Source organism: Marinobacter flavimaris (assembly GCF_045057155.1).
GTDB lineage: Bacteria > Pseudomonadota > Gammaproteobacteria > Pseudomonadales > Oleiphilaceae > Marinobacter > Marinobacter manganoxydans.
This window is the reverse complement of sequence record NZ_CP171359.1, coordinates 1,432,026-1,486,693: the sequence shown is the minus strand read 5'-3', so window position 1 is coordinate 1,486,693 and position 54,668 is coordinate 1,432,026. Positions and strand designations below refer to the sequence as shown.

The 54,668-nt window shown below is 56.5% G+C and carries 59 protein-coding genes and 1 tRNA gene (2 of these 60 cut by a window edge); 25 read left to right on the top strand and 35 right to left on the bottom strand.

What is annotated here, in order from left to right; all coding sequences use genetic code 11:
- Together ACGK9W_RS06910 and ACGK9W_RS06905 are read left to right on the top strand one after the other, a co-directional pair.
- Positions 1–272, top strand: partial view of a DUF1631 family protein gene (locus tag ACGK9W_RS06910; protein WP_405419880.1) — the 3' end only. Its footprint begins 1,552 nt before the window's first position; 272 of the gene's 1,824 nt are visible here — the last part of the coding sequence; the start codon falls outside the window, past its left edge; the stop codon is at positions 270–272.
- Positions 273–297: 25 nt separating this feature from the next.
- Positions 298–702: a PilZ domain-containing protein gene (locus tag ACGK9W_RS06905; RefSeq protein WP_008171722.1), complete on the top strand. Its 405-nt coding sequence runs from the start codon at positions 298–300 to the stop codon at positions 700–702.
- 71 nt (positions 703–773) lie between these two features.
- On the opposite strand, the gene ACGK9W_RS06900 is transcribed toward ACGK9W_RS06905, so the two are convergent.
- From ACGK9W_RS06900 to gloB, 7 genes are all read right to left on the bottom strand, one after another.
- Positions 774–1,559, bottom strand: a complete 786-nt coding sequence (locus tag ACGK9W_RS06900; protein WP_008171720.1) for an enoyl-ACP reductase — start codon at positions 1,557–1,559, stop codon at positions 774–776.
- A gap of 65 nt (positions 1,560–1,624) precedes the next feature.
- Positions 1,625–3,229, bottom strand: a complete 1,605-nt coding sequence (locus ACGK9W_RS06895) for an ABC transporter ATP-binding protein (RefSeq protein ID WP_273085504.1) — start codon at positions 3,227–3,229, stop codon at positions 1,625–1,627.
- A 1-nt stretch (position 3,230) separates the two neighbouring features.
- Positions 3,231–4,259 (bottom strand): ABC transporter permease, encoded by a 1,029-nt coding sequence (locus ACGK9W_RS06890; protein WP_008171717.1) that lies wholly within the window; start codon positions 4,257–4,259, stop codon positions 3,231–3,233.
- The gene (locus tag ACGK9W_RS06885) at positions 4,256–5,341 is read right to left on the bottom strand and encodes a microcin C ABC transporter permease YejB (protein WP_008171714.1); all 1,086 of its coding nucleotides are present in this window, start codon (positions 5,339–5,341) and stop codon (positions 4,256–4,258) included. The genes ACGK9W_RS06890 and ACGK9W_RS06885 overlap by 4 nt, the downstream gene beginning before the upstream one ends.
- A 15-nt stretch (positions 5,342–5,356) precedes the next feature.
- Positions 5,357–7,180 (bottom strand): extracellular solute-binding protein, encoded by a 1,824-nt coding sequence (locus tag ACGK9W_RS06880; protein ID WP_039881892.1) that lies wholly within the window; start codon positions 7,178–7,180, stop codon positions 5,357–5,359.
- A 12-nt stretch (positions 7,181–7,192) separates the two neighbouring features.
- Entirely contained in the window at positions 7,193–8,893 is a 1,701-nt protein-coding gene (locus ACGK9W_RS06875; RefSeq protein WP_405419873.1) for a LysM peptidoglycan-binding domain-containing protein, read from the bottom strand.
- A gap of 168 nt (positions 8,894–9,061) precedes the next feature.
- Positions 9,062–9,856, bottom strand: coding sequence for a hydroxyacylglutathione hydrolase (gloB, locus tag ACGK9W_RS06870; RefSeq protein WP_008171709.1), 795 nt, complete (start codon positions 9,854–9,856; stop codon positions 9,062–9,064).
- A gap of 96 nt (positions 9,857–9,952) precedes the next feature.
- Here gloB and ACGK9W_RS06865 point away from each other — a divergent pair, with 96 nt between their 5' ends.
- The 5 genes from ACGK9W_RS06865 (at position 9,953) to ACGK9W_RS06845 (ending at position 14,545) form a co-directional block, all read left to right on the top strand.
- The gene (locus ACGK9W_RS06865) at positions 9,953–10,747 is read left to right on the top strand and encodes a class I SAM-dependent methyltransferase (RefSeq protein ID WP_014577168.1); all 795 of its coding nucleotides are present in this window, start codon (positions 9,953–9,955) and stop codon (positions 10,745–10,747) included.
- Between the two features lie 28 nt (positions 10,748–10,775).
- Positions 10,776–11,219, top strand: coding sequence for a ribonuclease HI (gene rnhA / locus ACGK9W_RS06860; RefSeq protein ID WP_108018639.1), 444 nt, complete (start codon positions 10,776–10,778; stop codon positions 11,217–11,219).
- A 38-nt stretch (positions 11,220–11,257) separates the two neighbouring features.
- A complete protein-coding gene (gene dnaQ / locus ACGK9W_RS06855; protein ID WP_008171703.1) occupies positions 11,258–11,968 on the top strand; it encodes a DNA polymerase III subunit epsilon in 711 nt (236 codons plus the stop codon).
- Between the two features lie 218 nt (positions 11,969–12,186).
- A complete protein-coding gene (locus ACGK9W_RS06850; RefSeq protein WP_008171700.1) occupies positions 12,187–13,893 on the top strand; it encodes a hypothetical protein in 1,707 nt (568 codons plus the stop codon).
- Positions 13,894–13,897: 4 nt separating this feature from the next.
- Positions 13,898–14,545 carry a multidrug transporter gene (locus ACGK9W_RS06845; RefSeq protein ID WP_405419867.1) on the top strand — a complete coding sequence of 216 codons (648 nt, stop codon included), beginning with the start codon at positions 13,898–13,900 and terminating at the stop codon, positions 14,543–14,545.
- A 63-nt stretch (positions 14,546–14,608) separates the two neighbouring features.
- On the opposite strand, the gene ACGK9W_RS06840 is transcribed toward ACGK9W_RS06845, so the two are convergent.
- The gene (locus ACGK9W_RS06840) at positions 14,609–14,923 is read right to left on the bottom strand and encodes an SCP2 sterol-binding domain-containing protein (protein ID WP_008171697.1); all 315 of its coding nucleotides are present in this window, start codon (positions 14,921–14,923) and stop codon (positions 14,609–14,611) included.
- Between the two features lie 231 nt (positions 14,924–15,154).
- Between ACGK9W_RS06840 and sohB the strand changes: the two genes are divergently transcribed.
- Both sohB and ACGK9W_RS06830 read left to right on the top strand, forming a co-directional pair.
- Positions 15,155–16,216, top strand: coding sequence for a protease SohB (sohB, locus tag ACGK9W_RS06835; protein WP_008171694.1), 1,062 nt, complete (start codon positions 15,155–15,157; stop codon positions 16,214–16,216).
- 23 nt (positions 16,217–16,239) lie between these two features.
- Positions 16,240–17,238 (top strand): YhdH/YhfP family quinone oxidoreductase, encoded by a 999-nt coding sequence (locus ACGK9W_RS06830; RefSeq protein ID WP_008171691.1) that lies wholly within the window; start codon positions 16,240–16,242, stop codon positions 17,236–17,238.
- A 74-nt stretch (positions 17,239–17,312) separates the two neighbouring features.
- On the opposite strand, the gene ACGK9W_RS06825 is transcribed toward ACGK9W_RS06830, so the two are convergent.
- The 4 genes from ACGK9W_RS06825 to metH all read right to left on the bottom strand — a co-directional run bounded on the left by ACGK9W_RS06825 (position 17,313) and on the right by metH (position 23,793).
- Entirely contained in the window at positions 17,313–17,819 is a 507-nt protein-coding gene (locus tag ACGK9W_RS06825; protein WP_008171689.1) for a DUF934 domain-containing protein, read from the bottom strand.
- Complete coding sequence (locus ACGK9W_RS06820) at positions 17,812–19,464, bottom strand: nitrite/sulfite reductase (protein ID WP_008171688.1); 1,653 nt, start codon at positions 19,462–19,464, stop codon at positions 17,812–17,814. The genes ACGK9W_RS06825 and ACGK9W_RS06820 overlap by 8 nt, the downstream gene beginning before the upstream one ends.
- A 360-nt stretch (positions 19,465–19,824) precedes the next feature.
- Positions 19,825–20,061, bottom strand: coding sequence for a DUF2970 domain-containing protein (locus tag ACGK9W_RS06815; RefSeq protein WP_008171686.1), 237 nt, complete (start codon positions 20,059–20,061; stop codon positions 19,825–19,827).
- 33 nt (positions 20,062–20,094) lie between these two features.
- Complete coding sequence (gene metH / locus ACGK9W_RS06810; RefSeq protein WP_008171685.1) at positions 20,095–23,793, bottom strand: methionine synthase; 3,699 nt, start codon at positions 23,791–23,793, stop codon at positions 20,095–20,097.
- Positions 23,794–24,025: 232 nt separating this feature from the next.
- On the opposite strand from metH, the gene nfuA reads away from it, so the two are divergent.
- The 3 genes from nfuA (at position 24,026) to ACGK9W_RS06795 (ending at position 26,442) form a co-directional block, all read left to right on the top strand.
- On the top strand, positions 24,026–24,613 hold the full coding sequence (gene nfuA, locus ACGK9W_RS06805) for a Fe-S biogenesis protein NfuA (RefSeq protein ID WP_008171684.1): 588 nt from the start codon (positions 24,026–24,028) through the stop codon (positions 24,611–24,613).
- Positions 24,614–24,832: 219 nt separating this feature from the next.
- Positions 24,833–26,032 carry a DUF445 domain-containing protein gene (locus tag ACGK9W_RS06800; protein WP_405419860.1) on the top strand — a complete coding sequence of 400 codons (1,200 nt, stop codon included), beginning with the start codon at positions 24,833–24,835 and terminating at the stop codon, positions 26,030–26,032.
- Between the two features lie 41 nt (positions 26,033–26,073).
- Positions 26,074–26,442: a hypothetical protein gene (locus ACGK9W_RS06795; protein WP_008171682.1), complete on the top strand. Its 369-nt coding sequence runs from the start codon at positions 26,074–26,076 to the stop codon at positions 26,440–26,442.
- Here the strand turns inward: ACGK9W_RS06795 and ACGK9W_RS06790 are convergent.
- The 5 genes from ACGK9W_RS06790 to ACGK9W_RS06770 form a co-directional block, all read right to left on the bottom strand.
- Positions 26,429–26,755, bottom strand: coding sequence for a TusE/DsrC/DsvC family sulfur relay protein (locus tag ACGK9W_RS06790; protein ID WP_008171680.1), 327 nt, complete (start codon positions 26,753–26,755; stop codon positions 26,429–26,431). The two genes, ACGK9W_RS06795 and ACGK9W_RS06790, sit on opposite strands and share 14 nt — an antisense overlap.
- A gap of 3 nt (positions 26,756–26,758) precedes the next feature.
- Positions 26,759–27,043, bottom strand: coding sequence for a sulfurtransferase complex subunit TusB (gene tusB, locus ACGK9W_RS06785; protein ID WP_008171678.1), 285 nt, complete (start codon positions 27,041–27,043; stop codon positions 26,759–26,761).
- A 5-nt stretch (positions 27,044–27,048) separates the two neighbouring features.
- Positions 27,049–27,399 carry a DsrE family protein gene (locus ACGK9W_RS06780; protein ID WP_008171676.1) on the bottom strand — a complete coding sequence of 117 codons (351 nt, stop codon included), beginning with the start codon at positions 27,397–27,399 and terminating at the stop codon, positions 27,049–27,051.
- Positions 27,400–27,401: 2 nt separating this feature from the next.
- On the bottom strand, positions 27,402–27,806 hold the full coding sequence (gene tusD / locus ACGK9W_RS06775) for a sulfurtransferase complex subunit TusD (RefSeq protein ID WP_008171675.1): 405 nt from the start codon (positions 27,804–27,806) through the stop codon (positions 27,402–27,404).
- 103 nt (positions 27,807–27,909) lie between these two features.
- Positions 27,910–28,608 carry a Bax inhibitor-1/YccA family protein gene (locus tag ACGK9W_RS06770; protein ID WP_008171674.1) on the bottom strand — a complete coding sequence of 233 codons (699 nt, stop codon included), beginning with the start codon at positions 28,606–28,608 and terminating at the stop codon, positions 27,910–27,912.
- 211 nt (positions 28,609–28,819) lie between these two features.
- On the opposite strand from ACGK9W_RS06770, the gene ACGK9W_RS06765 reads away from it, so the two are divergent.
- Positions 28,820–28,910 (top strand) — tRNA-Ser (locus ACGK9W_RS06765).
- 386 nt (positions 28,911–29,296) lie between these two features.
- Here the strand turns inward: ACGK9W_RS06765 and hemH are convergent.
- The 4 genes from hemH to ACGK9W_RS06745 form a co-directional block, all read right to left on the bottom strand.
- Complete coding sequence (hemH, locus tag ACGK9W_RS06760) at positions 29,297–30,406, bottom strand: ferrochelatase (protein WP_014577152.1); 1,110 nt, start codon at positions 30,404–30,406, stop codon at positions 29,297–29,299.
- Between the two features lie 37 nt (positions 30,407–30,443).
- Positions 30,444–30,875: a TIGR01244 family sulfur transferase gene (locus ACGK9W_RS06755; RefSeq protein ID WP_008171670.1), complete on the bottom strand. Its 432-nt coding sequence runs from the start codon at positions 30,873–30,875 to the stop codon at positions 30,444–30,446.
- Positions 30,876–30,972: 97 nt separating this feature from the next.
- A complete protein-coding gene (locus ACGK9W_RS06750; RefSeq protein ID WP_008171667.1) occupies positions 30,973–31,398 on the bottom strand; it encodes a YeeE/YedE family protein in 426 nt (141 codons plus the stop codon).
- A gap of 4 nt (positions 31,399–31,402) precedes the next feature.
- Complete coding sequence (locus ACGK9W_RS06745) at positions 31,403–31,840, bottom strand: YeeE/YedE family protein (protein WP_008171666.1); 438 nt, start codon at positions 31,838–31,840, stop codon at positions 31,403–31,405.
- A gap of 346 nt (positions 31,841–32,186) precedes the next feature.
- Here ACGK9W_RS06745 and ACGK9W_RS06740 point away from each other — a divergent pair, with 346 nt between their 5' ends.
- The gene (locus ACGK9W_RS06740; protein WP_008171665.1) at positions 32,187–32,600 is read left to right on the top strand and encodes a phasin family protein; all 414 of its coding nucleotides are present in this window, start codon (positions 32,187–32,189) and stop codon (positions 32,598–32,600) included.
- Between the two features lie 9 nt (positions 32,601–32,609).
- Here the strand turns inward: ACGK9W_RS06740 and ACGK9W_RS06735 are convergent, their stop codons facing one another.
- The 10 genes from ACGK9W_RS06735 to ACGK9W_RS06690 form a co-directional block, all read right to left on the bottom strand.
- Positions 32,610–33,239, bottom strand: coding sequence for a TetR/AcrR family transcriptional regulator (locus ACGK9W_RS06735; protein WP_008171664.1), 630 nt, complete (start codon positions 33,237–33,239; stop codon positions 32,610–32,612).
- 18 nt (positions 33,240–33,257) lie between these two features.
- Positions 33,258–34,070 (bottom strand): exodeoxyribonuclease III, encoded by an 813-nt coding sequence (gene xthA / locus ACGK9W_RS06730; protein ID WP_008171663.1) that lies wholly within the window; start codon positions 34,068–34,070, stop codon positions 33,258–33,260.
- Between the two features lie 81 nt (positions 34,071–34,151).
- Positions 34,152–34,892, bottom strand: coding sequence for a hypothetical protein (locus tag ACGK9W_RS06725; protein ID WP_008171662.1), 741 nt, complete (start codon positions 34,890–34,892; stop codon positions 34,152–34,154).
- Entirely contained in the window at positions 34,889–35,410 is a 522-nt protein-coding gene (locus tag ACGK9W_RS06720) for a DUF2878 domain-containing protein (RefSeq protein WP_053115357.1), read from the bottom strand. The genes ACGK9W_RS06725 and ACGK9W_RS06720 overlap by 4 nt, the downstream gene beginning before the upstream one ends.
- On the bottom strand, positions 35,407–36,681 hold the full coding sequence (locus ACGK9W_RS06715) for a class I SAM-dependent methyltransferase (RefSeq protein ID WP_405419848.1): 1,275 nt from the start codon (positions 36,679–36,681) through the stop codon (positions 35,407–35,409). Before ACGK9W_RS06715 ends, ACGK9W_RS06720 begins: the two co-directional genes overlap by 4 nt.
- Positions 36,669–37,553: a DUF1365 domain-containing protein gene (locus ACGK9W_RS06710; RefSeq protein ID WP_405419845.1), complete on the bottom strand. Its 885-nt coding sequence runs from the start codon at positions 37,551–37,553 to the stop codon at positions 36,669–36,671. The genes ACGK9W_RS06715 and ACGK9W_RS06710 overlap by 13 nt, the downstream gene beginning before the upstream one ends.
- A 2-nt stretch (positions 37,554–37,555) precedes the next feature.
- Complete coding sequence (locus ACGK9W_RS06705) at positions 37,556–38,821, bottom strand: NAD(P)/FAD-dependent oxidoreductase (RefSeq protein ID WP_053115354.1); 1,266 nt, start codon at positions 38,819–38,821, stop codon at positions 37,556–37,558.
- The gene (locus ACGK9W_RS06700; RefSeq protein ID WP_405419842.1) at positions 38,818–39,618 is read right to left on the bottom strand and encodes an SDR family NAD(P)-dependent oxidoreductase; all 801 of its coding nucleotides are present in this window, start codon (positions 39,616–39,618) and stop codon (positions 38,818–38,820) included. The genes ACGK9W_RS06705 and ACGK9W_RS06700 overlap by 4 nt, the downstream gene beginning before the upstream one ends.
- Positions 39,615–40,082, bottom strand: coding sequence for a nuclear transport factor 2 family protein (locus ACGK9W_RS06695; protein WP_053115352.1), 468 nt, complete (start codon positions 40,080–40,082; stop codon positions 39,615–39,617). Before ACGK9W_RS06695 ends, ACGK9W_RS06700 begins: the two co-directional genes overlap by 4 nt.
- Entirely contained in the window at positions 40,079–41,035 is a 957-nt protein-coding gene (locus tag ACGK9W_RS06690) for an acyl-CoA desaturase (protein WP_053115351.1), read from the bottom strand. Before ACGK9W_RS06690 ends, ACGK9W_RS06695 begins: the two co-directional genes overlap by 4 nt.
- Before the next feature lie 116 nt (positions 41,036–41,151).
- Between ACGK9W_RS06690 and ACGK9W_RS06685 the strand changes: the two genes are divergently transcribed.
- A complete protein-coding gene (locus ACGK9W_RS06685; protein WP_405419838.1) occupies positions 41,152–42,180 on the top strand; it encodes an NAD(P)/FAD-dependent oxidoreductase in 1,029 nt (342 codons plus the stop codon).
- On the opposite strand, the gene ACGK9W_RS06680 is transcribed toward ACGK9W_RS06685, so the two are convergent.
- Positions 42,170–43,654, bottom strand: coding sequence for an HD domain-containing protein (locus ACGK9W_RS06680; RefSeq protein ID WP_092032525.1), 1,485 nt, complete (start codon positions 43,652–43,654; stop codon positions 42,170–42,172). The two genes, ACGK9W_RS06685 and ACGK9W_RS06680, sit on opposite strands and share 11 nt — an antisense overlap.
- A 114-nt stretch (positions 43,655–43,768) precedes the next feature.
- On the opposite strand from ACGK9W_RS06680, the gene ACGK9W_RS06675 reads away from it, so the two are divergent.
- From ACGK9W_RS06675 to ACGK9W_RS06645, 7 genes are all read left to right on the top strand, one after another.
- Complete coding sequence (locus ACGK9W_RS06675) at positions 43,769–44,977, top strand: PP2C family protein-serine/threonine phosphatase (protein WP_053115348.1); 1,209 nt, start codon at positions 43,769–43,771, stop codon at positions 44,975–44,977.
- Between the two features lie 14 nt (positions 44,978–44,991).
- The gene (locus ACGK9W_RS06670) at positions 44,992–45,483 is read left to right on the top strand and encodes an STAS domain-containing protein (RefSeq protein ID WP_008171643.1); all 492 of its coding nucleotides are present in this window, start codon (positions 44,992–44,994) and stop codon (positions 45,481–45,483) included.
- Positions 45,484–45,543: 60 nt separating this feature from the next.
- A complete protein-coding gene (locus tag ACGK9W_RS06665) occupies positions 45,544–46,611 on the top strand; it encodes an NAD(P)H-dependent glycerol-3-phosphate dehydrogenase (RefSeq protein ID WP_008171642.1) in 1,068 nt (355 codons plus the stop codon).
- Between the two features lie 42 nt (positions 46,612–46,653).
- On the top strand, positions 46,654–47,103 hold the full coding sequence (locus tag ACGK9W_RS06660; RefSeq protein ID WP_008171639.1) for a histidine phosphatase family protein: 450 nt from the start codon (positions 46,654–46,656) through the stop codon (positions 47,101–47,103).
- Positions 47,104–47,148: 45 nt separating this feature from the next.
- On the top strand, positions 47,149–48,045 hold the full coding sequence (locus ACGK9W_RS06655) for a radical SAM protein (protein WP_014577135.1): 897 nt from the start codon (positions 47,149–47,151) through the stop codon (positions 48,043–48,045).
- 24 nt (positions 48,046–48,069) lie between these two features.
- Positions 48,070–48,636, top strand: a complete 567-nt coding sequence (locus ACGK9W_RS06650; RefSeq protein WP_405419831.1) for a DUF1285 domain-containing protein — start codon at positions 48,070–48,072, stop codon at positions 48,634–48,636.
- Between the two features lie 199 nt (positions 48,637–48,835).
- Positions 48,836–49,297: a peptidylprolyl isomerase gene (locus ACGK9W_RS06645; protein ID WP_008171631.1), complete on the top strand. Its 462-nt coding sequence runs from the start codon at positions 48,836–48,838 to the stop codon at positions 49,295–49,297.
- Positions 49,298–49,396: 99 nt separating this feature from the next.
- Here the strand turns inward: ACGK9W_RS06645 and ACGK9W_RS06640 are convergent, their stop codons facing one another.
- Complete coding sequence (locus ACGK9W_RS06640; RefSeq protein WP_092033721.1) at positions 49,397–51,049, bottom strand: electron transfer flavoprotein-ubiquinone oxidoreductase; 1,653 nt, start codon at positions 51,047–51,049, stop codon at positions 49,397–49,399.
- 418 nt (positions 51,050–51,467) lie between these two features.
- Here ACGK9W_RS06640 and ACGK9W_RS06635 point away from each other — a divergent pair, with 418 nt between their 5' ends.
- From ACGK9W_RS06635 to ACGK9W_RS06625, 3 genes are all read left to right on the top strand, one after another.
- Positions 51,468–52,217: an electron transfer flavoprotein subunit beta/FixA family protein gene (locus ACGK9W_RS06635; RefSeq protein ID WP_008171627.1), complete on the top strand. Its 750-nt coding sequence runs from the start codon at positions 51,468–51,470 to the stop codon at positions 52,215–52,217.
- The gene (locus ACGK9W_RS06630; protein ID WP_273071140.1) at positions 52,218–53,159 is read left to right on the top strand and encodes an electron transfer flavoprotein subunit alpha/FixB family protein; all 942 of its coding nucleotides are present in this window, start codon (positions 52,218–52,220) and stop codon (positions 53,157–53,159) included.
- Between the two features lie 110 nt (positions 53,160–53,269).
- A complete protein-coding gene (locus ACGK9W_RS06625) occupies positions 53,270–54,109 on the top strand; it encodes a putative RNA methyltransferase (RefSeq protein ID WP_273071138.1) in 840 nt (279 codons plus the stop codon).
- Between the two features lie 10 nt (positions 54,110–54,119).
- Here ACGK9W_RS06625 and ACGK9W_RS06620 read toward each other — a convergent pair whose 3' ends face one another.
- The gene (locus tag ACGK9W_RS06620) at positions 54,120–54,593 is read right to left on the bottom strand and encodes a hypothetical protein (RefSeq protein ID WP_273071137.1); all 474 of its coding nucleotides are present in this window, start codon (positions 54,591–54,593) and stop codon (positions 54,120–54,122) included.
- 28 nt (positions 54,594–54,621) lie between these two features.
- Positions 54,622–54,668, bottom strand: partial view of a hypothetical protein gene (locus tag ACGK9W_RS06615; protein WP_041645222.1) — the 3' end only. It continues 283 nt past the right edge of the window; only the last 47 of its 330 coding nucleotides appear in the window; its start codon lies off the right edge, out of view; it ends in the stop codon at positions 54,622–54,624.

Sequence of the window (54,668 nt, the reverse complement as noted above, 5' to 3'; positions counted from 1 at the left end):
AACAGGTGGATGCTATCAAGCTTGGTGGCTGGATTGCCGTTGAACCCGATGAAACGTCTGATGAACCTGCCCGTCTGAAACTGGCCGTGCGCATCAATGCGTCGAGAAAGCTCGTGTTTGTGGACCGTCTGGGCCTGAACAGGCGTGAATTTCTCGAGGACGCCCTGGTTGAAAGGATTGTCGAAGGACGGATCCGGGTTCTGGGAACCTCCGCGGAATTCGACGACACCCTTAGCAGGGTAGTCGGGCGGATTCGCGTTGGCCGCAACTGATATTGCCGAAGCAGGAAAAACAATAATGACAGATAATGACTATAGCTTTGGAACCCGGAATGAGCCGCCCGTTGATCAGGACAATCGGGCAGATTACCGTCTTACGGCGCGAGCCAGGGCAATACTCGAGCTTGAGTCCGGCTTGCCGGAAGAAACCGGAGCCGAGGAGCGGGACCTTGTCTGCGGTATTCGTGATATTTCGGCCAGTGGCCTTTGCCTGACAGCTGACGAACCCCTTTCCCTGGGGGCCCTGCTGCCGGCGAGCGTATTTCTTGGTAACCATGCCCAGCCTTTCGGTCTGATGGTCGAAGTGGTCTGGTGTCGACCCAACGAGTCGAGCTTTCTGGTGGGGGCGCGAATCATTGAGTCTGACGAAACCGCATACGTCGAGTGGGTGGAGGCCGTGGCCTCGGCGATGGCCCAGGATTGACTCTTGTCCGTGCAATCCAACGAAAAGAGCCGGCATAACGCCGGCTCTTTTACGTTCGGGGAGGGTGAGACTTACTCTTCAAGTTCACCCATTCCGGTAATGTTGAAGCCGCCGTCCACGTACATGATCTCGCCGGTAATACCGGAGGACATATCAGAGCCGAGGAATGCAGCAGCATTACCCACTTCGTCGATGGTGACGTTTCGCCGCAGCGGCGCACGCCTGGCATTTTCGGCCAGCATCTTACGGAAGCTCTTGATGCCAGAGGCGGCCAGGGTCTTGATCGGACCCGCGGAAATGCCATTCACACGAATGCCGTCCCGGCCCAGGCTGGCGGCCATGTAGCGAACATTGGCTTCCAGGGAAGCCTTGGCCAAGCCCATCACATTGTAGTTCTGCAGAACCTTCTCAGCGCCCAGGTAGCTCAGGGTAATCAGCGAGCTGCCTTCATGCATCATGCCGCGGGCACCCTTGGCCAGCGCGACAAAGCTGTAGGAGCTGATATCGTGGGCAATGCGGAAGCCATCACGGGTGGTCACGTCGACGTAGTTGCCGTCCAGCTCGTGTCCAGGCGCATAGCCGACAGCATGCACAATGATGTCGATGTTGTCCCAGTGCTTGCCCAGCTCTTTGAAGACGTTTTCAATTTCTTCGTCGCTTGCGACATCGCAGGGGAAAGTCAGCTTGCTTCCCCACTGTTCGGCGAACTTCTCAACCCGTGGCTGAAGTTTTTCATTCTGGTAGGTAAACGCCAGTTCGGCACCCTCGCGGGCGAAGGCCTCGGCGATACCGTAAGCAATGGACAGTTTGCTGGCTACGCCAACGATCAGTGCTTTCTTGCCACTGAGGATTCCCATGGGTCGTTCTCCCTGTGTTCCTGATTTGCGAGCATTATCCCTGAGTGCTCTGGTCGGGGTAACGCTCAAATAGTCGTAGTTGGTTTCTGGTAAAAGAACGCGGCGTTCAGCAGTTCACGGGTGTACTCCGCCTGCGGTGCATCGAAAATCCTGGCCGCGTCACCATATTCCACGATCCGGCCATGCTGCAGCACCAGCAGCTTATGGCTCAGGGCGCGCACCACAGCCAGGTCATGGCTGATAAAGATATAGCTTAGACCATAACGGGTCTGGATAGCCCTCAACAGTTCAATGACCTGCTTCTGCACGGTGCGGTCCAGGGCGGATGTGGGTTCGTCCAGAATGATCAGGTCGGGCTGCAGCACCAGAGCCCGGGCGATGGCAATGCGTTGGCGCTGGCCGCCAGAGAATTCGTGTGGATAACGATGCCGTGCCTCCGGATCAAGGCCAACGTCGGTGAGCGCGCGAATCACTTTGCTGTCGTGTTCGGCTGCGTTTTCCGCGTCGTGGATCTCCAGCCCTTCGCGGACAATTTCGGCAATGGACATTCTGGGACTGAGGCTGCCAAACGGATCCTGAAAGACAATCTGCACGCGCCTTCGCCAGGGCCTGAAATCCTTCTGGTTAAGAAACGCCAGCTCCTCGCCCGCGAGGCGGATACTTCCGGTACTGGCGGTAAGCTTCAGCAGCGCATGGCCGATGGTGGTTTTGCCGCTGCCACTTTCCCCGACGATTCCGAGCGTTTCGCCGCGATTGAGCTGGAAATCGGCGCCCTGCACAGCGTGAAAGGATTCCTTCACCTTGCCCAAAAGGCTCTTTCGTATCGGGAAACGCACGTCCAGTCGCTCAACAGCCAGCAACGGTTCTGCACGTTTATCGAGGGGTAGGGGCGCCTCCGGGGGCTCGGCATCCAGAAGCTTTCGTGTATAGGGGTGTTGTGGGCTGGCAAACAGGGCATCGGTATCGGCCTCTTCCACGAGTTTGCCATGTTCCATGACAGCCACCCGGTCGGCGTACCGCCGAACGATGGTCAGGTCATGGGTAATCAGAAGAATGGCCATACCCAGTTTCTTCTGAAGGTCCCTGAGCAATTCGAGAACCTGTTTCTGGACGGTTACATCCAGTGCCGTCGTAGGCTCGTCCGCGATAAGGAGATCGGGTTCATTGGCCAGGGCCATGGCGATCATCACCCGCTGCTTTTGCCCCCCCGAAAGTTGGTGGGGATAGGCGCCAAGCTTGCTTTCCGGGTTCTGTATCCCCACGAGTTGCAGCAGCTCCAGGCAGCGCTGTTTTGCCTGTGGCCCGCGCATTCCCTTGTGCAGTTCCAGGGTTTCGCCAATCTGCTTTTCCACGGTATGTAGAGGATTAAGGGATGTCATGGGCTCCTGGAATATCATCCCGATCTCCCGGCCGCGGATCTGGCGCATGCGCTTCTCGGTGGCGGCCAGAAGATCTTCATCGCGGTACCGGATCTGCCCGCTGGGGTAGCTGGCGTGCCGCGCATCCAGGAGGCGCAGAATCGACAGTGCCGAAATGGATTTTCCGGAGCCGCTTTCGCCCACCAGTGCGAGGGTCTCGCCTTCACGGATTGCCAGTGACAGGGATTCGACGGCTGGAGGCCCGTGATCAAAACAGATGGAAAGATCGGAAATCTGAAGTAACTGGCTCATATCAGCTCTTCCTCGGATCGAAGGCATCGCGTACGGCTTCACCCACGAACACCAGCAAGGTGAGCATCAGCGACAGCGATACGAAGGCGGATATGCCCAGCCAGGGCGCATGCAGGTTGGCCTTGCCCTGGGCAATCAGTTCCCCCAACGAGGGTGAACCGGAGGGCAGACCAAAGCCCAGGAAATCCAGGGAGGTCAGGCCGGTAATTGCCCCCGTCAGAATGAACGGGAGGAAGGTCAGTGTGGCTACCATGGCATTGGGGAGTATATGCCGGAACATGATTTTGCGGTTGTCCAGACCCAGTGCACGGGCAGCTTTGACGTATTCGAAGTTACGGGCACGCAGGAATTCCGCACGGACCACATCCACCAGCCCCATCCAGCTGAACAGCAGCATGATGCCCAGCAGCCACCAGAAGTTTGGCTGCACAATGCTCGAGAGAATGATCAGCAGATACAGTACCGGCAGGCCGGACCAGACCTCGATAAAGCGCTGGCCCAGTAGATCAATTTTGCCGCCGTAAAAGCCCTGGATGGCGCCGACCACTACGCCGACAATGCAACTGGCGATGGTCAGGGTAAGGCCGAACAGAACCGAAATGCGGAAGCCATAGATCACCCGGGCTGCAACATCCCGGCCCTGATCGTCGGTCCCCAGCCAGTTCTCTGCACTCGGCGGCGCCGGTGACGGAACCTCGAGATCGTAATTGATGGTGTTGTAGCTGAACCGGATCGGTGGCCAGACCATCCACCCGTTGGCGCTTATCTCATCGGCGATAAAGGGATCGCGATAATCGGCTTCCGTGGGCAGGAAACCTCCAAAGGTTTCTTCCGGCACGGATTGGACCACCGGGAAGTAGAGGTCGCCTTTGTACGACACGACCAGCGGTGAGTCGTTGGCAATGAGCTCGGCGACCAGTGACAGGCCGAACAGGGCGAGAAAAATCCACAAAGACCAGAAACCCCGGCGGTTTTTCCGGAAGTTCCGCAGGCGCCGCTGTTGGATCGGAGTCAGAGACCGGAAACTCACGCACCCTCCCGGCTTTCAAAATCGATCCGCGGATCGACCAGGACGTAGGTAATGTCGCTGATCAGCTTCAGGATCAGGCCCATCAGGGTGAAGATATACAGGGTGCCGAAGATCACGGGATAGTCGCGGTTCAGGGCCGCCTCGAAACCGAGCAGCCCGAGCCCGTCGAGGGAGAAGATCACTTCAATCAGCAGGGAGCCCGTAAAGAACAGAGCGACAAGGACGCCTGGCAGGCTGGCAATCACGATCAGCATGGCATTGCGAAATACGTGGCCATACAGCACTTCTTTCTGGTCCAGACCCTTGGCGCGGGCGGTTACCACGTACTGCTTTCCGATCTCATCCAGGAAGGAATTCTTGGTAAGCAGGGTCAGGGTGGCAAAACCGCCGATCACATTTGCGGTGACGGGCAACGCCAGGTGCCAGAAGTAATCCCCGATTTTCTGGTACCAGGTAAGCTCGTCGAAATTCGAAGAGGTCAGGCCCCGGAGCGGAAACCAGTCGAAATAACTGCCCCCGGCAAACAACACGATGAGCAGTATCGCGAAGAGGAAGCCCGGAATGGCGTAGCCCACCACAATGGCTGAGCTGGTCCAGACATCGAACCTGGAGCCGTCTGTAACGGCTTTCCGGATGCCCAGGGGGATGGAAATAAAATAGATGATCAGCGTCGACCACAGCCCCAGGGAGATCGAAACGGGCATTTTATCGATTATCAGGTCGATGACGCTTTTTTCCCGGAAGAAGGAATCACCGAAGTTGAAGGTGGCGTAATCGCCAAGCATCTTGAAGAAGCGTTCGTGAGCAGGCTTGTCGAAGCCATACATGACTTCGATTTCTTTCAGAAGCTCATCGGGTATGCCGCGGGAACCACGCGTGTCGCCGGAAGAGTCGGCTACCTCGCCACCTGTTCCACCACCGGAAGCCCGGGCCAGCGCGCTGCCGCCGTGGCCTTCCATCTCAGCGATAAGCTGCTCAACGGGACCACCGGGGGCCGCCTGCACAATGACAAAGTTGAGCAGCATGATTCCGATCAGCGTGGGGATGATCAGCGCCAGACGCCTGAGTATGTAGATGCCCATTTGGCGGCGTTTTCCTCAGGGCTTCGCCCACCAGTTGTCCAGATCAATGCCGTTTTTCGGCGTCTCGGCTGGACGTTGCAGATGGTTCCAGTAGGCGACACGGTCGCTTCTCAGGTGCCAGTGAGGAATCACATAATAGTGGTGCAGCAGAACCCGGTCCAAGGCGCGAACCCGGTAAACCAGTTCCTCTCGGTTTGGCGCCTGAATGACCATGTTCACAAGCTCGTCGATCACCGGATCGCTCACGCCCATGTAATTCCGTGAGCCTTTGGCATCCACGGTGGATGAATGCCAGTATTCCCGCTGTTCATTGCCCGGGGAATCCGATTGGCCGAACACCTGGGTGATCATATCGAAATCGAATTCCCGTAGGCGCTGGATGTACTGGTTGCTGTCCACGAGGCGTACGGTCACATCGATACCGAGACGGCCGAGGTTGTTCTTGAAAGGCAGAACCACCCGCTCGAAGCTTTTCTGGAACAGCAGGATTTCGAACGCCAGTGGTTCGCCGGTTTCGCCGTGTACCATCTTGCCATCGCGGATGATATACCCGGCGGACTTGAGCAGACCCAGAGCCGTCCTCAGATTCTCGCGGAGGCCCTGCTGGCCTTCGGTGGTGGGTGGCTGGTACTCCTCGGTAAACACATCATCGGGCAACTGATCCCGGTAAGGTTCGAGTATTTCCAGTTCACGGCCGGTGGGGAGACCCGAGGAAGCGAGATCGCTGTTTTCAAAGTAGCTGTCAGTACGGGTGTACTGGTCGAAGAAGAGGTTCTTGTTGGCCCACTGGAAGTCGAAACCATAGGCCAGCGCTTCACGAACCAGCGGGTCGGAAAACACCTTTCTGCGGGTGTTGAAGGCAAAACCCTGCATGCCTGAAGGCCGGTGATGCTCGATGGCTTCCTTGATGATCGTGCCGTTTTCGAAACGCTCCCCGGTGTAGGCTGTGGCCCAGTTCTTGGCAGAAGACTCCAACCGGAAATCGAAACTGCCGGCCTTGAACGCCTCCAGCGCCACGGTGTCATCGGTGTAGTAGTCGTAGGTGATCTGATCGAAGTTGAAGCGGCCATTCCGGACGCCAAGATCCTGTGCCCAGTAATCGTCAACCCGTTCGTAAGTAATCGACCGGCCTGCTTCGAAGTCACCAATCCGGTAGGGGCCACTGCCCAACGGCGGGTTGAGGCCATTCTTGCCAAATTCGCGATCGGCCCAGTAGTGTTGGGGCAAAATGGGCATCTGGCCGAGGATCAGCGGCAGCTCCCGATTGCTGGTTTCCTTGAAGTCAAAACGTACTCGCTGAGGGCTTTCTATCGTGACTGTTTCGACGTCAGCGTAGTAGTTCCGGAAGAAGGGGTGCCCCTGGGTAGTAAGCGTGTCGAAGGAGAATTTCACATCCTCAGCGGTAATGGCTTCGCCATCGTGGAACCGCGCCTGTTCACGGATATTGAAAACCACATAGCTCCGGTCTTCGGGTGTCTCCAGGGATTCGGCAATCAGGCCGTAGGCCGAAAAGGGCTCATCGTCAGACGACTCAAGGAGTGTGTCATACAGATAGTTGCTGATGCCCGCGGCGGCAACACCCCGGATATCAAAAGGATTGAATGAGTCGAAGCCGTTGGCAACAACCGCCATTTTCAGGGTGCCGCCTTTCGGGGCTTCCGGATTCACGTAATCGAAGTGGCTGAACCCGGCGGGGTATTTGGTGTCCCCGTGCATGGCAATGCCATGGGCTGGCATTGCCTCGTCGGCGACGGAAAAGGGTGAGATAAGCGGTGTGGCAATAAGTGCCAGGGCTGATAAAAACGACGTAAGGGATGAGGCTTTCCGTGTTCTTGTCATAAGTCTCGCACGTCAGGGACTGTTTCGGATATCAACGTAGAGTACCAGACTTTGCCCGGGTTGCAGATAACGGGCGGTATTCAGATCGTTCCAGCTTGCGATGTCCCGCACATTCACGGAAAACCTGCTGGCAATCCGGGCAAGGGAGTCGCCTTTGCGCACCCGGTAGCCTACTTTCCGAACCATAGCCTTGCCACGGCCACTGTTGGCTGCCACAACCGTCGGCTGACTGGTTTTGGACCAGATGACCAGTTCCTTGCCGGGTATCAGCGGATCGCCCGGCGCCATACCGTTCCAGGCAGCAACTTCACGTACGGACACCCGGTGCTCGCGGGCAATGTCCCAGAAGGTGTCGCCCTTGCGCACCGTGTAACGAACCTTGTTACCGTCCCGCTTACGCTCCTGTTTGCGCTCAAGGCGCTGGGAGGCGCTCAGGGCGTAAGCATCGCTGCCCTTGGAAGCAAAGGGAATCATCAGGCGCTGGCCAATTCGTATCAGGTCGCTGTCCAGATTGTTGACCTGCTGCAGCACTGACGGCGTTGTGGAGAACTTGCGGGAGATCGAATTGAGACTGTCTCCGGATTTGACTTCGTAGTTGCGCCAGGACACCCGTTGATTGGCTGGAATTTCAGCCAGGGCGGCACGGAACGTCTCCGCATTCCCAACCGGAACGAGCAACCGGTGAGGTCCATCCGGCGAAGTTGCCCAGCGATTGTAGGAGGGGTTCAGGAGGTAGATCTCGTCGACATCTACTCCGGCCAGTTCTGCCGCCAGGGCAAGGTCGAGCTGGGAGCCGGTATCAACAACTTCGAAGTAGGGTTCGTCTTTCAGCGATGGCAGTTCGATGCCATAGGCCTCGGGATTGTCGAATATTTTCGCCAGAGCAATCAGTTTGGGGACGTAGTGTCTGGTCTCCCGGGGCAGGTGAAGAGACCAGAAGTCTGTCGGCTTGTTGGCGTTCCGGTTGCGGCGCATGGCGCTGGAAACCGTGCCGCCGCCGCTGTTGTAGGCGGCAAGGGCGAGCGTGTGGTCGCCATCAAACCGGTTTGCGAGGCGCTCGAGATAGGTCAGGGCAGCGTCGGTTGCGGCGATGACGTCACGACGGTCATCGTGCCACCAGCTCTGTGTCAGGCCAAAGTATTTGCCCGTGGAGGGAATGAATTGCCAGAGACCGGCCGCGCGCCCATGGGAGTACGCAAACGGATCGAACGCGCTTTCAACAACGGGGAGCAGAGCATATTCGGCAGGCAAGCCCCGCTTTTCGGTCTCGTTGACGATATAGTGAAGGTAGCGACTGCCGCGTTCCACAACCCGGTCAATGTAGCCGGGATGTCGGGCATACCAGTTCAACTGGTCCCGAACCCGTTCATTGTCGATATCGTGATCCAGAACAAATCCTGAGCGCAGTCTTGCCCACAGATCTTGCTCAACTGCCTCCGCCTCAGCGGTTTTCTGAACCGGATTGTCGAGCTTCTCCCGGGCATCCCTGGCAGCATCCTTCAATTCCGGAGCAATAGCTTCGTCCAGCGGCTCGTCGCGGGCAGCGTCACGGTTTTCTCCGGTCTCGACAGCTTTCTTGAGCCCTTCATCGCCCGCGGCGACCGTGACTTCCTGTGTGTTCAGCGGGCTTTGCTCTCCCTGGCTGATCAGGCTGGTGCAGCCACTTGCGAGGGCTCCGGCGAAAAACAAAAACGACAATCGTCTGGCCGACATAACAGCATCCGGGTTCAGGTTGAGGCCGGATTCAGCATCTGAAACTCCGGCATATTGAACAATTTACGGTCACAATTTTGAAATGATTCTATGGGACCGATTAAAAAGGGGTCAAGAAACCTCTCGTTACGGCTCTGAGAGGATTTGTTAAGTGCGTATCACCAGGCGTCAGAAATTATCCTTGCCGTGGCGAATGGCCGCAAAAATAGCGTTATCGGAATCGGCGGGCAGGCCGCGGCTTGAGCAATAGGCCCGGGCGGAGTCCACTACCGCCGGATCATCCCACCGCAGAAACGGATTGAGCCGTTTCTCGTTCTCGAGGATTGAAGGAACCGTCGGTTCTCCTGCATCGCGGGCGGCCTGACACTCCTGCTCGAACGTCCGGAGACCTTCGTCTTCCGGCAACCAGCTGCGGGCAAAGCGCAGGTTCGCGAGGGTGTACTCGTGGGCGCAGTAAACGGCGGTCTTGCCAGGCAGCGCCCGGAGGGTCTGAAGAGACTGACGCATCTGCTCCGGTGAGCCCTCGAACAGACGTCCGCATCCACAGACAAAAAGGGTATCGCCACAGAAGAGAACCGGCCGACCATTTACCTCGACGTCGGTGAAGTAGGCAATATGATCGAGAGTATGGCCGGGAACGCCCAGGACCTGGAAGGTGATATCTTCCCAGATCACCTCGTCACCGGGATGAACCAGGTTGGTACTGCCTTTGTAGGGCGAATCCGCGGGGCCCGTTACCCTGCAATCCGGAAAACGGGAGAGCAATTCTTTGACACCGCCGACATGGTCCGGATGATGGTGGGTCACCAGAATGGTATCCAGGGTCAGTCCGTTCTCGGCCAGATGGTCCAGGACCGGTTGGGCCTGGCCCGGGTCCACGATCAGCGCCTTGTCGCTGGCGGTGTCGGAAAGGCACCAGATATAGTTGTCACTGAAGGCGGGTATGGCGGAAATGGTCAGCATAGGGCCCCACATGTGCTTATCGAATGTGACTGATATGATAGAGCATTAAATACAAGGCCCCAACCATGGGAAAGGGCTTCCTGGAGTGGCGCATTGGTGAGTGAATCCGAGGCAGTTGATTATTCCGCCAGACATGAGAGCTTTGAGCGCTGGTTCCAGACCCCGCTTGGTCGGGCACTGTTGGCCGACCAGAGACGCTTTGTCGACGCCGAGCTACAGCGTCTGACAGGCGCCAGGCAGTTGCAGGTGGGGATCAGCCATCGGCTGCCATTGGCTACCGGCACGGATTTTTCCCAGAAGATCATGACAGCGCCAAGATGGTATCCCCATATTCCGGATGGAGTCGCCATCTGCGATGCCGACGAGCTGGCCTTTCCCGGTGACTCGATGGATCTTGTCGTGCTGCATCACACGGCCGATTTCTCTCCTTACCCTCACCAGGTGATTCGCGAGGCGGCGCGCGTGCTCCGGGGAGAGGGCACGATGGCGCTGTTTGGTTTTAACCCTCTGAGCCTCTGGGGCGCGCGCAAACTGATCTCCAGGAGCAGCGAGGGCCCGTGGGGCGGTCGCTTCCTCTTGCGCGGACGCATGGAAGACTGGCTGCACTTGCTGGGCTTTAATGTCGAAGCGTCGATTACCCGGTTTTTCAGGCCACCACTGCAGCGCAGTGGTCGCAAGCCGACGAGCCGGATTGACAACCGTTTGTCCGGAAATCGACTCCTGCCAGTAGGCGCCTATTACTGTATCCTTGCCAAAAAACGCGTCCACGCCCGGTTGCCAAGGCGCCCCGTCTGGCGCCAAAGCAAGGTGATTGCCCTGCCGGGCACCGGTACCGTTGGCGCCTCCCGAGGTTGCAGCCGCAGTGGCTCGCCGATTAACAGACCGAAGTGAATCACCGAAAATTAAATCAGGAGGCTGAATGGCCGGCAAGGTAATCCTCTATACGGATGGCGCCTGCAAAGGCAACCCCGGGCCCGGCGGCTGGGGCGTGGTTTTGCGCTATGGCGACAATCGAAAGACCCTGCACGGCGGGGAGACGAATACCACGAACAACCGCATGGAGTTAATGGCAGCCATCCGCGGTCTGGAGGCCCTGAAGCGCCCGTGCGAGGTGGAGCTGTTTACGGATTCGCAGTACGTGCGCAAAGGCATTACGGAATGGATGGCAGGCTGGAAGCGGAACGGCTGGAAGACCTCCGCGAAAAAGCCCGTGAAGAACGAAGATCTCTGGCGCGAGCTGGATGCCGAAGTGGCCCGGCACCAGATTAACTGGCACTGGGTAAAAGGGCACTCTGGTGTTCCTGACAATGAACTGGCGGATGAACTGGCCAATCGCGGTGTCGACGAGCTTTCCGGCGCATAGATTCAGAGCGCATAAATACAGTTAACCAGGTACAGGCAATGAGACAGATCGTACTGGATACAGAAACCACGGGTATCGACCCGGCAGAAGGTCACCGGATCATCGAGATCGGTTGTGTTGAATTGATGGAGCGCCAGCTCACCGGCCGCAACTACCATGTCTATATCAACCCGGACCGGGAAGTAGAGGCTGAGGCGATCACTGTTCACGGCATCACCAACGAGTTCCTTGCCGACAAACCCCGTTTCGCGGAAATCGCCGATGAGTTCTTCGAGTTCATCAAGGGCGCCGAGCTGGTTATCCATAACGCTGCGTTCGACGTCGGCTTCATGGACTCGGAATTCGCCCGTCTCAAGCCGGTACGGAAAACCGCGGACCACTGCGGAATCGTGGACTCGCTCGCTATCGCAAGGGCCCGTCACCCGGGGCAGAAGAACAACCTTGATGCGCTCTGCAAGCGCTACGGTGTGGACAACAGCAACCGTGACCTCCACGGCGCGTTGCTGGATGCGGAGATCCTGGCCGATGTTTACCTCCTGCTTACCGGTGGCCAGACCGCGCTGTCACTGGATGCCGGATCCGAGAACGGTGGCGGTAACGGCGGAATTCGAAGGCTGCCTGCTGACAGAGCGCCCCTGTCGGTGGTTCGTGCCTCCAGTTCAGAGGCCGAAGCCCACGAAGAGTTCATGTCCCTGCTCGAAAAACAGGCGGGCGAAACTGTGTGGGGTAAACTCCAGAGCCCGGAATGAGAACTGGGTCGGGCTGTACCAAATGTTACATTCCGCCTTTCTTGAGGTACTTGAGTTTTATGTTATAAGTAATGATAAGTTCGCCAGTTTTTTGCGAACTGGCTTTGGCCGGAAAAGGGGTTAGCCGGCCCAGAACAAAAAGGCCTGGTACGCGACAGCCGGACCAGTGACCACCAAAGAGGATGCGGTAGTCTCCGCAACATTAACGGGAAGCGTTTATGGTTCAGTCGTCTCTCGCGACGAAATCGCAGTCGTTTGATCTGGTCAAAAGTGAAATAGAGCAGACCATCAAGCAGGCAGAATCCAGCCTTGAACGCTTTCAGGAAAACCGCGAAAGGGGTGAGGATCTCCAGAACTGTGTTGATTTCATCAACCAGTTGCGGGGCATTTTTATTCTGGTGGAGCTGCGGGGCGGAACCCTGCTGTGCCAGGAAGCAGTAACTATGGCCAACGACGTTCCCGTTGGCGCTAATGACGACAAAAACATCCTCCTTACTACCCTCAATAGCGCTCTGTTCATTCTTCGGCGCTATGTCGAGTACTATCATCAGCAGCGGGAAGATCATCCCGAGCTGTTGCTTCCCGTGATCAATGACCTCCGAGAGGCCCGCCGGGAAAAACCCTATCCCGAATCCTGTTTTTTTGATGTCGATGTCAAAGAGAGGCCGGATTTTTGTGCCGGTTTGTCATTGCAGCCGTTTGAAGGCAATGAGGCGGATTACGAAGTCATGGCGCGTCGCATGCGCCTGACCTTCCAGGTTGCGCTTTTGGGAATTCTTCGCGACCGGAACGATGTGGTAAACAAGAAATTGATTGGCCGCGCTTCGAGAGGACTTGCCCGCCTTTGCCAGGGCGCACCTATGGGGCAGATGTGGTGCCTTGTCGGCATTGTTGCGGACACCATGCTTGATCGCGCTATGGTCTTTAACAAGGCCCGCAAGCGCATGTTCATGCGGATCGAGAAGTACGCCCGGGAAGTGGTGTACGTGGGCAAGGTTGCCACGGGTAAAGACGCGCCGGATTCGCTGATTCGGGATCTGGTCTATCTGCTGTACCGCAGCGGGTCTGCTAACCCTGAAGTTACCGAGGTGTTATCCGCTTACCATCTCGCGCCGGCGGATTTTCCGGATTCCATGCTGGAAGCCCATGCGAGCAGGTTGTACGGTCCTGGCAGTGATGTCCTTAAATCCCTTTCGGAAGCCCTTCAGGATGAACTGAACCAGTTGAAGGACAAGCTGGACATCATTGAACGCGGTATCGAGCCGGATCTGGCGGAGCTGTCTTCGATTGCCGATGCCCTCGAACGACTGGCCAACACTTTGGTGATGCTTGACCTGAACAAGCTGGCGGGCGTTTCAAGAGAAGAGGCGAGCAAGCTTCGGGGTTGGGAAGCAGAATCTCGCTTGCCCGGTGATGATGAACTGTATCGACTCGCCGATTCCGTCCTGGGAATCGAAGACGCCGTCATGCAGATCGTGACCCGCGGCATCACGTCGGAAACCGACGCGTTGGCCGGTGGTGAACGCAAGCGGGAGGAGTCTGTCTACCTCCGTGAGGCGCTCTATGTCGTGGCTGACGAAGCCCGTGGGGCATTGACCCTGGCAAAGCGTGCAATCACCGCTTTTATCGAATCCGACTACGACAAACTGCATCTTGCCAATCTGCCTGCAACCCTGCACAGCATCTGGGGTGGCCTGCAAATGGTGAATGATCCCGGAGCCGCCGGGGTTCTTGAGCGGGTTGCGGCTTCAATCCAGGAGCGCTTGCTGGATGCGAAGGAAGCGCCAGCCGCCCAGGTGCTCGAGGCGCTGGCGGACGCTCTGACTTCGCTGGAGTACTACATCGAGAGTATTGGCAAAAGCGAAGACCGCAACGTAGATCTACTGAAACTGGCTGAATCGTCGCTGGACGATGTAGGTTTGTAGTTCCATGTCCCACACGCTCGCTATCATTGTACTGGCCGCTGCCGGCGCTGTGATGGTTATAGCGGGCCTGCTGTTTTTCAGGCACCCCCGATGGTTGCTCACCTGGATTAAAGGAACGGCGGTTTTCGGTGTCATTCTGGCCGGTTTATATGTCCTCGTGATTGCGGTAAATCTGAGCAGCTATCATTCACTGGTAGGCTTGCAGACCGCGGCAAGCATCTCCACCCAGAGACAGGCCGAACAGATCTGGCAGGTTTCCCTCCAGAGTCAGGATGGGTTGTCTGTGGTGAGAACGCTGCAGGGCGATCAATGGCAGATGGACGCCAGGATTCTCCGTTTTACCGGCCCCTTCCGTTGGCTTGATATCGCTCCCGGTTACCGGCTCGAGCAATTGAGCGGGCGTTACACGTCGCTTGAGCAGGAGCGGTCGGCTCCGAGGACTTCCATAGGCCTCGCTGAAGGCATCTGGCCTGATCTCTGGCAGTGGGACCGTCAATTCAACTTGCCGTTTGTGGAGGCCGTGGACGGAAGCATGACGTTCATGCCAATGCGGGATGGGGCTGTTTTCGAGGTAAAGCTATCCTCTTCGGGTCTGGTTGCTGTTCCGGTAAACGAGCAGGCGAGGGAAGCCGTGCAGTTCTGGAATCAATAGATTCTCGGGCATAAAAAAAGCCTGCGTCGAGACGCAGGCTTTTTTGTGCTTGACGGGGGGCAATCAGCCCATCTTGAACAGTTCGCCCAATTTGGTTGCCAGCATCATATCGCCTTCGGCGCGCAGTTGACCTGCCATGAATGCCTGCATGCCGTCGGTCTCGCCTGAAACGATGCCCTGCAGGGTTTCGGAGTTCATGATCAGGGTAACGGATGGATCGTCATGGGCGCCTTCGTGCATTTTGCAGGTGCCGTCATTAATAACGAGGTGGTAGGTCTTGTCGTCCTCGATGTCGAACTGGAATACCAGGTCCAGGCCTTGAGCTGCGTCTGCGTTGAAATTCTGTTCGAGTTGTTCAAATACCTGAGCTACAGACATTGTTTTACCCTTTTGATGGTTGTCTAGTCATGATCACGACGGCTTGATGTCCCTGGCTGCACGAGCCTGATCGGGTGCCCGGGTAGAGCCGACCTCGCAATCCGACTTTATGGTGAGTGGTCGGCCCTGTCAAGATCGATCGAACGCTTGTTTTAATTTTTTTGCTCTCCTTATCACCATAAATTCGGTAAGTTACACTCTTGTTCCCGCACACTGAGTTGGAGAAGCACTTTGGAGTTCCTGACAGAATACGGTTTGTTTTTGGCCAAGATCGTTACTTTCGTGGTGGCGGCCCTGGTAGTGATCTCTGTCATCATGTCCGCGGCCCAGAAGGATCGGGGCGATCATGAGGGCGAGGGAGAACTCAAGATCCGGAAACTCAACGAGAAATACGAAAAGCTGCGTGAATCGATTCAGTCACGGCTGATGTCTGATCACCAAAGAAAGGTGTTCCAGAAGGCCCGGAAAAAGGCTCAGAAGGCGGAGAAGAAAGCGGCCAAGGCCGCGAAGAATACCGATGAGCAGGATGACAGTCGTGGTCGCGTCTATGTTCTGGATTTCGACGGCGATATCAAAGCCAGCGACACAGATCCGCTTCGCAGGGCAATTACTGCGGTGCTGAGTATTGCCGATCCGGAAAAAGACGAAGTGGTTATCCGCCTCGAAAGCGGTGGTGGGCTGGTTCATTCCTATGGCCTTGCGGCCGCCCAGCTGGACCGGATTCGCAGCAAGGGTCTTCGCCTCACCGCCTGCGTTGACAAGGTGGCGGCCAGTGGAGGCTACATGATGGCCTGCGTCGCAGACAGGATCGTTGCTTCGCCCTTTGCCATCCTGGGCTCGATCGGTGTGGTTGCCCAGCTTCCGAATTTCCATCGTTTCCTCAAGAAGAACGACGTGGACTTCGAGGTGCTCACCGCTGGAGAGCACAAACGCACCATGACTATATTTGGTGAAAACACCGATAAAGGCCGACAGAAATTTCTGGAAGATCTTGAAGACACTCACGGTCTTTTCAAAGAGTATGTCAGCGAACGCCGGCCGGACCTGGACATTGCAGCCGTTGCCAATGGAGATATCTGGTTCGGCAAGCGAGCGCTCGAAGTGAAACTGATCGACGAGATCAAGACCTCCGACGAATATCTCATTGAAGCCTGCGACCGGGCAGACGTAGTCTCAGTGGCATATCAGCGCAAGCGGACCCTTCCGGAAAAACTCGGATTGGCCACCAGTTCGGCGCTTGAACACACTGTCTGGAAAGTCCTGGGCGCCTTCCGCAACCAGAAGTTCCAGTAGACCACCGAAAGCGGAGAAGAATGATGACCACCAATTCCGAATTCAAGGCCTGGCGCGTTGAAGAGCAGAACGGCGAGTATGTCGGTGCGGAGAAATCTTTGAGTACTGCCGACCTTCCTGATGGTGACGTCCTGATACGGGTAAGCCACTCTTCTCTCAACTACAAGGATGCGCTGTCGGCTTCCGGCAATAAGGGCGTTACCCGTTCCTTTCCCCATACCCCGGGTATTGATGCAGCAGGAGAGGTCGTCGATTCCGCCACTGGCAACCCCTCGAACGGCAGTCCGGTTATCGTGACCGGGTACGACCTGGGCATGAATACAGACGGCGGTTTTGGCGAATACATCCGCGTACCTGCCGCCTGGTGTGTTCCCATGCCGGAAGGATGGAACGCTCGTACCGCTATGATCTATGGCACCGCCGGCCTCACCGCCGGTCTCTGTGTTCAGAAGCTTCTGACTATGGGCGCCAAGCCGGAGCAGGGCAAAGTCGCTGTTTCAGGAGCCTCCGGTGCCGTTGGCACCGTTGCGGTGGAACTGCTTGCCAAACTTGGGTTCGACGTCGTCGCCATAAGCGGCAAGGCCGACCATGCAGACGATCTCAAAGCTCTTGGGGCTAAAGAAGTTGTGGGTCGTGAAACCCTGGCCGAGGATAAGAAACCCCTCGTTAAACCGGCATTTGCGAACGCTGTCGATACGGTGGGTGGTAGCCCATTGGCCGAACTGCTCAAGCAGATCAAGCCTGGTGGCTCAGTATCCTGTTGTGGTCTCGTAGCCGGTCCGGGCCTTCAGACCACCGTGCTGCCGTTTATCCTGCGAGGCGTGAATCTGCTGGGTGTCGATTCGGTAGAGATTCCCCTGCCAGAGAAAGAAGCGGTATGGAAGAAATTCGCCGGGGAGTGGGCGTGTCCGAAGACCGAAGCGTCTGCCCGGGATATCGGTCGCAGTGAGCTGGATGGGGCGCTGAAGGCGTTCTTGAAAGGTGAATCAGCCGGCAAGATTGTCCTGGATCACTCTAAATAAGAAGCGACTCCAACCGATAAGATGGAATAGAAGAGAGGGAAAAGCCCCTCTCTTCGTACTCTAAAGCTTCATAACTAGGAGGCCCGACGCCGGAACAGCGGGATCTCCGTATCGGTCGCGGCCTGGTAGCCCTGGCTGAAGAAGTTCAGGCACCGCGCAGCTTTGTTGATGTCCTTGTCAGCCCGAAGGACATAAGCATCGAATCCGCAGCGCTTCATGAACTGCAGCTGATCCAGCAACACGTCTCCAATCGCCCGAAGCTCATTCTTGTAGCCGAAACGTTCACGCAGTAGCCGGCCAATGCTGTAACCACGCCCGTCACTGAACTTCGGAAAATTCACAGCAATTACCGGCAGTTCGTTCACCCGACCGTCCAGAATCTCCGGCTCGTCGTGGCTGTCGAACCACACGCCAATCTCCTGCCGTCCGGTAAAATGCTCATAGCCTGCCAGCCAGAGATCCGCAGGGATTAACGCCGGCTGGTCGGCCGGAATATCCAGCGATTCGCCCTCGGCGGGGCGGGGCACCACTACCCAGTTGTCCTGGCGGATGCTGCCATCCGGAGAAATAACGTTAGGCATAAACCCGCTCCTTGAATGGATCAATTCCTACGCGGCGATAGGTGTCGAGGAAGGTTTCCTCTTCCGTGCGCTTGTCCACGTAGACATCAATGATCTTTGAAATCACCTTGGGCATCTCATCCCGTGCAAAGGAAGGCCCCAGAATCTTGCCGATTGAGGCATCATGATGGGACGACCCGCCCAGACTGATTTGATAGAACTCCTGGCCTTTCTTGTCGACACCGAGAACACCAATGTTGCCGACGTGGTGGTGGCCGCAGGCATTCATGCAGCCGGAAATGTTCAGATCGATATTGCCCAGGTCGTACAGATAATCCAGATCATCGAACTGCCGCTGGATGGCCTCGGCCACCGGGATGGACTTGGCATTGGCCAGGGCGCAGTAATCACCGCCGGGGCAGCAGATAACATCAGTCAGGGTGTTCAGGTTCGCGGTACCGAAACCCATGGGCGTAATCGCCTGCCACAGTTCAAACAGCCGATCCTGGCGCACATCGGCCAGCACCACGTTCTGTTGGTGAGTGACCCGGATTTCACCGAAGCTGAACTCGTCTGCCAGATCGGCAATCTGTTCAAGCTGCTTGTCACTGACATCGCCAGGAGGAGTGCCGGTTTTCTTCATCGTCAGGGAGACGATGGCATAGCCTGCCTTCTTGTGGGTGTCCACGTTGTGGGTCAGCCACTGGTCAAAGCCCCGGTTCTCAAACCGCTGGCTGGCCAGCAGGTCCGTGGCATTGTCGATAGCTGCGTAATCCGGTTCGGTAAAGTAGCCCTGGATACGTTGAATCGCCTCGGGCGTCAGCCGGGTCGGGGATTCCTTGATATGCTGCCACTCTGCTTCCACCTTTTCAGCAAAGCCCTCAGGGGTCAGAGCCTTCACCAGAATCTTGATCCGGGCCTTGAACTTGTTGTCGCGCCGACCGTATCGGTTATAGACGCGAAGCACGGCCTCCAGGTAGGTCAACAGATCCAGTTCCGGCAGGAAATCGCGAATTACCGGCCCGACCATGGGCGTACGGCCAAGACCACCGCCCACGTGTACCCGGAAACCGAGATCGCCGGCCTCGTTGCGTACCATCTGAAGCCCGATGTCGTGCACCTGGATGGCGGCTCGATCGGTTTGCTCGGACGCGTTTACGGCAACCTTGAATTTCCGCGGCAGGAAGGCAAATTCCGGATGGAACGTGGACCACTGGCGAATGATTTCGCAGTAGGGCCGCGGATCCGCAATCTCGTCCGACTGAACACCGGAGAACTGGTCTGTGGTGGTATTACGAATGCAGTTGCCGCTGGTCTGGTTGGCGTGCATTTCCACTTCAGCGAGTTCTGCAAGAATGTCGGGAACGTCTTCCAGCGCCGGCCAGTTAAGCTGCACATTTTGGCGAGTGGTGAAGTGCGCATAGCCTTTGTCGTAGTCCCGGGTGATTCGCGCAAGCCGGCGAAGCTGGTCTGAGCGCATCATGCCGTAAGGAACACAGATCCTGAGCATGGGGGCAAGACGCTGAACGTACAGGCCGTTCTGCAGGCGAAGGGGAAGAAACTCGTCTTCAGCCAATTCTCCGGCCAGCGCTCTTTCTGTCTGGTCACGGAACTGGGCAACCCTCTCGGCAGCCATTTGCCGATCGTGTTCATCATATACGTACATAGTGGGAAGATCCTGCTTGAAAGCGACATATCCAGGCCGACGGCCTTATATCTGACGGGAAGGATAACAGCGGGTTTTTATTCTTAAAATGATTATTTCAAAATATGTTTATCGACTCAGGCGATAAGCAGAAGGAACAAGGGACTGGACGAATATCAATTAACTGCTTAACTTGGAGGATGACGTTAGCAGTGTGCGCTGCTGCCGTGATAACAAGAAAAACACGAGACAAAAACTCGGAAAGAGGAACAGACATGAAAAAGACCGCACGTTCTGACAGTCAGGCCGATGCCGTTGCCGCAGTTCTGCTGGTGGTTCTTGCCGTGGCTTTCGCGGTGGTCTGGGTAGCTGGCCAGTAGTCTACTGGCTCGCCAGGACCAGATTTACAATAACGATCAGGCCTACAACAAAGCTGGCTGTGAACAGAATGCCGGCAATGATGTAAGGCCAGGGGCTATGGCTTGAAAAGTCCTCTTCCCGGCGCTTGTCGGACTGAACTCCGAACGCGCCTGCGAGTATGCTTTGCATGACTTTCAATACGCCAGGTCCACGCGGCTTTTTTTCGTCCCGTTTTTCCGCTTCTGAAGATTCAGTCATACATCCGCCCCTGATCTGTGCTTCACCCGAAGCTTACTCTGCCGGATCGTACGCCAGGCTTGGCGCAAGCCAGCGTTCTGCCTCGGCCTTGGAAATGCCTTTGCGTTCAGCATAGTCCTCAACCTGGTCAGCGCCAATTTTCCCTACCGCAAAATACTTGGATTCCGGATGCGCAAAGTACCAGCCGGAGACGGCAGCGGTCGGGAACATGGCAAAGTGCTCGGTCAACTCAATGCCTGCAGTATCAGTGGCCTCAAGCAAATTGAACAAGGTTGCCTTCTCCGTGTGGTCCGGGCACGCCGGGTAGCCGGGTGCCGGACGTATTCCGCGGTACCTTTCCTTGATCAGGTCATCGTTGGCCAGCTTTTCATCAGCGGCATAGCCCCAGAACTCCTGGCGAACCCGCTCGTGCATCCGCTCGGCGAAAGCTTCTGCCAGGCGGTCGGCCAACGCCTTCACCATAATCGCGTTATAGTCGTCGTTGGCATCTTTGAACTCTACCGAGAATTCTTCTGCACCAATGCCGGTGGTGACCGCGAAACCGCCCACGTAGTCCACCGTCCCGGAGCCTTCAGGCGCGACAAAATCCGACAGCGCCATCATGGGTTTGCCCGGTGCCTTTTCATCCTGCTGACGGAGGTGATGCAGGGTAGTCAGCTCCTCGGTGCAGGATTCGTCCGTGTAAAGCACAACATCGTCACCGCGGCGGTTGGCTGGCCAGAAACCGATGACGCCACGGGCAGAGACCCGCTTTTCATCAATCATCCGGTGCAGAATCTTCTGGGCATCGTCAAAGAGGTGGCGGGCAGCCTCGCCACGCTTCGGGTCATCAAAAATGGCCGGGTACTTGCCAGAAATATCCCAGGACATGAAGAACGGCGTCCAGTCGATGTAGTCCACCAGCTCGTTGAGGTCATATTCCTCGAACACCCGGATGCCGGTGAAAGCCGGCTTTGGAGGCTGGTAGCCTTCGAAGGAGATGTCGGGGGCGCGATCACGAGCTTCCTTCAGGGAAACCAGCTTGGTGCGGTCACCCCGGTTCTTGCGGCGCTCGCGGATTTCGTCATATTCAGTTCGGGCGGCTTCCACAAACTCGGGCTTCGCATTCTTGCTCAGAAGCTGGGATGCGACGTTCACGCAGCGGGATGCGTCCGACACGTACAGCGCGATGTCGTTCTTGTACTGGGGCTCGATTTTTACCGCGGTATGCGCCTTGGAAGTTGTTGCGCCACCGATCATCAGCGGAATGTTGAAATCGAGTCGTTGCATCTCGCGAGCCACGTGGACCATTTCGTCCAGAGACGGTGTAATCAGACCGCTCAGACCAATAAGGTCGACATCGTGTTCTTTTGCAGCAGCGAGGATCTTGTCGCAGGGCACCATCACACCCAGGTCAATCACCTCATAGTTGTTGCATTGCAGGACCACTCCCACGATGTTCTTGCCGATATCATGGACATCGCCCTTTACCGTGGCCATCAGGATCTTGCCCTTGGCTTTCTGGTCTTCCGTTTTCTCCGCTTCGATGTAGGGAATCAGGTGTGCAACAGCCTGTTTCATGACGCGGGCGCTTTTGACCACCTGGGGCAGGAACATCTTGCCATCGCCGAAGAGGTCTCCGACCACGTTCATGCCATCCATCAATGGGCCTTCAATGACCTCAATGGGATGTGTGGCTCTCTGGCGGCAGGCTTCGGTATCGTCCACGATATAGGTGGTAATGCCTTTGACCAGTGCATGTTCCAGGCGCTTCTCCACCGGCCATTCACGCCAGGCCAGGTCTTCCTCCTGGGTTTTGCCGCCTTTGCCTTTGTAGCGTTCGGCGATCTCAAGGAGCCGGTCGGTGGAATCATCACGGCGGTTCAGGACAACATCTTCCACCAGCTCTTTGAGCTCCGGATCGATTTCATCGTAGATCACCAGTTGGCCGGGGTTCACGATGCCCATGTTCATCCCCGCCTTGATGGCGTGGTAGAGGAACACCGAGTGGATGGCTTCACGGACTACATCATTGCCGCGGAACGAGAAGGACACGTTGCTCACGCCGCCGGAAATTGAGGCGTGGGGCAGGTTTTCCCGAATCCAGCGGGTGGCGTTGATGAAATCCACCGCGTAGTTGTTGTGTTCCTCGATGCCTGTGGCAATGGCAAAGATGTTCGGATCAAAAATGATATCCGCCGGGTTGAAGCCGATGCCGGTCAACACGTCGTAAGAGCGCTTGCAGATCTCGGTCTTGCGCTCGTAGGTGTCTGCCTGGCCCTGTTCGTCAAAGGCCATTACCACCACGGCGGCGCCATAGCGCATGCAATCTCTGGCGCGCTTGACGAACTCCTCTTCGCCTTCCTTGAGACTGATGGAGTTCACAACCGCCTTGCCCTGGATGCAGCGCAATCCTGCTTCGATCACATCCCACTTGGAGGAGTCGATCATGATCGGCACCCGGGAGATATCCGGCTCGGAGGCGACGAGGTTCAGGAAGGTGACCATCACCTCTTTCGACTCCAGCATGCCCTCATCCATGTTGATGTCGATGATCTGGGCACCGTTTTCCACCTGATCACGGGCGACGCTGAGGGCCTCTTCGTATTGCTCTTCCTTGATCAGACGCAGGAAGCGCTTGGAGCCGGTGACGTTGGTCCGCTCACCCACGTTGATAAACAGAACATTGTCGTCGCCTGTGAACGGCTCAAGGCCAGAAAGACGCAACGCTTTCGGGCGTTCGGGAATCTTCCGGGGCGGGTACTTGGACACCGCCTGGGCGATGGCTTCGATGTGATCCGGCCGGGAGCCACAGCAGCCACCGATGATGTTCAGAAAACCGTCACGGGCGAAGCCTTCGATGATCTCGGCCATTTCCTCGGGTGTCTGATCGTATTCACCAAACTCGTTGGGAAGGCCGGCATTCGGGTGGGCGCTGACATAGGTTTCCGCCTTTGCAGACAGCTCTTCCACATAAGGTCGCAGGGCGTCGGCCCCCAGTGCGCAGTTCAGGCCAACGGATATGGGTTTGGCGTGGGCCACCGAATTCCAGAAAGCCTCGGTGGTCTGACCGGAAAGGGTTCGGCCGGAGGCATCGGTAATGGTGCCGGAAATCATGATCGGCAGGGTGATGCCGCTGTCCTCAAAATACTGCTGAGTGGCGTAGATCGCCGCTTTCGCGTTCAGCGTATCGAAAATGGTTTCAATCAGGATCAGGTCGCAGCCGCCTTCGACCAGGCCTCCTACCGCTTCGTAGTAGTTATCGACCAGGGTCTGGAAATCGACATTGCGGTAGCCCGGGTTATTGACATCCGGTGAGATGGAGGCGGTCCGCGATGTCGGCCCGACGGCACCGGCAACAAATCGCGGCTTTTCCGGGTTTTTCGCGGTGTACTCATCCGCGATCTGCCGGGCCAGTTCGGCTGCGGCCACGTTCAGTTCCCTGGCAATCGCTTCCAGCCCATAGTCCGCCTGGGAAAGCTGGGTGGAGTTAAAGGTGTTGGTCTCGATAATGTCTGCGCCGGCGTCCAGGTAGTCCGCGTGGATGTTGCGGAGCAGGGCGGGCTGGGTCAGGTTCAGCAGGTCATTATTGCCCTGAACTTCCCGCTCGTAGTCGGCAAACCGATCGCCACGGAACGCCTTCTCGTCCAGCTTGAGATTCTGGATCATGGTGCCCATGCCGCCATCAAGGATCACGATGCGTTCCTGCAGGGCCTTGTGGAGCTGGTCGAGACGGGTGGTGCGATCGGTCATAGGTTTACTTCCGGATGTCGTTAAAAACGCGGTATTAAAATCAATGGCGCGGGATCATAGCAAAATTGCCCGAGCCCGTCTTAGTACGAATGACGATTATCAATTGCCTACTGCAAATACCTGCCAATACGGGAAATTCATTACCTTCGTAAAGCCCGACTATTTTACTTGGTCTTTCATGTTCCCGCGAACTCCCTTAAAATGAATCCAAACTTTCAAACGGGTTGAAAACATGGCTCAGGTTACTGTGACAGATCCCGCTCGGGATTATCTTGCACAACTTATCGAAAAACAGGACGTGGAAGGCATGGGCGTACGTATCTTCGTGACCCAGCCCGGCACCAAAAACGCCGAAACCTGTCTGGCCTACTGCCCGCCTAACGAAGTAGTACCGACGGACGAGCAGGTAGATCTGGACAAGTTCATCCTGTATCTGGACCACAATTCCGTGCCCTTCCTCGAAGAGGCCTACGTGGATTACTCCAAGGACCAGATGGGTGGGCAGCTCACCATCAAGGCACCAAACGCAAAAGTGCCCAAGATTGATGACGACGCACCTCTGCCGGATCGGGTGAACTACATACTCGCTTCCGAGATCAATCCGAATCTGGCCGCCCATGGCGGCGAGGTGTCCCTTGTGGAGATCGTCGACGAATCCGTGGCCGTGCTGCGTTTCGGTGGCGGTTGCCAGGGTTGCTCGGCAGTCAGCCTGACCCTGAAGCAGGGCGTGGAATCAACCTTGAAAGAGCGGGTTCCGGAAATCACTGCAGTGCGTGATGTGACCGACCACTCCTACACCGAAAACGCCTACTACCAGTAAGTCCTTCCTGCCCGGTTTGCCGCGCCCTGCGGGGCGCGGCATCTATTCGGCCTGCCGCATTACCGCTTTCGCCATGGCTGCTCGGCCAATGTTGTGACATTTCAATTACTTCATCATTTGTCGCATACACAGCAACTGCAGGCAGGTACTATCCTGTCTGTCCGTTAACGGCATTATCACCGCCTAAAAACGGATTACACTCTTCTACCGGGGTCAAACTTGTTCGACGTTGCGCTTCTGTCAGTGCCTCTTATGGCGGCTGTTGTTGGTTGGCTGACCAACTGGCTGGCCATCCAGATGTCCTTCTATCCGGTGCAGTTCATCGGGGTGGGGCTGATAGGGTGGCAGGGCGTTATTCCCCGCAAAGCGGAAAAGATGGCGCATATCTGCATCGACAGGACGCTTCGGCAGTTCGGCGACCTCAACGCTGTCTACCGGAAGCTTGAACCGCAGCGCATCGTTGAGCAGGTGATTTCCCAGGTGACCCCGCGGATGGATGAGTACATCGATGAGGTTATGTACGAAATCCAGCCGGTCCTTTGGGACAACCTTCCGTTATTTGTCAGAAACCGGATTTATCAGTGGGCCCGTGAACAGCTGCCCTCCAGGGTAGAGGAGCTGGTGGAGGACTTTGGTGACGATCTGGACGAGTTGGTCGACCTCAAGGCTCTGCTCAGCCGCGAACTCGAAAAACATCCGGACATGATGAACCGGATTTTCCAGCAAGCCGGTGCGGTGGAGCTTCAGTCTGTGATCAACCGAGGTGCGGTTATCGGAGGCATTCTTGGCGCTCTCCTTGTGCCCTTATGGACCCGCTATCCGGAGCCCTGGCTGCTGCCGCTGGGCGGCTTCGTGGTCGGTTTCGTGACCAACTGGATTGCCATCAACCTGATTTTCGCGCCGCTCAAGCCCCGACGAATCCTGTTTTGGAAGGTTCAGGGTTTGTTTTTGCGCAGGCAGCCAGAAATCAGTGATGTCTGGGCCAGGCTGGTGGCGGAGGAACTGATTACTGTAGAGAAGGTTGCCGACGCCATGATCAACGGCAGCCACGGTGACAGAACCCGTGCGATTATCCAGAAACACCTTCGCCCCTTACTGGACAACTCTGTCATCATGAAGCTGACGGCGCAGGTCACCGTTGGTATGACGGGTTACACCGAGCTCAAGAAAGCCATGAACCAGAAGGCGGTACTGGCTACGCGTGACGTGTTCAGTGACCCGGCTTTTAACCGTGAGCGGGCACCTGTGGTAGCCGAAGTTCTGTCCGGCCAGATGAAAGCGCTGAAACCCGATGAATTCCAGGACATCCTGCGCCCTGCGTTCCGGGAAGAAGAGGTCCAGTTGATGATTGTGGGCGGTATTTTTGGTGCCCTGGCAGGGTTACTCCAGTTCGTTTCCCTGAACTATCTGAATTTCTAGCCGGAATGAATCCCGTTATCGGGAGTACAAGGAGGAAGGCCATGCCTTTTTGGCTAACACTGACAATCCAGATTCTTGCAACCGTTGGCGCCGTGCTTGTCACTCTCTGGGGGTTCTGGCGTTTCGTGGTCCGTCCATACCTCGATGCCAGGGTGGCGGAACTGATTGAGGCCGGCCGGGAAATCGAACCGGCGGTGACTCGCGGTGTAAAAAAGGGTGTGGCAGATACCATCCGGGAACTGCCAGAAAGCGCCCTTGACGGCACCGTTAAAGAATCGACCCGCCAGTTCCTGAAATTTGGCTCTGGCCTGTTTGAGAACGGCCTGAGCAGCTTCCTTGGCAGTGCAGCGGACCTGGAACGCAACAGGCAGAAGGACGGCGCTGCCTCAAAGGACTCTAAAGACAGTTAGTTGGCCTTGGCAGCCCCGCAATCCTGCAGGCGGTCTTTGCAGGGGTGCCGGGAAACAGCTGCATCAGGTAGATGCTGTTCCCCTTATCCTCGCCGAGCGCTTCTTTGACCGCCTTCACAAACAGGCGATTAGAGGGTGGCGACATTTCATGCTCTTTATAAAAAGATCTAAGAAACTTTATGATTTCCCAGTGTTTTTCTGTGAGATCCACGTCGTCCTCGGCAGCGATGGCCGTCGCGACACCTTCGGTCCACGTCTGGGCGTCTTCAAGAAAGCCTTCGTTGTTTCGTTGTGGCATTGCATTACTGACCATGGTTTACCAACTGATTACCCGTTGTGCCTGCAATGAAAGCGTTACCATCTCCGCAAAGTCCACAGAACTGACGTTGCCGCTCAGATCTCCCAGTCCGCGCGCCTCGACGTCCGGAATGAGCGCAAAGACCTTGCTGGCGCCCGGCAGAAGGTTCCCGCGTGCCAGCAACAGCACGCCGTTGCCGGTCAGAAGAAGGCCGTCTTCTGCAGACATCATTTCAACGCACCGCGCGGCCCGGGGATGATCGGGGGATTTGTTCAATATGTGCAATGTCTGGATGTCAGTCATCTGAGCTAACCTGCAAATGCGGTGTGGTCATAGTCAGTGAGGAGATCGGCATCAGCATCTACCAGGGTGACGCCTTCAATCAGCGAATGCTCATCGAGGCCGTAGGCAATACAGGCAGCCCGATCAGCCAGGATCGCGTCCATGCCGAATATCGGTGCTGCAGCGAGATTCTTCTCCACAGACTTCTGTTCAATGCCTCCGGCGTGCTGAGTCTGTCTCAGCCAGTTAACGCCAGGCCCGGTGAATAGCAGGGATGCCGACTGGTCGAAGGCTGCCAGCGAAAACGCCATATCCAGTGCTTCCCGTCCGGTCCACGCGCCGTAGGGAGGCTGGTCAATCATGATCAGTGTGGTCATGGTCAGTCTCCAGCGTGGAAATAAAGCGTGCGCGTGGATTTGATTCGCCCCTCGACCCATTCTCCGAGGCCAGCGATTTCAAACGGGGCCCGAAGATTGGCCGAAGGCAATTCATAGCGTTTCTGTTCGGTTTCGTTGACGAGGCCACGACGCAGCGCGGAGGCAATGCATGCCACACCGGGAATCTTGTGCTGAGTCAGAAACCGGGACCATTCGTCTGGCCAGTGGGTTTCGTCAGACGGCGGCGCGCAGAGCGCAGAGGCCAGATGGACCCCGTCACCGTAGAGGAACACCCGGTCAATCTGATGGCCAGCATCTACCGCTGCCTTCGCAAAGCCGAGAGCAGTCTGGGGCGCCTGAGACGAGTAGGGCGCGCCAGTAATTACCAGGGTAAAGGTTTCGGACATGGTTCCTGTTCGTTATAAGTCTGCAAGACAATGACTTTCAGTTTACCGAAAGCAAAAACCCCGGCAACTGCCGGGGTTTCGAAGCGGCTGATTCAGCCTGGTATCAATCTTCGCCACTGAACGCAGACAGCAGGTGCAGCAGGCTGACGAACAGGTTGTAGATGGATACATACAGACCAACAGTGGCGATGACGTAGTTACGCTCACCACCCTTGATGATCTGGCTGGTCTCGAACAGGATCATGATCGAAGCAAAGATCGTGAAGCCGGCGGACACTGCCAGATGCAGAACAGAGCTCTCCATCAGGAAGGACAGAAGCATGGCACCGATCAGTACAAACGCACCAGCGGTCAGGAAGCTGGACATGAAGCTGAAGTCTTTCTTGGTGATGATGGCCGTGGCAGACAGACCAACAAACGCAACTGCGGTCAGTGTCAGCGCCTGGGCGACAATCGAGGAAGCGCCGGCAGCTACGAAGGCGCCAATGATCGGACCCAGGGTGTATCCCATGAACCCGGTCAGGGCGAAGGTAGTCACGATGCCCCAGGGGCTGTTTTTCAACTTATAGGTTGCGAACAGCAGCCCAATGTATCCCACGATGGTGATCAGGAAGCCCGGGTGGGTTCCGTTCATGTTCAGGAATGCTGTCAGCGCCGAAAAGGCGAGTGTCATGCCAAGCAGCATATAGGTGTTGCGCAACACCTTCATCGCATCATCGCTGATGCCTGTGGTCGCGCGCTCCGTCTGGGGAGTCGAATAGGCTCCCTGAGAGTTCTGAACGCCGAATCGTCTGTCTTCCATTGTCATCTCCGTTTATAACGACTGGATACTGGTTCCCATAATAGTGTCAGATACGCAACTTTCAATCATTTACGACAGGAAAACGTCTTCCGGATTCCATTAAAAACCGTTAATGTTGAAAAATGCAGCGGGTTTTATGCAGAGCGTTGACAGCACAGGCAATTCCGGTATCATGCTCACCGCTGTCGCAATGACGGCGAATGGAAAAACCGGTGGGCTGGCAGAGTGGCTGAATGCAGCGGTCTTGAAAACCGCCGAAGGTTAGTAGCCTTCCCGGGGTTCGAATCCCTGGCCCACCGCCATTTTTCCTCTTACCTTTCTTTCTTCCGAATCTCCTGTTCCCCACGTGATATTTCCCGTCATAACGACGTGGTTATCCCTACTTGGTTTGAAGCCAGTTAACCCTCATTATCCTTGCACAGAGACTATGAGAGGGTGTTATGGGCGAATTTCAGAATCATCAAACATCTGATACCGGTTCGGCCTAACGCCGGAACCGCAAGTTTTCCGTGTCCGCAAATCGGGGCAGGGCGAGCCATAAGGTGCGTTATGTGGAGGCTGGCGGCGCCGCCGTTGATACGGGCGAATGCACGTTCTGTCAGTCTGTACCGGATCTTTCAGAGGGCTTTGAAGGCAAGGAGGGAAACCGGGGCAGCTGACGCAGCCCCGGCTATAACTCGGGGGCGGATCAGAGATCCCGGCCCGGATAGATTGCTTCTTTCTGCTCGTCTGCCCGCTGCTGGCGAGCTGCCAGAGCCTCTGGCTCGTTCTTTGGCACCTGCCAGCCTTCCAGATTTTCCTCGATCAGTTTTACCAGGGCTTCGATGTGCCCGGGTGTGGCGTTCAGCGCTGTGATGTAGCTGAACCCTTCACCGCCGGCCTCCATGAAGTACTCACGGTTTTCTTCGTCGATTTCCTCAATGGTTTCGAGGCAATCGGATGAAAAGCCGGGGCAGAATACGTCGATGGATTTGACGCCTTTGCCTGGCAGGGACTTCAGGGTTTCATCCGTGTAGGGCTTGAGCCACTCTTCCTTGCCAAAGCGGGATTGGAACGTGGTCATGTAGTCCTCTTTGCTCAGGCCCAGCCGCTCAGCCAGCAGGCGAGACGTTTTGTGGCACTCGCAGTGATAAGGATCGCCCTTGGTCAGGTACTTGAGCGGCACGCCATGGTAGGAAAATACCAGCTTCTGGTTGCGTCCATGGTTGGCCCAGTGCGCCTCTATATGGCGCGCCATGGCTTCAATGTACGGAGGATAATCCGGGTAGTGAGAAATGAAACGGAAATCGGGCAGCCAGCGCCGTTTCGAGAAATCCTTGGCAATGGCATCGAAGGTGGAGGCCGAGGTCGACGCGGAGTATTGGGGGTAAAGTGGCAGAACCAGCAGTTTCCGTACGCCCTGTTCCTGCATCTCATCAAGAACCCGGGAAATTGAGGGGTTGCCGTAGCGCATCGCAAAGCCGACGACCACGTTAGGGCCGTACTTGCGCTTGAGTGCCTCTCGGATACCCTCAGCCTGCTTTGCAGTGTGCAGCAGCAGGGGAGAGCCCTCCGGCTGCCAGACGCTTGAGTAAGCCTCTGCGCTTCGCTTGGGACGAATTCTCAGGATCACACCGTGAAGGATCAGCCACCAGAGCGGCCGCGGCAATTCGACCACCCGGGGGTCCGAGAGAAATTCAGCCAGGTAGCGACGGAGGGCCGAGGTTGTTGGCGCATCCGGTGTCCCCAGGTTGGTAACCAGCACTCCCAATCGGTCAGACTGGTTGTGGCTGAAATTCTCTGAACCTTTGTATTGCATGCGGTAGATCCTGAACGTTGGTTAGGCGGTGGCAGTGTCAGCCTTTGTCGGCGGCCTGCTGCGCCATTCTTGGTGCAAGGCCGGAAATGTCGTAACCGGCGTTGCGTGCTTTGGTAAAAATCTCATCGGCTGATGTGTTTCTGGCCGCGCTCAGAGCCCAGAGCACGGTGCAGCGGGTCCCGGAACGACAGAATGCCAGTACGGGTTTTTCGGCGTCCCGGATCATCGGCGCGAAGCGGTTTACGTCGTCGTCAGTGATGTTTCCCGACTCCACCGGCATGTATACCCACTCAAGGCCCTGTTCCCTGGCGGCGGCTTCAATATCCGCCATGGCAGGCTGGCCCGGCTCTTCGTGGTCAGGGCGATTTGCTACGAGAGTCTTGAACCCCAGCTTCGCGGCTTCTGCCACGTCTTCAATGGAAATCTGCGGGGCTACCGAAATGTTGTCGTCGATTTTTCTGATATCCATGGATGTCGTTCTCCGAATCGGGTGGTGGAGCTGCCGCCATGATCGCACAGCCCCCGGGCTGTGTCAGAATGGCGGCGGGTAAATTTACAGAAAATACTTACACTTTCGCACGGTTGCGCTCAATGACTTCGAAAATGCCCATGCCCGCAACCATGGCCGCAACAAACACCGCCGCCTTGGTTTCACCGGCACCGAGCGCGACCAGTCCCGGCCCGGGGCAGAAGCCGGCGATACCCCAGCCAACGCCGAACATAAGACCCCCGAGTACCAATCGTTTATCGATATGGGCACTGGTGGGCATTTTCATGTGGAACCCGAGGAAGGAAAGGGTGCGCTTGCGGGCAACAGCAAACGCGACCACACCCACCATGATGGCGCCGCCCATCACAAACGCCAGTGAAGGATCCCAAAGGCCTGCGATATCAAGGAAGCCGAGCACCTTTTCAGGATTGGCCATGCCGGAAACGATAAGCCCCATTCCGAAGACAAGGCCAGCAAACAGAGAAGCAAGAGAAAATTTCATGGCGTCACACCCCCATCAGGTGACGAATCACGTACACGGTGACAAATCCGGCAGCCATGAAGCTCATCGTGACTGCCAGCGAGCGCAGCGATAGGCGGGACAGACCGCAAACCCCGTGTCCACTGGTACAGCCGGAACCATATCGGGTGCCGATCCCCACCAACAGCCCCGCAACAATGAGCGCGGGATAGCCGGCCTCGATTTCGATAGGGGGAAGCTCTGTAGCCAGTACCCAGACTGCCGGTGCACCAATCAGTCCGGCAAGGAACGCCACGCGCCAGGCAATATCGCCTTTTGCCGGTGAAAGAAGTCCGCCAAGAATGCCACTGATGCCTGCAATCCGCCCGTTGAGAAGCAGAAAGCTGGCGGCAGCTATGCCCACCAGTATGCCACCCGCCAACGCTGACCAGGGGGTGAAGTTACTCCACGCAATTTCAATCATCTGATACTCCGAATTTTATAGACTTTCATTTTGGAATAAGCATATATCTTGGGGCAATAATAACAAAAAAAAGCCCGGCAAAGGATGCCGGGCAGAGGCGTGCGAGTAGTATCCATGAAAGACTTCCAGACAAACCGGCATCAGCAGGGACGCCGGTATTGGGAAGTATTGACTATATTTTGAACACTTCAAGCGAGACTCACTTTCGTTTGAAAACATTTTTTCATATCGGATGCGTCTTTATACTGCCGCCTTTCGTTGCGCGGGTTCCAGGCCGACTGAAATCCGGGCCAAGCTGTAATACAATGGCGGTTAGAAAGAACTATCCGCACTCCCGAGGTTGTACATGTCTGACGAGAACGACAATAAGCCGGAGAATGATCCGCAACTGGCGGCAAAAATCAAGGGTTCAGCCCGCCAGATCTGGCTGGCCGGGTTGGGCGCCTATACCAAAGCCGAGGAAGATACTGGCCGTTTCTTCGAGCGTCTTGTGCAGGAAGGTGAGCAGCTCGAGAACAAAACCCGGGGCGTCGTCGAAAAGCAGATCAAGTCCGTGGAAGATCGGGTTGAAGGGGTTCGGGAGCGAGCCACTGGCACCTGGGATCGGCTTGAGCACATGTTTGATGAACGGGTGTCCGGTGCCCTGAGACGTCTGGGCATACATCGCCGTGAAGAAATCGAATCTATGGAGCGGCGTATTGAAGCCCTTGAATCAGAACTTGCCCGCCTGCGGAAACGTGCCGGTGACGACGAAGAATAACGTTACGGCTCAGAGATAATCCCGGCTCATCAGCCGGGCTTCCTCCCGGTCGGCCGGCGCAAGGTAGGGCAGCACCAGGTGCATCATCTGGTAAACACCCCGCCCCGGATCCACTGCCTCCCGGTCATCCAGGTGAGAGAGCGTATCGAAAGCACTCCAATAACAGGCGGTTAGCGTCAACTGCTCACAAAGAGAATCAAGCTCTTCCTGCTCAATCGCCATAATGCCCTGGCGTCGAAAGCTCTCGCAAATCGTCTTGAAAGCCAGTCTTTTCTTTTTCTGGATGCGCTTGAATCGTACCTGCAGCTGATCGTACCGGGACAACACGTTCACCAGATCCTGATAGAGGAACCGGTAGCGGGCTACGGTCTCGAACAGCAGGTGCAGAAAGAACCCCTGCTGGTCGAGGCTGATGTCGGCGTCTTCCGGAACCGCCAACAAGTCGACCATGTCGTGTTCGTACTGATCGAAGATTTCCTCGACAATATCGCCTTTGCTCTTGAAGTGGTAATAGAGGTTACCCGGGCTGATATCCATCTCATCAGAGATCAGCAGGGTGGTGACATTGGGTTCGCCGACGGTGTTAAACAGCGCCAGGCTGGTCTGGAGTATACGGTCGCGGGTTTTGATTTTTTTCATATCGCGCCGGGCCAGCCCCTAGAGCTCGAAGCTCGCCCAGACCGGACAGTGGTCGGACGGCCTTTCCATGGCTCGAATGTCGTAGGAAACACCCGCTTTCCGGGCTTTGGGCAGCAGGCTGTCACTGGCCATGATCAGATCAATCCGCAGACCACGCTTGGGGTCTCGCTCGAAACCCTTGCTGCGGTAGTCAAACCAGCTGAAAGTGTCCGCTTCATCAGGATGAAGGTGCCGGAACACATCGGTATAACCGCGAGACTCGACCTGGCCCAGCCATTCCCGTTCCTCCGGGAGGAAAGAGCATTTACCGGTTCGTAGCCAGCGTTTGGCGTTGTCGGCGCCAATGCCAATGTCTTTATCGGTTGGAGAGATGTTCATATCCCCCATCACCACCACGTAGCCGCCCGCTTTCTTGAGCTCGTCCAGGTAACGCATCAGATCCCCGTAGAACTTCTCCTTGGCAGGAAACTTCACCGGATGGTCACGGCTTTCACCCTGGGGAAAATAGCCGTTGATCACCGTCAGCTTTTCGCCATTGACCGTGAAATGGCCGGTAATCAGCCTGCGCTGGGAATCCTCACCATCCCACGGGTAGCCTTTGACAACCTCCTCCGGCTCCGCTTTTGAGAGCAGGGCAACGCCATAGTGGGTTTTTTGCCCGTGGAAATGCACGTGGTAGCCAAGGTCCCGGATTGCTTCTACCGGAAAGTCGTCGTCCTGAACCTTGGTTTCCTGAAGGCCGATAAAATCCGGTGCGAGGGCGTCTATTACGGCTTCAAGCTGGTGCAGGCGGGTGCGGATACTGTTGACGTTGAAAGAGACGAACATCATTTCAAAATACTCTCCGGCGTTGATTCCCGTCGGAGTTTACCATACTGACCCCCGGGGTCTGCCTTGGCAGGGGCGACAGTTTCAGGGGGTCAGTTCACAATCCGGGGTGGTATTCACTTTATAGCGGATATGGGCGGTGTAGTTTTCATCCTGGTTTTTCCGGATATTGGTGAGGCCCAGATAGTCGGAAAGGGCACCCGAGTTGCTGTAACCCAGCACGATGGGGTCGACCAGGAAACGCAGCACCATGCCGGTAGGGCGTATCTGTACGACATGGTCAGCATTCACCCGGTCGTTCTCGACCCGTTCCAGAACGAAACCATAATGCTCGCCCCGGGTAGGTCCAAGAAACCGGAATTCAACCGGCTCGCCAGCCACAACACTCTGCCAATTCTGACGTACGAAGTTATCGAACCCGGCATCCACAACGGTAGTTTCCGGGTATGTCACCTCGAATTGCTCTGAATCGCCGCCTGGCGTCTGCCAGTCGATCACCAAAGTGTCGGGTGCAGGGTAGGTGATCTGCATTTCTTCACTGAATGTCGGCTGAACGAAGTCTACGGACGGACGCAGTACTGAAACCTCGTATTCAAGGTCTTTGCGGGCGAATGACTCGTCCGCGTCCGGTTTGAAGTAGGTCACCTCGTGTTGCCGGGGCCGGAATACGCCTTCCTCACAGGTACCATCAACGGAATGGCGCTCTTCGTAAATGACGTTGCCGTCTCCCGTGCTTGCGGTACCGATGAAACTGAAATCTGCGGCCGCGGCCGGCCCTGCGACTGCCAACAGCGCCACGTAAACTGACCAGGTAGCGCGTTTCATCGAACCAGCTCCGGGTAAAGCGTTTTGCGGGCGAAAAGCAGCAGCGGGAAGACAACCAGCCAGCCAAACCCGAGTGCAATCAGCGATGGCAGCAAGTCTGGCAGCTGCACTGCACCGAGCTGGCTCGCCGACCAATAGGCGAAGGGGCCGGCAAAGGGCGCAAGTACGAAGGGCAGCCAGGCTTTCTTGCTGATCCAGTCGAGGGAATGGCTCAGAGTCGTCATGAAGATGGCCCAGATGGCGACAAGCCAAGGGGGAGTGAGCATCACTTGTCCGGAGCCGTCGTCCAGAATGCCGGTCCGGAACCAGATGCCGTCCAGAACTGAGCCGACGACGGTTCCCAGGCCGATGAACTGAAGCTCGGTCATCCGGTTCTGGCTAACCAGGACAAAATGCAGCACCAGAAAGATCACTACGATCCCGGCGCCGATCAGTCCGGGATAAAACACGCAGGCAAACCAGCCTGCCTGGAACAGCAGGAAATTAAGAACGTTACGGGCAGTTTCGGACGCGATCATACGCTCAAGATGTTCTCGCGTTTGTTGCCGGGCTTGGCGAACACCAGCTGCGCAACGCCAATGGCCCGCTCGCTGAAGCCCGCTTCACAGTAGGCAAAGTAAAAGTGCCACAGGCGCCGAAAAGCTTCGTCGTAACCCATCGATTCAAGCTTGTCCCGCTGGGCCATGAACCGGTCGCACCAGTCGTGAAGGGTCCTGGCATAGTGGAAGCCGGTATCCTCGGCATGGGTGAGTACCAGCTTGCTTTCTTTTCGAACCGATTCGAGGATGGCTCCGAAAGAGGGAATAAAGCTTCCTGGAAAGATAAATCGCTGGATAAAATCCACGTTTTTCAAAGCTCTCTGGTATCGCTGCTCCGGCATGTTAATGGCCTGCACCAGAGCCAACCCGTCGGGCTTCAACAGGGCGTTAATCTGCGAGAAATAGCTGTCGAGAAACTGAGGACCAACGGCTTCAATCATCTCGATGGAAACAAGTTTGTCGAATTGCCCCTCGAGATCCCGGTAATCGTCAAACAGTAGGGTAATCTGGTCCTCCAGCCCCTCTTTCTGGACCCGTTCTTTCGCGAGCTCCAGCTGCTCTCTGGAAATGGTCGTCGTGGTGACATGACAGCCATAGTGTTTGGCGGCATGGATCGCAAAGCCGCCCCAGCCGGTGCCGATTTCAATCACCTTGTCCCCGGGCTGGAGGTCCAGCTTCCGGCAGATGGTGTCCAGTTTGTGCACAGCCGCTTCTTCAAGGCTCGATTCGGCGCTGGGATAGATCGCCGACGAGTACATCATGGTTGGGTCGAGGAAGGTCTCGAACAGGTCGTTACCCAGATCGTAATGGGCGCTGATGTTTTTCCGGGAGCCTTCTTTCGTATTACGGTTCAGCCAGTGCAGGCCTTTCAGGGCAGGTTTGGTAACCCAGCTGAACCGGTCTTCAAACTCATTCATACGGTCGACGTTGCGGGTAAAGAAGCGGAGCAGGGCAACCAGATCGGGCGTCGACCAGTCCCCGGCAACGTACGCTTCTGCTGCGCCAACGCTTCCGCCCGTCAGCAGGTCCCGCCAGGTGCTGTGATCGTGGATAATCAGCTCTGCCGGCTGGTACTGGCTATTGCCGTCTCCGAATACAAGGTCTTCAAACCCGGATTCCTTCACCGTCAACTGGCCTTCGCCCAGTAAGCGGAGCTGCTGAATCACCAGGGTCCTCGCAAACCGGCTGAGCGCCGGAAGGCTGCCAGAGTCGGATGACGTGTTTTCAACCGAAGTATTCAGGTTCTCCATGAGCTTACCCTTCCACGAATCTTGTCATTGGTCTCGGAGCTGGTGACATCCAGCCCGGAATCATCATGCCCACGGCGGTAGGCGGCATCGTCTTCGGAAAGCTTGTCCGGGTGGGTATAGAACGGCGCACCTTTGAGCTTGAGGCGCAGGGCGTGCCAGTAAATACCTGCCACAACCTTGAATGCCTCGAGCGGAAACTTTCGAAGACTTCTGTGCACATCTTTACGAGTGAGAGGGGTACGTTGGACTACCAGAGTGGCATCAAAATGCTTGCGGCCCTCTTCCAGAACATTCATGTGAATTCTCAGATCAGGGCCCCGGAAACTGAATGTCCACTCGTAGTGCTGGTTCATGCCGTTGAACGGCGACACGTGAAAGCGTTTGCTAAAACCAAACTGTTCGGTGCGCCAGCCCGCCTGGTTCGGCTCTGCGCCGGTCGTCTCCAGGCAATAGGCATGACGGTCATGCCACGGGGTGTTGGTAATCTGGGCAACGATGACCTTTGGAACCACGCCATCCGCCGGGCACTCGCCGGCGCGGTAGCAGAAATAGAAGCTGACCGGATTGAACACGTAACCAAAGTAGCGCGGATGAGTAATCAGCTCGACTTCGCCATCCGGACGCCAGCCGGTGGCCCGTTCCACGTGGTCACGCACAGCCCCGGACAGGTCGCCTGTCTCCGGACGGAAGTAGTCCCTGCGCTTCAGAGACATCCAGTTGAAACGTTCCAGGGAAAATAGCGGGCTGATATCGGAAACCTGGTTCCACTCGTCGGTGTCCAGGGCCAGCATGCCGGTGCTGTAGCTGAATTCGTGTTGCACCGGGTACTTCCGCCTGTGCCGGACAGTACCCTCCAGCCATTGGCTGTTCACGGTCAAAGCTCCACCCCGAACGCTTCGGTGACCCGCAACGCGCTGCGAACGCCATCTTCGTGGAATCCGTTGAACCAGTAAGCACCACAGAAATGGGTTCGATTTTGGTTACCGATTTCGTCGTAGCGTTCCTGGGCTGCCACCGCGTCCAGTGTGAATACCGGATGGGCGTATTCGAAGCGCTTGATCACCTTTTCGGGGTCGATATCTCGGCTGCGATTGAGGGTCACACAGAAGGTTTCCGGGGCATCATGGAAGTTCTGTAGTATGTTCATGTTGTAGGTGACAGAAACCGGTTCAGTACTGTGGGTCGGAATAAAGTAGTTCCAGGCAGCCCATGCCCGGCGATTGTCCGGCAACACGCTGCTGTCTGTATGGAGCACGACATCGTTGTTCTGATAGGCCATGGCTCCGAGTATGTCCCGTTCCTTGTCGGTCGCGTCAGCGAGCATGGCAAGGGCCTGGTCGCTGTGGCAGCCAAAAATCACCTGGTCAAAGTGGTGTTCTTCGCCCCTGACAGTCACGGTTACACCGTCCTCATGGCGGACAACCCTGTCGACAGGGCTGTTCAGGTGCATGCCATCACCCAGCCGTTCCATCATCTTCTTCACGTACTGGGCAGACCCACCGGAAATCACCCGCCAGGTCGGGCGGTCATCCACAGACAGCATGCCGTGATTGTTGAAAAACTGCAGGAAGAACCGGATTGGAAACTGTTCCAGCACGATTTCCGGTGCTGACCAGATCGCCGCACCCATCGGAACAATGTAGTAGTTCCTGAAATAGCGGGAGTACCCGTTCCGGTTCAGGTATTCCCCCAGTGTTTCTTCGTTATTGATATTGCCGGCTTCAAGGTCTGCACGGGTTTCCTTGTTAAAGCGCAGAATCTCCCTCACCATTTTCAGGAACGGCAGGTTGAAAAGATTCTTTCGCTGGGCAAACAGGGTATTCAGGCTGGTGCCGTTATACTGCAGGCCGGTGCTGCTGCAGTCCACGCTGAAGCTCATGTCGCTGACTTCCGATGGAACTCCCAGCCGCTCCATCAGTTTGATGAAATTCGGGTAGGTCCAGTCGTTGAATACGATGAAGCCGGTATTCACCGGCCAGGTCCGGCCACCGGCTTCGACCTGTTCGGTGTTTGTGTGACCGCCGGCATAGTCACCCGCTTCAAAAACCTGAACATCGTGTTTCTCGGCCAAAAGCCAGGCAGCCGTGAGGCCGGAAACGCCGGCCCCAATGACAGCAATCCGCTGACGCTCACTACTCATCCATTATTTTCCTGTTCGGTGTTGCTTTTACGGGCCATAGAGGCCGACATACGGTCGATCAAGGGCCGGGGAAGGGCGCCCAGCGCTTTCAACATCCAGGTGAAGCGCTTGGGGAATGCAATCTCGTTCTTGCCACGCGCAAGACCACTGACAATGCGCTCCGCCGCATCCTCTGCAGAAACCAGAAAAGGCATTGGAAAATCGTTCCGATCGGTCAATGGTGTCTTGACGAATCCGGGGGAAACCACCACTACGTCGATCCCTTCGGCGTCAAGGTCTGCCCGGAGTGCATGGGCAAAATAGGTCAGCGCCGCCTTGGAAGCGCCGTAGCCTTCAGCCCGGCCGAAAGGGAACCACCAGGCGGAAGAGCTGACGATCACGAGGGTCGCCGGCTGGCCTTTAGCCCGGCTGCGCCTGAGGGCAGGCAGAGCAATATCGAGACATCGCGCCGTGCCAATCACATTGGTGTGAATGTTCTTCTCGATAACGTCACTGCTGTAGTGCGCTATCTCCAGATATTCACAGGTGCCAGCGTTCAGTATCACCATGTTCAGGTCGCCGTGATTTTCCAGCGTACCTGCGATGGTCTGGAGATCTTCTTTGCTGGTGGTGTCTGCGGCCGCCGGTATAATCCGGTCTGGCGCTGCGGAGGCCAGTTCTTCGAGAGCCCCCTGTCGGCGGCCGGTAATCACAAGCCGGTGACCACCGCGTGCCAGTGCACGGGTAACGGATTCGCCAATGCCTGAACTGGCGCCGGTAATCCAGATATTCGAGGTTTCCTGAAGTCGATCACTCATCCTGCCTGATCCTTGATCCAGCGAATGGCCCTGCCAATCAGCGGCAGGTTTTCGTAGAGCATTTCCCCGGCGTCAAAGTAATCACGGTGGTAGCACACCATCCCGTCCCGGATTTCGAGGTGGCTGATGCCCTGCACCTGGACTTCACGCCCCTTGCGAAGGCGCTTGTGACGAAGGTGCATAACCCAAGGCAAGGCGGCAAACTCACCGTGAACCACGGCTTCACCGAATTCAAAGCGACAGGAGATGACATTCGCATAAGCCCCGGCGAAATAGTGGGTCAGCTCATCCAGGCCCGATACGGTGCTCAGTGGGTCCTGGAACCGGATATCCTCGCTGTAGACCCGGGAGAGCTTGTTCAGATTACCCTTGTCGAGTTCGTTGAACAGCGCTCTGAAATTATCGAGCGTTGCCGGCACCGCCGAATTACGCGTACCTACTTCGATCTTTGAGGCGGTTGTCATTGCCTGCTCCTCCTCATTTTATCCAGTTCGCGTGTTTCTTCCTGAATGTGCTTGGGTATCGGGTTGAGCTCCCAGATGATGCCAAGCTTCGACATCAGCCATAGCCCATACCAGGTGATGTCAATTTCATACCACCGGAACCCCTGACGAACAGATTGCGGCCAGCGGTGGTGATTGTTGTGCCATCCCTCGCCCAGGGTAAGTAGGGCGAGCCAGAAGTTGTTTCGGCTGTCGTCCGACGTTTCAAATCGGCGCTTGCCCCACACATGGGACAAAGAGTTGATGGATACCGTGGCGTGAAACAGCACGACGGTCGAAATGAAGAATCCCCAGACAAGCATCTGCAGACCGTTGGTCCCCAACCCCGGAGCCCACGCGGCCAACGCCTCGCCCAGCCCGTAAATACCAACGGCGGCGAGAGCCGGTACCAGAGCGTCAAACCGGTTAATCAGCCTGAGTTCCGGGAATTTCAGCCAGTCCCGAATCCGACGTTCGTCGGTCGCAAAGCCGGCGTCACAGGTGAACCACCCCATGTGGGACCACCAAAATCCGCCCTGATGGGGCGAGTGCAGGTCCTGAACATCATCGGAGTGCTGATGATGATGGCGGTGGTGGGCAGCCCACCAGAGCGGGCCGCGTTGGGCCGCACTGGCGCCGAGCACCGCGAATACAAACTGGGCAGGCCGGCTGGTCTTGAACGTCTTGTGGGCAAAATAACGATGGTAGAATCCGGTAATCGCAAACATCCGCACGAGGAAGAAAGCAATCGCGAATCCGATGGCGAATGCGCTTACGCCGGTGTAAAACGCCAGAAGGCAAGCCAGATGGAGCGCAATGAACGGAATAACGCGTAAAAAATTGAATGATCGGGACGTGGTGTCTATGTGATCCGAACCTGCTTCGGAATCGAACCACCTCAGAATGTTTGTAAGCCAATGTTGCATTCGGGTCATACCCTGATTGCCCTTTCTCTTTAATGGAATCTTGATCGCACACTCAGTCTTGATGCCGCTGGTGTTTCATGGAGAGTAGTACGATCTCACTACTGTAATTGGATGCACGATAAACCATGTTTAATCAAACCTTTGATTCGTCACTTATACGCCGTATCGCCATTGTCGGTTCAGGCCTCTCCGGGCTGACCGCCGCTATCCAGCTGCGCGGTCTCGGCCATGACGTTACGGTCTTCGAAAAAAGCCGGGGACCGGGTGGCAGGCTCGCTGCGAAGCGGGTAACCGGCGGATCAGCGGATATGGGCGCGCAGTACTTCACCTCCCGGAACCCGGATTTCCTGCCGTTTCTCCGTAAATTTGCAGGCCCTGAAAGCTTCGGACCGTGGAAAGGCCGGTTTGGTTTCCAGACGAATGCTGATAAATGGGAGTCCTTCCCTGAGGAGACCCGTTACGTCGGTATTCCCCGCATGACAGCGATTACCCGGGCCCTGTCCGGACACGCTCACGTTGTTACCGAGACACGCGTTGCCAGATTGGCCCGAAACGACCAGTCCTGGTCGCTCTTTTCCACCGCCGGCTCGCACCTCGGGGATTTTGATGCAGTTATCGTTACCGCGCCTCCGGCACAGGCTCGGGATTTGCTGGCGGACAGCGGCCTCGACGCTCTGGCCTCCCACCTGGACGAGCCGGTGAGCCGGGTTCTGCCATGCTGGGCCGTTGCCGCCCACTTCCCGGTATCGCCCTGGCCGCATCACGAAGGCATGCGCTGCAAGCACCCGGCGCTGTTCTGGGTGGCCAACAACTCCAGCAAGCCCGGTCGAGACGACGAGGGCCAGTGGTGGGTTTTGCACGCCAGCCCAGCCTGGACCGAAGACAATGTGGATACACCAGCCGAGGAAGTGGCCGAAAAACTGTTGGCTGCGTTTCGTGAAACGACCGGCTTCGATACCGGTCCGGACGAAGTGGTTACCCATCGCTGGCTCTACGCGCGTTCTGAAGGCGGAGAACACCCTGGCCATCTATGGTTCCCGGATTACAAGATCGGGCTCGCAGGCGACTGGCTCAGTGGCGGCCGGGTAGAAGGCGCGTTCGACAGTGCCTGCGGACTGGTTGCCGAACTGACGACCGCTCCCACTACTCAGTGAGAGACTCCTGGTTACCGGTGGTCACATCGGGCCGGGTATAGAAATGCGTGATGGTGCCGTCACTGAACTTGCTGAAGAAGGCGCTGACGTCGGTGATCTTCTTCAACGACCGGGTGCGGAGGATAGGTTCGCGCACGAGCACCTTGATGCCGTTAAAGTTGTCCTGAATGTTCGAGAAGCGCGCCCGCATCGAACAGGTCACTACCTGGGCAGGGCTGAGAGAAAGCTCTTCGGCCAACCATGCGCTATGACGTTCGATCCCCCTGGCTGAGAGGTCTTCCCGGGTATCCAGATGGTTCAGTTTCACCCGGTTTACAATGCAGAACGAGAAACTCTTCGGGTGCTTGCGGGCCACTTTCCGAAACGCCTCCCAGAAGAAGTTGTCGGTCAGTTCTGCAAAGTAGGCCATGTCGCTCAGGCAGGTATCCACCCATTCAAAGTTCTCCGGGTCATCGAGCACTTCGTTGATCGCTTCCCGAAGCAGCCAGTCAAAGCCCAGCGCGGTCTTGTGGGCGTAAACCTTGCGGTACATCTGGTGGCGACTGTAGACAAAGTCCTCGAGCGCCCCCAGTCCTTTCTGGGTTATGGCCAGCCCCAGCCAGGGTTCGGACACATCCCATCCAAAACGCAGGTTGCTCAAAAGGTGGTCCAGGTTGAAACCGCCGATGGTTACCGAAGAGTGGAAGCCGTCCCGCAGCATGTAATCGGCCCGGTCAGCGTCAATTTCGCCGGATACAATCGATGACAACAGATCCATCACCAGCCCGGGTATGTTTTCGCTGAGCGGTGATCCCGCCGCGGCATCCTCTCCCGCAATAAAGGCCCAGAATGTGCGGGCGTGACGACAGAACGTCTCACTGGGTTTTACCTCTGTCGTTTCCATAATTCCGATAACGTCCCGCGCGAAAAGCCCGGCACTTTCCAGGTCCACCGCCATGAGCACATCGTGGGCGACACGCACGGAATAATGCTCGTGTTCCAGCTCATCGGGTTCTTCCGGGTGGTAGGCGGAATAATCCACGCCGCGCCACAGATCCCGGAAGCGGCCGGGACGGGACATCAATTCCCGGATGCGCCGGGCCTGGGTGAACTGATGGGAAAAACTTGAATGCCCGCTGTCATGCAGAAGACAGCCCAACCGGATGGTTTTGGCCAGATAGTCGATGGCGTCGAGCTGGCTCAGGCTCAGGTCGGTTTGCTCGCTGAGCTGGCGCTCCCTGAGGTAGGCGTCGATCATCGAGCGGAACATGCGCGTGCCCACATGCATCACACCAATACTGTGCAGAAAGCGGGAATGGGTTGCGCCGGGAAAGACCAGGCTCAGGATGTCGTTCTGGCAGATGTTTCGCAGTCGCTGGAACAGTGGGTGATCAATCACCTGGATCTCGTGCCGGTAAAGCGGAATGCCTCCGTGAACCGGATCCATGATCAGCTTGTCATAGGCTCCGAGTAGATCGTTTACGGCACGTCGCATCAGATGGAATCCTCCGATTTCATGAACTTGGCCTTGTTATATCACAGGGGCGTGCCAGAATAGGCTTAATCAAGCCAATTTATCGTTTATCGCTGGTAGTTTAGGGCAGTCGCCATGACCTCGCGCACCGAGCGCATACTTATAATAGACGCCGATGAAAAGGCCCGTACGGATCTCGCCCGTTACCTTGAAGCGAGGGGGTTCTACGTGACCGGCTACCGGGATCTCGCCAGCGCCAAGGCGCTTTTTGACGATAACATTCCCGATGTCATCTTTGCAGACCTGCCTCCGGAGTCCATCCGGGATCTCGCCAATCGCCTGGAAGAAGCCGAAACATTCACGTCGATCGTCGCCTGTTCGTCCAGCGAGTCCAGCGCCGATGTGGTCAGCGCCCTCAGGGCCGGGGCGGCGGATTTTGTCCTCAAACCCTGCAACGACGACAAGGGCGCACTGGACGACGTTATCGGGAAATTGTTCGACCGGGTCCGGGTCAACCGGCTGAATCAGCTTTACCGGCAGGAGCTTGAAGAGGCAAATCGTGACCTGCGGGACGGCATCGCCGAGCTGCGGGCAGACCAGCGTGCCGGCCGAAAGGTCCAGTTACGGATGCTTCCGGAGCACGAACAGGTGATGAGTGGCCTGCACGTGGACCATATGATCAAGCCGTCGCTGTACCTGAGCGGTGATTTTCTGGATTACTTCCGTATTTCCGACGACAAGGTTCTGGTGTACATCGCCGATGTCTCCGGCCATGGCGCCAGTTCCGCGTTTGTAACCGTATTGCTGAAGAACCTGACCAACCGCTTGCAGCGAAACCTTCGCCGGGGCTCCAGTGAAGATATCCTGTACCCGGACCGATTCCTGGAACGCATCAATTCCGAGTTGCTGGATACCGGCCTCGGTAAACACGTAACCGTATTCGTTGGCATTATTTCCCTGAGCGAACGTAAATTGAATTATGCAGTCGGCGCCCATTTCCCGATGCCTATCCTGTCCTTTGAGGGTGGGGAGGCTGCGTTTCTCGAGGGAAGCGGGCTTCCGGTAGGGCTGTTTGAGACGCCGGAATGGGAAGTGTATGAGGTTCCCCTGAACAAACCGTTTCATCTGACCCTGTTTTCGGATGGAATTCTGGAAGTTATCCGGGAAAAGGGACTGGATGAAAAGGAGCGGACACTACTTGAACTCGTATCGGGAGGTCGTCACACTATCGCCTCTCTGAACGAGGCTCTGCATCTGGAACAGATCACAGAGCTGCCGGACGATATCGCTATCGTATCGGTAACTGATACCATGAACGGATCAGATAACACCCCGTCGAATTAGTGGCAGTGTGAAACATGGCTGGTTACAAGATCCTGCAAGCTGAAAAACAGGGCATCTATGTCCTGAAGTTTATTGGGGAAATCCGGCTGAACCTGTGTTCGACGCTGGACAATCTGGTTGAGTCCATCACCCAGGACCCGGAGTTCAAGACCGTGGTGATCGACCTGACCGAGACCGAGATTATCGACAGCACCACACTCGGACTGCTTGCCAAGATCGCGATGGCGGCCCAGAAACAGAGCAACTTCCTGCCCACACTTATTTCGACCAATCCCGATATTACCCGCATTATCACTTCCATGGGTTTCGACAAGATCTTTATTATTGTGCGAGAACCCGCGTCCCGAATTGAAGAGCTTGAAGAGATTCCCGTACTCAGGGCCAGCGAACAACAGGTTCGAGACAAGGTTCTTGATGCCCATAAAGTGCTGATGGGCCTGAACAGCCGAAACAGGGAAGAATTCAAGAATCTGGTGCGCGCTCTGGAATGTGAAGAGCCCGGTTAACTGCGCCGCCCTGGTGCGACATTGCCGGTATCACACCTGATCTGACAGAACGGAAGAACTATGTCTGAACAATCGACGCCCCGGAACACTGAGGCAGCCGCGCCAGTACATGATGTGGCGGTTCTGGGCGGTGGCAGTTTTGGTACTGCCATGGCCAAGGTGCTGGGTGAAAACGGTCACCGTGTTCATTTCTGGATGCGTGGCAAAGCCCAGGCCGAAGAGATCCGCAGCACCCGAATCAATAGCCGCTACATGCCAGGCATTGAGCTGACCGGTGACATTCAGCCCACCACAGACCTGGCGGACGCTGTCAGCAAGGCCGAGATCGTCTTTGTTGCCATTCCGAGCAAAGCCTTTCGGGCCGTTATCCGCGAGAACAGCGACAAATTCCGCGACGAGCAAATTGTCATCAGCCTCACCAAGGGGATTGAAGAGCACGGCTTCAAACTGATGAGCGAGATTCTGCAGGAAGAGATCCCTCGTTGTCGTACTGGCGTGCTCAGTGGCCCCAACCTGGCTGGTGAAATCGTAAACCGGGATCTGACCGCCACTGTTATTGCCGCCAAGGATCCGGATGTACGCCGCTCGGTTCAGGACCTCCTTGGGTGCGAGTATTTTCGCGTTTACGCGAACGTGGATGTGTATGGCGTGGAACTCGCCGGGGCACTGAAGAACATCTATGCGATTGTTGCGGGTCTTGCCTCCGCCCTGGAAATGGGTGAGAACGCCAAGGCCATGCTGATTACCCGCGGTCTTGCAGAGATGAGCCGGTTTGCCGTCAGCCTCGGCGCCAACCCAATGACATTCATGGGGCTGGCGGGTGTCGGTGATCTGATCGTGACCTGCACCTCATCCAAGAGCCGGAACTTTCGAGTGGGTTATGCCGTTGGCCAGGGCCAGAAACTGGACGATGCCGTGGCGGAGCTCGGGCAGGTGGCCGAAGGTATCTATACCCTGAAGCTCGTCAAGCAGAAAGCCGAGGCCATCGGGATCTACATGCCACTGGTTCGTGGGCTTTACGAGATCCTCTATGACAACGCTTCAATCAAGGCGGTCATCAATAGCCTCATGATGTCGGTCCAGAATTCCGACGTAGAATTTATACTGCCGCGGACCATCAGCCAGTAACAGGCCCGCTGAACCGGGACCAGGCCGGAAAGGAGAGAGCCCTTGCAACTGCTCATCATGCGCCATGGGGAAGCTGGCTGGCATACGCTGGATCAGGAACGTGAACTGACAGAGGCCGGCCGGCTTGGCGTGGCTGAGGTTGCCGCTCGCATCGCGGAGTCGCCCTGGCGACCGAAGCTGGTCTGGAGCAGCCCCTATGTGCGGGCCAGGCAAACGGCGGTGATCGTTTCCGAAATTCTCAATTGTCCCGTTGAAGAAAAGATGTTTATCACTCCGGACGACGACCCGGCAGCCTGCCTTGATGCATTGATTGAGCATCACGAATCACCCCTGTTGATCGTTTCCCACATGCCCCTGGTGGGAGGGCTTGCCACGCTTCTGGTTGACGCACACCGCCGGGGCATTCCGTTCATGACCTCCCAGGCCGTCATGCTGGATATGCCAGTAGTCGGTCCCGGTTGCGCTGACTTGAAAGCCCAGTTTCTGCCCTGATATCGCCAGTAAGTAATTTCTGAATCCTCAAATCCGAGCCCGACTATGTACAGCTTTCCAATCGACTACGTGGAGCCGGTCTTCCGGCCTCCCAGTGAAGCCAAGTCACTGATCCTGCCGGTCACCAACGGCTGCTCCTGGAACAAGTGCACGTTTTGCGAGATGTATACGCAGCCGCAAAAGAAATTCCGGGCCCGCAAGCCTGAAGATGTGCTCCAGGACATCCGTAATGCGGCTCGCAGCCTGGGTGGCGTGCGCCGAGTTTTTCTTGCAGACGGTGATGCCATGGTATTGCCGACCCGTCGCCTGTTGGAAATACTGGGTCAGCTCAGGGAGGCTTTTCCGGATCTTCAGCGGGTTTCCAGCTACTGTCTGCCCCGCAACCTCGCGAAAAAGACCGTAGAAGAACTGGCTCAACTGAAGGATGCAGGCCTTGAAATTCTCTATGTCGGTATGGAATCCGGCGATGATGAAATCCTGCGCCGGGTCAACAAGGGCGAAACCTGGGAATCCACCCGCTCGGCACTGCTGAAAATCCGTGAGGCGGGTCTTACGAGCTCTGTCATGGTGCTGAATGGGCTGGGCGGAGAAAACCTTTCGCGCCAGCACGCGATCAATACCGCAACGCTCTGCAACGAGACACAGCCGGATTATCTTTCCACCCTCGTGGTCAGTTTCCCACAGGGAGAAGAACGTTTCCGGGAGGGCTTCGGAGACGATTTCGTGCCGCTGTCCCAAAAAGGGCTCTTTGAAGAGATACGCCTCTTCCTGGAGCATCTTGAGCTGGATAAGACCATCTTCCGCAGTGATCACGCTTCAAATTACCTCGTGCTGAAAGGCACGCTGGGCCGTGACAAGCAGAAAATGCTGGACCAGGTAAACCTCGCCATTACCAACCCCGGTGCAGCACCGTTGCGCGCGGAGTGGATGCGCGGGTTGTAATTCAGATGGCCGGGAGCCACCGTTATGAGCATGAATCCGGATAATCTTGCAAAGCAGGTGGAGGAAACCGTGAAGAAGGTCGGGAATCCACCCATTGATCAGTGGGACCCCGAGCTTTCCGGGGATATGGATCTTCGCATCAGCCGCGATGGTCAGTGGATCTTCAAAGGCGAGCCGCTGGCTCGAGAAGCGATTGTACGTCTGTTTTCCACCATTCTCCGCCGGGAAAGCGACGGCGAATACTACCTGGTGACGCCCGTTGAAAAGTGGCGCATCCAAGTCGAGGATGCGCCGTTGCTCGCCCATTCCCTGACCGTGACTGGAGAGAGCGACCGTCAGGTCATTTCCCTGACCACCAATGTCGGCGAAACCCTCGAGATTGGCCAGGACCATCCACTGGAAGTGACTACCTATCCGGGCTCCGATGAGCCAAGACCCGTGGTAAAGGTTCGCCATGGGGTCGAAGCGCGACTGGTAACCGCAGCCTATTACGACCTGGCGGAGCATGTTGTGGAACGGAATGAAGACGGACACCCGGTTCTTGGGGTATTCAGCCACGGAATTTTCTGCAAAATCGGGCAGGGTGGTTGAAAACCCGTACCACGGCCCCAGAATTACGGTAGAAAACGCATTAGCTCAGTTGTTAAACTGTGTTTTCATACTTGTTATGAGCCTGGCTCTCTAACGAGGCCCGGTGGTCGTTAGTCCCTCTGTTCAGTCTGGCTGTTCACGATCACTTTCGATTGCCTAAATCAATTAAACAGTCATTGCGGACACGCAAGGAGATCACATGGCCCAACCTCGTGTTGTCACCATCCATTACACGCTCACCAACGATCAGGGAGAGCAGCTTGATTCCTCCCGTGTAGAAGGTCGTGAGCCTCTGTCTTACCTGGAAGGTGCACAGAACATTATCGGTGGACTGGAAAGTGCACTGAACGAAAAGAACGCAGGCGATCAGGTTAAGGTTTCTGTAGAACCTGCTGAAGGCTACGGCGAAGTTAACGAAGAGCTGATCCAGCCGGTTCCGCGTTCTGCATTTGAAGGCGTCGATACCATCGAGCCGGGCATGCAGTTCCAGGCGCAGACCCCGGGCGGCCCCCAGGTCGTTCGTGTGGTAGAAGTTGGCGACGAAACCGTCACCATCGACGCCAACCATCCGCTCGCTGGCCAGACTCTGCACTTCGACGTAGAAGTGGTAGAAGCTCGCGACGCGACTGACGAAGAGCAAGAGCACGGCCACGCTCACTAAGCTTTTCTGAAGCGCAACGAAAAACGGTTCCCTCGGGAGCCGTTTTTTTATGCCAAAAAAAACGGCCCGCGAGGGGCCGTTTTCTACCGGAATCCGGACTTACATGTTCGGATAATTCGGGCCACCGCCCCCTTCCGGAGTTACCCAGTTAATGTTCTGTGCAGGATCCTTGATGTCGCAGGTCTTGCAGTGAACACAGTTCTGGGCGTTGATCTGGAAGCGCTTTCCGCCGCCATCGTCTTTCTCGACAACTTCATAAACACCAGCCGGGCAGTAGCGCTGCGCAGGCTCATCGTATTTCGGCAGGTTGTCGCGGATCGGAAGTTCCGGATCGGTCAGTTTAAGGTGAACCGGCTGATCTTCCTCGTGGTTGGTGTTTGAAATGAACACCGAGGACAGACGATCGAAGGTCAGGGTGTTATCCGGCTTGGGATAGGTCACCTTCTTGCACTCGGCTGCCGGCTTCATGGTGGCATAATCCGGAGTGGTATCGTGGAAGGTAATCGGCAGGCTGCCGCGCAGGATGTTCTGCTCAAAGTAGGCGATGGCGCCACCGACTATATTGCCGAACTTGTGCATCGCCGGGCCGAAGTTACGCTCTGCGTATAGCTCCTTGAACAGCCAGCTGTCTTCAAATTTCTTCTGGAAGCTGCTGATCTCTTCGCCGCTCTTGCCGTCCTTCAGCGCTTCGAAAACTGCCTCGGCGCCCAACATGCCGGACTTCATGGCGGTGTGGGAGCCCTTGATCTTGGAACCGTTCAGCGTGCCCGCATCACAGCCCAGCAGGAGACCACCCGGGAAGCTCATCTTGGGCAGAGCGTTGTAGCCACCCTTGGTAATTGCACGGGCGCCGTAGGAAACGCGCTTGCCGCCTTCCAGGTGTTTCTTGATTTCCGGATGCAGCTTCAGCCGCTGAAATTCCTCAAACGGGCTCAGATGCGGGTTGCTGTAAGACAGATCGGTGATCAAGCCCACATATACCTGGCCATTCTCGAGGTGATACAGGAAAGAGCCACCGGTGGAGCCAGTTTCTTTCAGGGGCCAGCCGGTGGTATGAACTACGAGGCCCGGCTCGTGTTTGGCCGGATCAATATCCCACAGTTCCTTGATACCGATACCGTAGTGCTGCGGGTCTTTGCCTTCATCAAGCTTGAACTCGTTGATCAGGCGCTTGCCCAGGTGACCGCGGCAGCCCTCGGTGAACAGCGTGTACTTCGCGCGCAGTTCCATGCCTGGCATGTAGCCGTCTTTTTCGGAACCGTCGCGGGCCACGCCCATATCGCCGGTAATGATCCCTTTTACCTGACCGTCTTCAATAATGGTTTCGGACGCGGCAAAGCCGGGATACACCTCAACGCCAAGCTGTTCGGCCTGTTCGGCAAGCCAGCGGCACAGGTTGCCCAGGCTGATAATGTAGTTGCCATGGTTGTGCATGTTCTTGGGCACAAACGCATTCGGGATCTTGGTGGCGCTGTCCTGGTTCTTCAGCAGGAAAATGTCGTCACGGGTAACCGGTGTATTGAGCGGAGCACCTTTCTCTTTCCAGTCCGGGAAGAGTTCGTTGAGGGCAGTGGGCTCGAATACGGTACCGGCCAGAATGTGGGCGCCGATCTCAGAACCTTTCTCTACAACGCATACGGTGAGTTCCTCGCCAGCTTCCTGTGCCAGTTGCATGACACGGCACGCTGCCGACAGGCCCGCCGGGCCGCCGCCGACGATCAGAACATCAAATTCCATCGATTCGCGTTCCACGTTGGTCTCCTCAAACATCTTTAATGGATATTATGTGCCCGCAGGCCAATTATTCTGGGCCGCCATCATACCGGTAAAAGTGCCTATAGACGACTGCCCCAAGCCGTTTGTCCCGACTTGCATAACCAAAAGGATACCGTATTTGAAGAATCAAACAAACGTTTGTTTGAAATTCGCCCTGTCCTTTGGCATTGTAAGAGCACACTGAAACATGGTGTGTTTTGAGTCGAAATCTAGTATCGTCTCATTGCCGTCCCCGGTCAATACCGGGGAATTGGCTGAAAGTTCAGTCCTGGCGCGTCGTTTGAGGCTATTGATTCTGCCGTGTGTTGCCTCCATCATTAGTGCGCATTGAATTTCGGCAGGCTCTGCGCGAGGACTGCAAGTCATAAACCCATCGTAGAAGAACGAGGAATCTATGAAGGTTCTGGTCGCTGTAAAACGAGTAATCGACTACAACGTAAAGGTGCGCGTCAAGCCGGACAACACCGGTGTTGACCTCGCCAACGTCAAGATGGCAATGAACCCGTTCTGCGAAATCGCGGTAGAAGAAGCCGTTCGCCTGAAAGAGAAGGGTGTTGCCAGTGAAATCGTGGTGGTATCCATTGGCCCGAAAGCCTCCCAGGAGCAGATCCGTACTGCGCTGGCGCTGGGTGCTGACCGTGGTATCCACGTCGAAACGGACGAGGAGGTTCAGTCTCTCGAAGCGGCCAAGCTGCTCAAGGCTGTTGTTGAGAAAGAAGAGCCGAAGCTGGTCATTCTTGGCAAGCAGTCCATCGATTCCGATAACAACCAGACTGGCCAGATGCTGGCCGCGCTGACCGGCATGGGTCAGGGTACTTTCGCTTCCGAAGTGGTTGTTGAGGGCGACAAGGTTAACGTAACCCGCGAGGTAGACGGTGGTCTCATGACCGTTGCTCTGAACCTGCCTGCGGTTGTCACTACCGACCTGCGTCTGAACGAGCCGCGCTACGCTTCTCTGCCGAACATCATGAAGGCGAAGAAGAAGCCGCTGGACAACATGAGCCCGGCCGATCTGGGTGTCGACATCGCTCCGCGCCTTTCCACCCTGAAGGTTGAAGCGCCTGCTTCCCGTCAGGCGGGTGTGAAAGTGGCCGACGTTGCCGAGCTGGTCGATAAACTGAAGAACGAAGCGAAGGTGATCTAAATGAGCATCCTTGTAATTGCTGAACATGACAACAGCAGCCTGAAACAGGCTACCCTGAATGTTGTAGCGGCTGCCAAGGCCATCGGCGGAGACATCGACGTACTGGTTGCCGGTGAGAACTGTGGTGCCGTTGCTGAAGCAGCTGCCAAGGCCGAAGGCGTTAGCAAGGTACTGGTTGCCGATAACGCCGCTTATGGTCACTTCCTGGGCGAAAACCTGGGTGAGCTGGTTGCCGAAGTAGGCAAGGGCTACAGCCATATTCTCGCCGCCGCTGGCACCGTGGGCAAAGACTTCATGCCGCGCGTTGCTGCGCTGCTGGACGTTGCCCAGGTTTCCGACATCATGCGCGTGGAGTCCGAAGACACCTTCGTTCGCCCGATCTACGCTGGTAACGCCATTGCCACTGTAAAATCCAGTGACAGCATCAAAGTCGTTACTGTTCGTCCGACTGCGTTCGACCCGGTTGCTGCTGAAGGTGGCTCCGCTGCCGTTGAACAGCTGGACGTTGTAAAAGACGCTGGCCTGTCCCAGTTCGTTAGCGAAGAGCTGGCCAAGTCCGACCGCCCTGATCTGGCAAGCGCCGGTATCGTGGTTTCCGGTGGTCGCGGCATGCAGAACGGTGACAATTTCAAGATGCTGGAGCAGGTAGCCGATCTGATGGGTGCTGCGGTTGGCGCATCCCGTGCTGCTGTCGATGCCGGTTTCGTGCCGAACGACATGCAGGTTGGCCAGACCGGTAAGATTGTTGCTCCGCAGCTGTACATCGCTGTGGGTATTTCCGGTGCCATCCAGCATCTGGCCGGTATGTCCGATTCCAAGGTGATCGTTGCGATCAACAAGGATGAAGAAGCACCGATCTTCCAGGTTGCTGATTATGGTCTGGTAGCGGACCTGTTCGAAGCCGTTCCGCAGCTTGAAGAAGAGCTGAAGAAAGTTCTGTAACTTTCTGCCTGGCTTGAGAAAAGGCACCTTCGGGTGCCTTTTTCTTTTGGGTGAAGCCAGAATACCTGCCATGATATCTGACCCCCACGGTTGAACCGGATATACAAACCATGACCACAATGCCGTTTGATGCCTTAGCCTGCCCACTGGACGGCTGCCCACTGGCGCCCAGCGAAAAGACCTGGCGTTGCGAGAACGGACACAGCTTCGACGTTGCCCGGCAGGGCTACGTGCATCTGTTACCCGTTCAAAAGAAACGTTCCCTGGACCCGGGTGATAGCAAGGAAATGGTCGCAGCCAGACAACGGTTTCTGAATGCAGGGTTCTACACAAAGATCGCCGAGGCTGTGAGCAATCAGGTATTGCAGTGGCTCCCGAGCGAGGGCACTGGATCGATTCTGGACGCAGGCTCTGGTGAAGGTTATTACCTTCGACACCTCGCGAGCTTGGCTGGCGCCAGAGATATCTCCATGATCGGCGTCGACATCTCCAAGTGGGCGGTTCTGGCCGCGGCCAAACAGGACAAACAGACCCGGTGGGTGGTTGGCAGCAATGCCAACCTGCCAATACTGCCAGAATCCCTGGATCTCGTGCTTTGCCTGTTCGGTTTTCCGGTTTACAGCGAGTTCGCCAGAGTGCTCAAGACTGGCGGGAAGGTGATGCAGGTGGATGCCGGTGCAGACCATCTTCGGGAACTGCGTGAAATCATTTATCCCGAACTGAAACCACCCGCAGACACTGAGATAGTTGATCCCGAGGGCTTCCGGACCCTGGATTCGACCGTGCTAAGGTTCCCGTTGAGTCTTCCGGACCAGGACAGCATCGCCGATCTCCTGGCCATGACACCCCATCTTTATCGGGCCAACTCGGAGGGCCTTGAGAAGGCTGCTTCGCTCGAATCACTGGTGGTGACAGTCGACGTGGTTCTGAAATGCCTGGAAAGGCGTTAACCCCCGAATTTCATTGACCGTCGTCGGAACCCTGAGCCTTGCCGCTCTTGCGGGAGGCGAGCCGCCTTTCTGCTTTCCCGATGATCAGGGTATCGGCGAGGATGTGCAGGGCCTTGTTGGTTGTGCGCACGGTCTTGTAGATCTGTTGACTCTTCTGGTCATGGGTGGCCCGAGCTTTGCGGGCAGTCTGCCGGAACTCTTCATCCTTCGAGAACAGATCAATCAGCCCGAAAGTCGTGTTCGAGATTGCTTTGTGCAGCTTTTCTACGGCGCTCGCGCCACCCGAAACCGAGTCCTCCAGCAACCGCGCCCGGTTCCGGACCTCGAGAAGATCCATTCTGCTTTTCTGGATGGCACTGTGCGCCGACACACGGTGGGAATTGAGAATCCGTGCTTCACGGCGACAGAGCAGCAGCTGCCAGTAGGCGATGCAGAATCCGCAAAAGGCCAGTAGCAGCAACAATACGATTGCGGCCAGGTTCATGATGGGGCCCTCCATTCACACATTGCGATCATCGATACTCAATCTGCATATCCACGTCGATTTCGCGCTCTGTCA

Bases quoted from the DNA above. Each gene is read 5' to 3' on its own strand.
- ACGK9W_RS06905 (WP_008171722.1), top strand. From the start codon at position 298: ATGACAGATAATGACTATAGCTTTGGAACCCGGAATGAGCCGCCCGTT.
- ACGK9W_RS06900 (WP_008171720.1), bottom strand. From the start codon at position 1,559: ATGGGAATCCTCAGTGGCAAGAAAGCACTGATCGTTGGCGTAGCCAGC.
- ACGK9W_RS06895 (WP_273085504.1), bottom strand. From the start codon at position 3,229: ATGAGCCAGTTACTTCAGATTTCCGATCTTTCCATCTGTTTTGATCAC.
- ACGK9W_RS06885 (WP_008171714.1), bottom strand. From the start codon at position 5,341: ATGGGCATCTACATACTCAGGCGTCTGGCGCTGATCATCCCCACGCTG.
- ACGK9W_RS06880 (WP_039881892.1), bottom strand. From the start codon at position 7,180: ATGACAAGAACACGGAAAGCCTCATCCCTTACGTCGTTTTTATCAGCC.
- ACGK9W_RS06875 (WP_405419873.1), bottom strand. From the start codon at position 8,893: ATGTCGGCCAGACGATTGTCGTTTTTGTTTTTCGCCGGAGCCCTCGCA.
- gloB (WP_008171709.1), bottom strand. From the start codon at position 9,856: ATGCTGACCATTTCCGCCATACCCGCCTTCAGTGACAACTATATCTGG.
- rnhA (WP_108018639.1), top strand. From the start codon at position 10,776: ATGGCCGGCAAGGTAATCCTCTATACGGATGGCGCCTGCAAAGGCAAC.
- dnaQ (WP_008171703.1), top strand. From the start codon at position 11,258: ATGAGACAGATCGTACTGGATACAGAAACCACGGGTATCGACCCGGCA.
- ACGK9W_RS06850 (WP_008171700.1), top strand. From the start codon at position 12,187: ATGGTTCAGTCGTCTCTCGCGACGAAATCGCAGTCGTTTGATCTGGTC.
- ACGK9W_RS06845 (WP_405419867.1), top strand. From the start codon at position 13,898: ATGTCCCACACGCTCGCTATCATTGTACTGGCCGCTGCCGGCGCTGTG.
- ACGK9W_RS06840 (WP_008171697.1), bottom strand. From the start codon at position 14,923: ATGTCTGTAGCTCAGGTATTTGAACAACTCGAACAGAATTTCAACGCA.
- ACGK9W_RS06830 (WP_008171691.1), top strand. From the start codon at position 16,240: ATGACCACCAATTCCGAATTCAAGGCCTGGCGCGTTGAAGAGCAGAAC.
- ACGK9W_RS06825 (WP_008171689.1), bottom strand. From the start codon at position 17,819: ATGCCTAACGTTATTTCTCCGGATGGCAGCATCCGCCAGGACAACTGG.
- ACGK9W_RS06820 (WP_008171688.1), bottom strand. From the start codon at position 19,464: ATGTACGTATATGATGAACACGATCGGCAAATGGCTGCCGAGAGGGTT.
- ACGK9W_RS06815 (WP_008171686.1), bottom strand. From the start codon at position 20,061: ATGACTGAATCTTCAGAAGCGGAAAAACGGGACGAAAAAAAGCCGCGT.
- metH (WP_008171685.1), bottom strand. From the start codon at position 23,793: ATGACCGATCGCACCACCCGTCTCGACCAGCTCCACAAGGCCCTGCAG.
- nfuA (WP_008171684.1), top strand. From the start codon at position 24,026: ATGGCTCAGGTTACTGTGACAGATCCCGCTCGGGATTATCTTGCACAA.
- ACGK9W_RS06795 (WP_008171682.1), top strand. From the start codon at position 26,074: ATGCCTTTTTGGCTAACACTGACAATCCAGATTCTTGCAACCGTTGGC.
- ACGK9W_RS06790 (WP_008171680.1), bottom strand. From the start codon at position 26,755: ATGGTCAGTAATGCAATGCCACAACGAAACAACGAAGGCTTTCTTGAA.
- tusB (WP_008171678.1), bottom strand. From the start codon at position 27,043: ATGACTGACATCCAGACATTGCACATATTGAACAAATCCCCCGATCAT.
- ACGK9W_RS06780 (WP_008171676.1), bottom strand. From the start codon at position 27,399: ATGACCACACTGATCATGATTGACCAGCCTCCCTACGGCGCGTGGACC.
- tusD (WP_008171675.1), bottom strand. From the start codon at position 27,806: ATGTCCGAAACCTTTACCCTGGTAATTACTGGCGCGCCCTACTCGTCT.
- ACGK9W_RS06770 (WP_008171674.1), bottom strand. From the start codon at position 28,608: ATGGAAGACAGACGATTCGGCGTTCAGAACTCTCAGGGAGCCTATTCG.
- hemH (WP_014577152.1), bottom strand. From the start codon at position 30,406: ATGCAATACAAAGGTTCAGAGAATTTCAGCCACAACCAGTCTGACCGA.
- ACGK9W_RS06755 (WP_008171670.1), bottom strand. From the start codon at position 30,875: ATGGATATCAGAAAAATCGACGACAACATTTCGGTAGCCCCGCAGATT.
- ACGK9W_RS06750 (WP_008171667.1), bottom strand. From the start codon at position 31,398: ATGAAATTTTCTCTTGCTTCTCTGTTTGCTGGCCTTGTCTTCGGAATG.
- ACGK9W_RS06745 (WP_008171666.1), bottom strand. From the start codon at position 31,840: ATGATTGAAATTGCGTGGAGTAACTTCACCCCCTGGTCAGCGTTGGCG.
- ACGK9W_RS06740 (WP_008171665.1), top strand. From the start codon at position 32,187: ATGTCTGACGAGAACGACAATAAGCCGGAGAATGATCCGCAACTGGCG.
- ACGK9W_RS06735 (WP_008171664.1), bottom strand. From the start codon at position 33,239: ATGAAAAAAATCAAAACCCGCGACCGTATACTCCAGACCAGCCTGGCG.
- xthA (WP_008171663.1), bottom strand. From the start codon at position 34,070: ATGATGTTCGTCTCTTTCAACGTCAACAGTATCCGCACCCGCCTGCAC.
- ACGK9W_RS06725 (WP_008171662.1), bottom strand. From the start codon at position 34,892: ATGAAACGCGCTACCTGGTCAGTTTACGTGGCGCTGTTGGCAGTCGCA.
- ACGK9W_RS06720 (WP_053115357.1), bottom strand. From the start codon at position 35,410: ATGATCGCGTCCGAAACTGCCCGTAACGTTCTTAATTTCCTGCTGTTC.
- ACGK9W_RS06715 (WP_405419848.1), bottom strand. From the start codon at position 36,681: ATGGAGAACCTGAATACTTCGGTTGAAAACACGTCATCCGACTCTGGC.
- ACGK9W_RS06705 (WP_053115354.1), bottom strand. From the start codon at position 38,821: ATGAGTAGTGAGCGTCAGCGGATTGCTGTCATTGGGGCCGGCGTTTCC.
- ACGK9W_RS06700 (WP_405419842.1), bottom strand. From the start codon at position 39,618: ATGAGTGATCGACTTCAGGAAACCTCGAATATCTGGATTACCGGCGCC.
- ACGK9W_RS06695 (WP_053115352.1), bottom strand. From the start codon at position 40,082: ATGACAACCGCCTCAAAGATCGAAGTAGGTACGCGTAATTCGGCGGTG.
- ACGK9W_RS06690 (WP_053115351.1), bottom strand. From the start codon at position 41,035: ATGACCCGAATGCAACATTGGCTTACAAACATTCTGAGGTGGTTCGAT.
- ACGK9W_RS06685 (WP_405419838.1), top strand. From the start codon at position 41,152: ATGTTTAATCAAACCTTTGATTCGTCACTTATACGCCGTATCGCCATT.
- ACGK9W_RS06680 (WP_092032525.1), bottom strand. From the start codon at position 43,654: ATGCGACGTGCCGTAAACGATCTACTCGGAGCCTATGACAAGCTGATC.
- ACGK9W_RS06675 (WP_053115348.1), top strand. From the start codon at position 43,769: ATGACCTCGCGCACCGAGCGCATACTTATAATAGACGCCGATGAAAAG.
- ACGK9W_RS06670 (WP_008171643.1), top strand. From the start codon at position 44,992: ATGGCTGGTTACAAGATCCTGCAAGCTGAAAAACAGGGCATCTATGTC.
- ACGK9W_RS06665 (WP_008171642.1), top strand. From the start codon at position 45,544: ATGTCTGAACAATCGACGCCCCGGAACACTGAGGCAGCCGCGCCAGTA.
- ACGK9W_RS06655 (WP_014577135.1), top strand. From the start codon at position 47,149: ATGTACAGCTTTCCAATCGACTACGTGGAGCCGGTCTTCCGGCCTCCC.
- ACGK9W_RS06650 (WP_405419831.1), top strand. From the start codon at position 48,070: ATGAGCATGAATCCGGATAATCTTGCAAAGCAGGTGGAGGAAACCGTG.
- ACGK9W_RS06645 (WP_008171631.1), top strand. From the start codon at position 48,836: ATGGCCCAACCTCGTGTTGTCACCATCCATTACACGCTCACCAACGAT.
- ACGK9W_RS06635 (WP_008171627.1), top strand. From the start codon at position 51,468: ATGAAGGTTCTGGTCGCTGTAAAACGAGTAATCGACTACAACGTAAAG.
- ACGK9W_RS06630 (WP_273071140.1), top strand. From the start codon at position 52,218: ATGAGCATCCTTGTAATTGCTGAACATGACAACAGCAGCCTGAAACAG.
- ACGK9W_RS06625 (WP_273071138.1), top strand. From the start codon at position 53,270: ATGACCACAATGCCGTTTGATGCCTTAGCCTGCCCACTGGACGGCTGC.
- ACGK9W_RS06620 (WP_273071137.1), bottom strand. From the start codon at position 54,593: ATGAACCTGGCCGCAATCGTATTGTTGCTGCTACTGGCCTTTTGCGGA.